The 48,040-nt window shown below is 73.9% G+C and carries 42 protein-coding genes, 1 rRNA gene and 1 pseudogene (1 of these 44 only partly in view); 30 read left to right on the top strand and 14 right to left on the bottom strand.

Annotated elements, in window-relative coordinates; all coding sequences use genetic code 11:
• Positions 1-2: 2 nt before the first annotated feature.
• Positions 3-119, top strand: a 5S ribosomal RNA gene (gene rrf / locus ABGB11_RS28170).
• A gap of 61 nt (positions 120-180) precedes the next feature.
• Here rrf and ABGB11_RS28165 read toward each other — a convergent pair.
• Positions 181-1,011: a hypothetical protein gene (locus ABGB11_RS28165; RefSeq protein ID WP_347637489.1), complete on the bottom strand. Its 831-nt coding sequence runs from the start codon at positions 1,009-1,011 to the stop codon at positions 181-183.
• A 9-nt stretch (positions 1,012-1,020) separates the two neighbouring features.
• Here ABGB11_RS28165 and ABGB11_RS28160 point away from each other — a divergent pair, with 9 nt between their 5' ends.
• Positions 1,021-1,881, top strand: a complete 861-nt coding sequence (locus ABGB11_RS28160) for a hypothetical protein (protein WP_347637487.1) — start codon at positions 1,021-1,023, stop codon at positions 1,879-1,881.
• 105 nt (positions 1,882-1,986) lie between these two features.
• Positions 1,987-3,153, top strand: coding sequence for an alkaline phosphatase PhoX (locus ABGB11_RS28155; protein WP_347637485.1), 1,167 nt, complete (start codon positions 1,987-1,989; stop codon positions 3,151-3,153).
• On the opposite strand, the gene ABGB11_RS28150 is transcribed toward ABGB11_RS28155, so the two are convergent.
• Both ABGB11_RS28150 and ABGB11_RS28145 read right to left on the bottom strand, forming a co-directional pair.
• Complete coding sequence (locus ABGB11_RS28150; protein ID WP_347637483.1) at positions 3,131-4,075, bottom strand: MBL fold metallo-hydrolase; 945 nt, start codon at positions 4,073-4,075, stop codon at positions 3,131-3,133. The genes ABGB11_RS28155 and ABGB11_RS28150 overlap by 23 nt on opposite strands.
• 7 nt (positions 4,076-4,082) lie before the next feature.
• A complete protein-coding gene (locus ABGB11_RS28145) occupies positions 4,083-5,429 on the bottom strand; it encodes a DUF1015 domain-containing protein (RefSeq protein WP_347637507.1) in 1,347 nt (448 codons plus the stop codon).
• A 72-nt stretch (positions 5,430-5,501) separates the two neighbouring features.
• Between ABGB11_RS28145 and ABGB11_RS28140 the strand changes: the two genes are divergently transcribed.
• Positions 5,502-5,945, top strand: coding sequence for a tetratricopeptide repeat protein (locus ABGB11_RS28140; protein WP_347637481.1), 444 nt, complete (start codon positions 5,502-5,504; stop codon positions 5,943-5,945).
• 56 nt (positions 5,946-6,001) lie between these two features.
• Entirely contained in the window at positions 6,002-7,003 is a 1,002-nt protein-coding gene (locus ABGB11_RS28135) for an HAD-IIA family hydrolase (RefSeq protein WP_347637479.1), read from the top strand.
• Between the two features lie 24 nt (positions 7,004-7,027).
• Here the strand turns inward: ABGB11_RS28135 and ABGB11_RS28130 are convergent, their stop codons facing one another.
• Entirely contained in the window at positions 7,028-7,369 is a 342-nt protein-coding gene (locus tag ABGB11_RS28130; RefSeq protein WP_347637477.1) for an SCP2 sterol-binding domain-containing protein, read from the bottom strand.
• A gap of 115 nt (positions 7,370-7,484) precedes the next feature.
• On the opposite strand from ABGB11_RS28130, the gene ABGB11_RS28125 reads away from it, so the two are divergent.
• From ABGB11_RS28125 to ABGB11_RS28075, 11 genes and pseudogenes are all read left to right on the top strand, one after another.
• Positions 7,485-7,751 carry a hypothetical protein gene (locus ABGB11_RS28125; protein ID WP_347637475.1) on the top strand — a complete coding sequence of 89 codons (267 nt, stop codon included), beginning with the start codon at positions 7,485-7,487 and terminating at the stop codon, positions 7,749-7,751.
• A gap of 55 nt (positions 7,752-7,806) precedes the next feature.
• On the top strand, positions 7,807-8,607 hold the full coding sequence (locus ABGB11_RS28120; protein WP_347637473.1) for a TlyA family RNA methyltransferase: 801 nt from the start codon (positions 7,807-7,809) through the stop codon (positions 8,605-8,607).
• 112 nt (positions 8,608-8,719) lie between these two features.
• Positions 8,720-9,601 (top strand): annotated as a pseudogene (locus ABGB11_RS28115) (NAD kinase); the annotation flags it as partial.
• 217 nt (positions 9,602-9,818) lie between these two features.
• A complete protein-coding gene (recN, locus tag ABGB11_RS28110) occupies positions 9,819-11,525 on the top strand; it encodes a DNA repair protein RecN (RefSeq protein ID WP_347637471.1) in 1,707 nt (568 codons plus the stop codon).
• 134 nt (positions 11,526-11,659) lie between these two features.
• The gene (gene steA, locus ABGB11_RS28105; RefSeq protein ID WP_347637469.1) at positions 11,660-12,898 is read left to right on the top strand and encodes a putative cytokinetic ring protein SteA; all 1,239 of its coding nucleotides are present in this window, start codon (positions 11,660-11,662) and stop codon (positions 12,896-12,898) included.
• Positions 12,895-13,851, top strand: a complete 957-nt coding sequence (locus tag ABGB11_RS28100) for a copper transporter (RefSeq protein WP_347637467.1) — start codon at positions 12,895-12,897, stop codon at positions 13,849-13,851. Before steA ends, ABGB11_RS28100 begins: the two co-directional genes overlap by 4 nt.
• A gap of 4 nt (positions 13,852-13,855) precedes the next feature.
• On the top strand, positions 13,856-14,851 hold the full coding sequence (locus tag ABGB11_RS28095) for a hypothetical protein (protein WP_347637465.1): 996 nt from the start codon (positions 13,856-13,858) through the stop codon (positions 14,849-14,851).
• A gap of 48 nt (positions 14,852-14,899) precedes the next feature.
• Positions 14,900-16,564: a lipid II flippase MurJ gene (locus ABGB11_RS28090; protein ID WP_347637463.1), complete on the top strand. Its 1,665-nt coding sequence runs from the start codon at positions 14,900-14,902 to the stop codon at positions 16,562-16,564.
• On the top strand, positions 16,554-17,750 hold the full coding sequence (locus ABGB11_RS28085) for a glycosyltransferase family 4 protein (RefSeq protein WP_347637461.1): 1,197 nt from the start codon (positions 16,554-16,556) through the stop codon (positions 17,748-17,750). Before ABGB11_RS28090 ends, ABGB11_RS28085 begins: the two co-directional genes overlap by 11 nt.
• 257 nt (positions 17,751-18,007) lie before the next feature.
• On the top strand, positions 18,008-19,012 hold the full coding sequence (locus tag ABGB11_RS28080; protein ID WP_347637459.1) for a TerC family protein: 1,005 nt from the start codon (positions 18,008-18,010) through the stop codon (positions 19,010-19,012).
• A gap of 76 nt (positions 19,013-19,088) precedes the next feature.
• On the top strand, positions 19,089-21,284 hold the full coding sequence (locus tag ABGB11_RS28075; protein ID WP_347637457.1) for an acyl-CoA dehydrogenase: 2,196 nt from the start codon (positions 19,089-19,091) through the stop codon (positions 21,282-21,284).
• 7 nt (positions 21,285-21,291) lie between these two features.
• Here the strand turns inward: ABGB11_RS28075 and ABGB11_RS28070 are convergent, their stop codons facing one another.
• Positions 21,292-21,648, bottom strand: a complete 357-nt coding sequence (locus tag ABGB11_RS28070; protein ID WP_347637455.1) for a hypothetical protein — start codon at positions 21,646-21,648, stop codon at positions 21,292-21,294.
• Between the two features lie 130 nt (positions 21,649-21,778).
• Here ABGB11_RS28070 and ABGB11_RS28065 point away from each other — a divergent pair, with 130 nt between their 5' ends.
• The 3 genes from ABGB11_RS28065 to ABGB11_RS28055 are packed head-to-tail and all read left to right on the top strand — an operon-like array spanning position 21,779 to position 24,484.
• Positions 21,779-22,219: a hypothetical protein gene (locus ABGB11_RS28065; protein WP_347637454.1), complete on the top strand. Its 441-nt coding sequence runs from the start codon at positions 21,779-21,781 to the stop codon at positions 22,217-22,219.
• Positions 22,216-23,085, top strand: a complete 870-nt coding sequence (locus tag ABGB11_RS28060; protein WP_347637452.1) for a MoxR family ATPase — start codon at positions 22,216-22,218, stop codon at positions 23,083-23,085. The genes ABGB11_RS28065 and ABGB11_RS28060 overlap by 4 nt, the downstream gene beginning before the upstream one ends.
• A 1-nt stretch (position 23,086) precedes the next feature.
• Positions 23,087-24,484 (top strand): VWA domain-containing protein, encoded by a 1,398-nt coding sequence (locus tag ABGB11_RS28055; RefSeq protein ID WP_347637450.1) that lies wholly within the window; start codon positions 23,087-23,089, stop codon positions 24,482-24,484.
• Between the two features lie 13 nt (positions 24,485-24,497).
• On the opposite strand, the gene ABGB11_RS28050 is transcribed toward ABGB11_RS28055, so the two are convergent.
• Positions 24,498-25,883 carry an MFS transporter gene (locus ABGB11_RS28050; protein ID WP_347637448.1) on the bottom strand — a complete coding sequence of 462 codons (1,386 nt, stop codon included), beginning with the start codon at positions 25,881-25,883 and terminating at the stop codon, positions 24,498-24,500.
• A 90-nt stretch (positions 25,884-25,973) separates the two neighbouring features.
• Here ABGB11_RS28050 and ABGB11_RS28045 point away from each other — a divergent pair, with 90 nt between their 5' ends.
• Together ABGB11_RS28045 and ABGB11_RS28040 are read left to right on the top strand one after the other, a co-directional pair.
• Positions 25,974-26,468 (top strand): helix-turn-helix domain-containing protein, encoded by a 495-nt coding sequence (locus tag ABGB11_RS28045; RefSeq protein ID WP_347637446.1) that lies wholly within the window; start codon positions 25,974-25,976, stop codon positions 26,466-26,468.
• Between the two features lie 74 nt (positions 26,469-26,542).
• Positions 26,543-28,213 (top strand): adenylate/guanylate cyclase domain-containing protein, encoded by a 1,671-nt coding sequence (locus ABGB11_RS28040; RefSeq protein WP_347637444.1) that lies wholly within the window; start codon positions 26,543-26,545, stop codon positions 28,211-28,213.
• On the opposite strand, the gene ABGB11_RS28035 is transcribed toward ABGB11_RS28040, so the two are convergent.
• From ABGB11_RS28035 to ABGB11_RS28025, 3 genes are all read right to left on the bottom strand, one after another.
• Entirely contained in the window at positions 28,210-28,827 is a 618-nt protein-coding gene (locus tag ABGB11_RS28035) for a hypothetical protein (protein ID WP_347637442.1), read from the bottom strand. The genes ABGB11_RS28040 and ABGB11_RS28035 overlap by 4 nt on opposite strands.
• Positions 28,828-29,042: 215 nt before the next feature.
• A complete protein-coding gene (locus ABGB11_RS28030; protein WP_347637505.1) occupies positions 29,043-29,675 on the bottom strand; it encodes an MBL fold metallo-hydrolase in 633 nt (210 codons plus the stop codon).
• Positions 29,672-30,757, bottom strand: coding sequence for an S-(hydroxymethyl)mycothiol dehydrogenase (locus ABGB11_RS28025; RefSeq protein WP_347637440.1), 1,086 nt, complete (start codon positions 30,755-30,757; stop codon positions 29,672-29,674). The genes ABGB11_RS28030 and ABGB11_RS28025 overlap by 4 nt, the downstream gene beginning before the upstream one ends.
• Positions 30,758-30,935: 178 nt before the next feature.
• On the opposite strand from ABGB11_RS28025, the gene ABGB11_RS28020 reads away from it, so the two are divergent.
• The gene (locus ABGB11_RS28020; RefSeq protein WP_347637437.1) at positions 30,936-32,195 is read left to right on the top strand and encodes a hypothetical protein; all 1,260 of its coding nucleotides are present in this window, start codon (positions 30,936-30,938) and stop codon (positions 32,193-32,195) included.
• Here the strand turns inward: ABGB11_RS28020 and ABGB11_RS28015 are convergent.
• Together ABGB11_RS28015 and ABGB11_RS28010 are read right to left on the bottom strand one after the other, a co-directional pair.
• Positions 32,188-32,763: an ATP-binding protein gene (locus ABGB11_RS28015; protein ID WP_347637435.1), complete on the bottom strand. Its 576-nt coding sequence runs from the start codon at positions 32,761-32,763 to the stop codon at positions 32,188-32,190. The genes ABGB11_RS28020 and ABGB11_RS28015 overlap by 8 nt on opposite strands.
• 99 nt (positions 32,764-32,862) lie before the next feature.
• Positions 32,863-33,528: an MBL fold metallo-hydrolase gene (locus ABGB11_RS28010; protein ID WP_347637433.1), complete on the bottom strand. Its 666-nt coding sequence runs from the start codon at positions 33,526-33,528 to the stop codon at positions 32,863-32,865.
• A gap of 195 nt (positions 33,529-33,723) precedes the next feature.
• Between ABGB11_RS28010 and ABGB11_RS28005 the strand changes: the two genes are divergently transcribed.
• Positions 33,724-34,212: a hypothetical protein gene (locus ABGB11_RS28005; RefSeq protein ID WP_347637431.1), complete on the top strand. Its 489-nt coding sequence runs from the start codon at positions 33,724-33,726 to the stop codon at positions 34,210-34,212.
• A gap of 4 nt (positions 34,213-34,216) precedes the next feature.
• Positions 34,217-38,062 (top strand): tetratricopeptide repeat protein, encoded by a 3,846-nt coding sequence (locus ABGB11_RS28000; protein WP_347637429.1) that lies wholly within the window; start codon positions 34,217-34,219, stop codon positions 38,060-38,062.
• Positions 38,063-38,095: 33 nt separating this feature from the next.
• On the opposite strand, the gene ABGB11_RS27995 is transcribed toward ABGB11_RS28000, so the two are convergent.
• The gene (locus ABGB11_RS27995; protein ID WP_347637427.1) at positions 38,096-38,569 is read right to left on the bottom strand and encodes a hypothetical protein; all 474 of its coding nucleotides are present in this window, start codon (positions 38,567-38,569) and stop codon (positions 38,096-38,098) included.
• 106 nt (positions 38,570-38,675) lie between these two features.
• Here ABGB11_RS27995 and ABGB11_RS27990 point away from each other — a divergent pair, with 106 nt between their 5' ends.
• Complete coding sequence (locus ABGB11_RS27990; protein ID WP_347637425.1) at positions 38,676-38,870, top strand: hypothetical protein; 195 nt, start codon at positions 38,676-38,678, stop codon at positions 38,868-38,870.
• On the opposite strand, the gene ABGB11_RS27985 is transcribed toward ABGB11_RS27990, so the two are convergent.
• Entirely contained in the window at positions 38,867-39,613 is a 747-nt protein-coding gene (locus ABGB11_RS27985; protein ID WP_347637423.1) for a maleylpyruvate isomerase family mycothiol-dependent enzyme, read from the bottom strand. The genes ABGB11_RS27990 and ABGB11_RS27985 overlap by 4 nt on opposite strands.
• A gap of 69 nt (positions 39,614-39,682) precedes the next feature.
• On the opposite strand from ABGB11_RS27985, the gene ABGB11_RS27980 reads away from it, so the two are divergent.
• The 4 genes from ABGB11_RS27980 (at position 39,683) to ABGB11_RS27965 (ending at position 44,848) form a co-directional block, all read left to right on the top strand.
• Positions 39,683-40,474 carry an MBL fold metallo-hydrolase gene (locus ABGB11_RS27980; protein ID WP_347637421.1) on the top strand — a complete coding sequence of 264 codons (792 nt, stop codon included), beginning with the start codon at positions 39,683-39,685 and terminating at the stop codon, positions 40,472-40,474.
• A gap of 449 nt (positions 40,475-40,923) precedes the next feature.
• Entirely contained in the window at positions 40,924-43,758 is a 2,835-nt protein-coding gene (uvrA, locus tag ABGB11_RS27975; RefSeq protein WP_347637419.1) for an excinuclease ABC subunit UvrA, read from the top strand.
• Between the two features lie 47 nt (positions 43,759-43,805).
• Positions 43,806-44,249, top strand: a complete 444-nt coding sequence (locus tag ABGB11_RS27970) for a Rieske (2Fe-2S) protein (RefSeq protein ID WP_347637416.1) — start codon at positions 43,806-43,808, stop codon at positions 44,247-44,249.
• Between the two features lie 104 nt (positions 44,250-44,353).
• The gene (locus ABGB11_RS27965; protein WP_347637414.1) at positions 44,354-44,848 is read left to right on the top strand and encodes a Rieske (2Fe-2S) protein; all 495 of its coding nucleotides are present in this window, start codon (positions 44,354-44,356) and stop codon (positions 44,846-44,848) included.
• Here ABGB11_RS27965 and ABGB11_RS27960 read toward each other — a convergent pair.
• A complete protein-coding gene (locus ABGB11_RS27960; protein WP_347637411.1) occupies positions 44,835-46,013 on the bottom strand; it encodes a mechanosensitive ion channel domain-containing protein in 1,179 nt (392 codons plus the stop codon). The two genes, ABGB11_RS27965 and ABGB11_RS27960, sit on opposite strands and share 14 nt — an antisense overlap.
• Before the next feature lie 187 nt (positions 46,014-46,200).
• Here ABGB11_RS27960 and uvrC point away from each other — a divergent pair, with 187 nt between their 5' ends.
• Positions 46,201-48,040, top strand: the 5' portion of a protein-coding gene (gene uvrC / locus ABGB11_RS27955) for an excinuclease ABC subunit UvrC (RefSeq protein WP_347637409.1). It continues 170 nt past the right edge of the window; the window shows 1,840 of its 2,010 coding nt (coding positions 1-1,840); the start codon lies at positions 46,201-46,203; the stop codon falls past the right edge of the window.

Below are 48,040 nucleotides of genomic sequence, written 5' to 3'. Positions count from 1 at the left end.
CGTTCGGTGGTTTTGGCGAGGGGGAAACACCCGGTCCCATTCCGAACCCGGAAGTTAAGCCTCTCAGCGCCGATGGTACTGCATGGGAGACTGTGTGGGAGAGTAGGACACCGCCGGACTCATATTGGTCGAGGGTCGCCCCGATTTCCGGGGCGGCCCTCGACGCATGTGGTGGTCTTCTCAAAGTAGGGTGAAGAGTCCACCGAACTTCCATCGAGAACAGTGACGGACGTGATGAGCGCGGAAGAGGACGGCCGCGGCGACGACAGCCGCGAGCGGCGGGGCGACAACGGGCGGCGGAACACGCCGGCGCGGCGTGGGGGATACCCCCGCGGCGGTCAGGGAGCGTCGCCCTCCGGACCCCGCAAGGGCGGTGGCCCCCGCGGCGGTGCTCCTCGCGCCGGTGGCCCGCAAGGCGGGCGCGGTCGTCCCGGTGGTGGCAAGGGCAAGGAGTGGGGCGGACGCGGCAAGCGCGATGACCGCGGGCAGCGTGATGACCGCGGGCAGCGCGGCGAGCGCCGTTTCGACGGTCCCCGCGCCGGTCAGGGAAGGCCGGGAGAGCGGCGACCCGGTGGCCAGGGCGGCGAGCGCCGGGAAGGACGTCCGGCCGGTCCGCGTGGTCCGCGTGCCGGTCAAGGCGGCGGGCCGCGTCGTGACGGGCGTCCCGGTGGTCCCCCGGCCCGCGGCGGGCAGGGTGAGCGGCGCTTCGAAGGACGTCCGCAGGACCGCCCCGCCAGGGGCCGCCGTGACGAGCGCGACGAAAGACGTCCGGGTGCGCGTCCGTACGACGGGAAGCAAGGCCGCCCCGGCGGGCGGCGGTTCGAGGGCAAGCGCGAAGGCCGTCCGGGCGAGCGTGAGAAGCCGTTCAAGGGCCGTGGCGGGCCGAAGCGCCCGCAGGACCGGCGCCGGCAGGACGGGCGCCCCCAGGGCGCGGGCGGCCGCTCCTACGGCCCTCCTCGCGAGCGGGGCGACCGGAAGGCCCGGTTCGAGGAGCGTCCGGCGCCGAAGCACGATGATCCGTTGCTGCCGGACGAGGTCACCGGCGACGAGCTGGACGTCGACGCGCGCGTCGAACTGCGCACCCTGCCGAAGGAGCTGGCCGCCAAGGTGGCCCGCCACCTCGTGATGGCCGGGCGGCTCGCCGAGGAGGAGCCGGAGCTGTCCTACCGGCACGCCAAGGCCGCGCGGCGGCTGGCGTCCCGTGTCGGGATCGTCCGGGAGGCCGCCGGGATCGCGGCCTACCACGCCGGGGAGTGGGCGGAGGCGCTCGCCGAGCTGCGGGCCGCGCGGCGGCTGGGCGCCGGAGAGGAGGCGTACCTGCCGCTGATGGCCGACTGCGAGCGGGGCCTCGGCCGTCCCGAGCGGGCCCTCGACCTCGTCAAGTCGCCCGAGGCCGAGAAGCTCGACGCGATGGGACGCGTCGAGCTGCGCATCGTGGAGTCGGGCGTGCGCCGCGACCTCGGGCAGAACGACGCGGCCGTGGTCACGCTGCAGATCCCCGAGCTGCGCGACCGCCGGCTGAGGCCGTGGTCGATGCGGCTGTTCTACGCCTACGCCGACGCGCTCGTCGAGGCGGGGCGCGAAGGGGAGGCGGCCGACTGGTTCGCGCGGGCCGCGGCGGCCGACCGGGACGGCGACACCGACGCCGCCGAACGGTACGCCGAGATCGAGGGCCTCCACATCCTCGACACCGAGGAAGACGGCGAAGAGCAGCCCGGCGGCGACGAGGCGGTGGCCGTCGAGGTCTCGGCGACCGACATCGCGTTCCAGCCCGCCGAACCCGAGGTGCAGGACGCCCCGGACGAGGACGCACCCGAGGCCGCGGCGGTCTTCCTGGAGCCCGGGCCCGCCGATGAGGAGCAGCCTCCGCCGGCGGAGTGACGCCCGGTACTTGACTGGCGGGTAGCTTTCCCGGATATTCACGGGACCGCGCCATTCGGGGGGCCGCCGGAACAGCCCGGCGGTGATCGACCCCCGAGGAGTGCCATGCCCTTGAACCGCCGCTTGTTCCTGCGCGCCACCGCCGTCGCCGGAGGCACGACCGCCTTCTCAGGCGCCCTGTGGGGGAGGGCGTTCGCGTCCGGCCCGGCACAGCCCGGACCCAGCCCGTACGGTCCGCTGCGGGCCGCCGACGGCAACGGGCTGCAACTGCCGGACGGGTTCACCAGCAGGATCGTGGCGCGTTCCCTGCGACGCGTCGAAGGGACGAGGCACACGTGGCACCCGGCGCCCGACGGCGGCGCGTGCTTCCCCGCCGGGGACGGCTGGATCTACGTGAGCAACTCGGAGGTCCCGGTCGTCGGTGGCGTGTCCGCGGTGCGGTTCGACGCGTCGGGGAAGGTCACGTCCGCCTACCGGATCCTGAACGGCACCTCGCTGAACTGCGCCGGCGGGGCGACGCCGTGGAACACGTGGCTGTCGTGCGAGGAGCACGACATCGGGCTCGTCCACGAGACGGACCCGACCGGGCGGAAAGGGGCCATGGCCCGCCCGGCGATGGGCCGGTTCAAGCATGAGGCGGCGGCGTCCGACCCCGAACGGAAGGTCATCTACCTCACCGAGGACCAGTCGGACGGCTGCTTCTACCGGTTCCGTCCGAACACGTGGGGCGATCTGTCGTCGGGCACGCTCGAAGTGCTGGTCGGTTCAGGGACGGGCCCCGTCCAGTGGGCGAAGGTGCCCAATCCCGAGTTCTGGCTCACACCGACCCGTGAGCAGGTGGACGGCGCCATGCACTTCGACGGTGGCGAAGGCTGCTACTACACGCACGGCGTCTGCTACTTCACCACCAAGGGCGACAACCGCGTGTGGGCGTACGACGCGACCGCCCAGCGCCTGGACATCGCGTACGACGACGACCTCGTCACCACCGGCGAGGCCCCGCTGCACGGCGTCGACAACCTGACCGCCACGGCGTCCGGCGACCTCTACATCGCCGAGGACGGCGACAACATGGAGATCAACGTCGTCACGACGGGCGGGGTGGTGGCGCCGTTCCTGCGCATCCTCGACCACGACGAGTCGGAGATCACCGGGCCGGCGTTCAGCCCGGACGGATCGCGCCTCTACTTCTCGTCCCAGCGCGGCAAGAGCGGGTTCATCGGCGGGACGGACGGCTACACCTTCGAGGTCACCGGCCCGTTCCGCCGCTGAGGGCGTGCAGGATGCCGGCCACGTTGCTCTCGGCGCTGTTCAGCACCTCGTACTTGGCGGCCAGCTCGGGGTCGATGTCGTCGCCCAGGATGGCGTAGCGGTCCTTGGTGCGCTCGACGACCATCGCGACGGCGTGGTCGAGGTCGAGGCCCTCGTCCTTGGCGTCGCGGACGGCGTCCACCCAGATCCGGAGCTCCTCCGCGGACCGCTCCAGCGTGTCGTCGACCTCCGCCACGGGCCCGTAGTGGGCGAACAGCAGCCGCTGCGGGCCCAGTGACCGGAACATCCCGAGCGACTTCAGCGCCGTGTCGAGGTCGAAGTCCGGCGGCGGCGTCGAGGGCTTCACGTCCGCCGTCTCGGGGATGTAGACGCCGGCCGCGTCGCCCACGTACAGGTCGCCGGTCTGCGAGTCCATCAGCCCGACGTGGTGCTTGGCGTGCCCGGGGGAGTAGTGCGACTCCAGCCGGCGCCCGCCGCCGAGGTCGATCACCCCGGTGTCCTCGACGGCCCGGATCCGCGCCGCCTCCGTCGGCTTCAGCTCCCCGAACAGCGTGTCGAGGGCGTCGCCGTACACCATCCGGGCGCTGCGCAGGAGCCGGGACGGGTCCGCCAGGTGCCGCGCGCCCTTCTCGTGGACGACGACCTCGGCGCGCGGGTAGAGCCGGGCGATGTCGCCGACGCCGCCCGCGTGGTCAAGGTGGATGTGGGTCACGACCACGCTCGCGAGATCGTCCGGCCCGACGCCCAGCTCTCGGAGCGCCCACTGCATGGTCGGGGCGGAGGTGGACGTGCCGGGCTCCACCAGGCATGGCCGGTCGGACAGAATCAGGTAACCGGCGGTGATGCCGCTATAGCCCGCCATCCGGGTGTCGATCTCGTAGACGTCCCCGCCGAGCGGCGTGACCGTGGTCGTGATGTCCATCCCCCGATCATGGCCTCTCGTCCAGGGCGGGGTCGAGAAGGCGCAGGACGAGGCCTGTGCGGGGCTTCGGCCCGAACGAGGTGGACTTGCGCGGCACGCGCTCGCCCTGCCCGGCGATGGCCAGCACGTCCTCCGTCTTGAGCGGGTTGAGGATCACCGCCGTGCCGCCCGCGCGCCGCGCCCGGACGATCGCCGCGGCTGGGTCGTCGTGCACCACCTCGATGGCGTTCTCGTTCTCCGGGACGTGCCACAGGTTCCCGATGAGCACATGGTCGAGGACGGCCGTGTCGAGCCGCAGCCAGCGCGGCGAGTGGTCGAACGGCATCGACCGGTCCAGCGCGTCCGGGTCGGGGCCGGTCAGCAGGTGGAGCGGGCCGCCGCCGAGGAGGAACGCGGGACCGTCCGCCGCCGCGAGCGCGTCGAGCGCCGCGCCCTCGTCGTCGAAACCGGTCACGCGGAACACCGCGCGGGCCCTGTCCAGCGCCTCGTCCGGACGCAGGCCCGGCAGGACGCGGTGGATCGCGCCCAGATGCGGCGGGTACCGCGTCGAGTCGACCAGCAGGGCCAGGCCCGCGTCCCAGGGCCCGGGACCGTCGCCCGCGGCGTGATGGCGGGCCTGGAGGGCGCGGTAGGTGGCGTAGCGGTGGTGCCCGTCCGCGATGAGCGCCTGCCTGCCGCGCAGGTCGGCGGCCACCCGGGCGTGCAGCGCGGGGTCGGTGACGCGCCACAGCCGGTGCGTCAGCCCGTCGTCCGCGCCGAACTCCACCAGCGGCGGCTCGGCCGCGGCGCCGTCGACGATCCGGGCCGCGTCCCCGCCGCCCTCGTAGACCAGGAAGATCGGCTCCAGGTTCGCGTTCGCCGCCGCCATCAGCGCGAGCCGGTCGCGGATCGGGCCGGGGAAGACGTTCTCGTGCGGCAGGACGACGCGCTCGGCCTCCGCGCGCAGGCCCAGCCCGCCGATCAGGCCGCGCTGGAGGACAGCCCCGCCGCGGGCCGCCTCGTAGACGTACAGCGCCGGGACGGGGTCGATGGTGAGCGCGCCCTCGTCCAGCCAGCGGCGCAGCCGGTCGCCCGCCGCCCGGTAGCCCTCCCCGGCCGCGCGCGGCAGGTTGAGCCGGACGATGTTGTGCCCGCCGCCCGCCAGCAGCCGCATCGCCGCCGCCTCGTCGATGAGGTCGTAGGGCGGCATGGTCACGTCCCCGAGGTCGCCGACGACCTCGGGGACGAAGCGGACCCCGCGGAACGGGGCCAGTTCCAGGCCCTCACCCGTCCGCGGCCCCGCCGTCCCGAAGATCCTGGCGCTGAACTCCTCCGGCCCGAGCCCGGAGGGGAGGTCGTCGTCCACGGAGGGCATCGTAGGCGGCACGTGGCGTCCCGCGGTGTGCCGGGTAGTTTCGTAGTGATCGGTGTCCGAGGGGAGGTCCATGTGAGTGATCAAGGGACCGGACGGCCCGAGGATTCCCCGGGCGACGATCCCGGCGAGCATGCGGCCTCGCCGGAGGGCGGGGTCTACGAGTGGTACACCCGAGGCCTGGAGCTGCTGAGGTCGGGCAGCGCCGCGGCGGCGCTGCAGCTGCTGGCGCGGGCCGCCGAGGCCGAGCCGCGGTCGCACAGCATCCGGGAGGCGCTCGCCCGCGCGCAGTTCGGCGCGCGGCAGTTCGGCGCGGCGGCGGAGAGCTTCCGCGGGATCGTGGAAGAGGAGCCCGCGGAGGACTACGCCCGGTTCGGGCTCGGGCTGGCGCTCAGCCGCTTGGGCGACTTCCAGGGCGCCGTCGAGCATCTGGCGCTCGCGGCGGCCATGCGCCCGGAGAACCAGGACTACGCGAAGGCGCTGCGGCACGCCAGGGCCACGCTCGCGTCGCGGCGCTGAACCGGCCGTTACCGCCTGGTAGCCGTCCTTTTAGGATCGCAGGTATGAGGAGCCCCATGAAAGGCAGCGAGCGCCCCCTGAGCGAGGCGTACGACGTCGCCCTGCTCGACCTCGACGGGGTCGTCTACATAGGCCGCAGGCCCGTCCCGGCGGCGGCCGAGTCGCTCGCCAAGGCACGCGCGGCGGGGCAGCGGCTCGCGTTCGTGACCAACAACGCCTCCCGGACGCCGTCGGCGGTCGCGGCCCTGCTCACCGACGTCGGCGTCCCGGCCGACCCGCAGGACGTGGTGACCTCCGCGCAGGCCGCCGCGCGCCTGCTCGCCGACCGGCTGCCCGCCGGGTCGGAGGTGCTCGTGGTGGGCGGCATGGGGTTGCGCCACGCCCTGTACCAGCAGGGCCTGCGCCCGGTGTCGACGGCGGCGGGCCGTCCCGCGGCGGTCGTGCAGGGCTACCACCCCGACCTCGGCTACGGGCTCCTGTCCGAGGGCGCGCAGGCGGTGAGCATGGGCGCCCTGTTCGTCGGGTCCAACGGCGACCTGACCATCCCGGGCGGCGACGGGCCGCCCCACCCCGGCAACGGGTCGCTCCTTCGCGTGATCAGCGCGGCGACCGGTGTCGAGCCGATCATCACCGGCAAGCCCGAGCGGCCCCTGCACCACGAGTCGATCCTGCGGACCGGCGCCGAGCGCCCGCTGGTGGTCGGCGACCGCCTCGACACCGACATCGAGGGCGCGCACAACGGAGGTGCTGACAGCCTCCTCGTCTTCACCGGGGTCACCGACCCGCTCCAGGCCCTGACCGCCCCGCGCGAGCAGCGGCCCACCTACCTGGCCGCCGACCTGACCGGGCTGCTCGTCCCACACCCGGAGCCCGTCCGGGAGGACGGCGGGTACCGGTGCGGCGGCTGGACGGCCCACCGCGAGGGCGGCGCGTTCGCGGTCAGCGGATCCGGCGACCCCTATGACGGCCTCCGCGCCCTCGCGTCCGCCGCCTGGGAGACGGCCGCGCCCCCGCCGGCCGCGGCCCTCAGCGAGGCACTGGAGACCCTGGCGCTCTGAGCCCGCCGCCGCGCGCCCCGCGGATCAGAGGAACTTGCGGAGGCGGAGGAGGTCGAAGATGCTCGCCTCGATCTTGAGGCGCCCGGCCGCCCACGCCTTGGCCGGGTTCAGCTCGTCGTGGGCCATCGCGACGAGGTCATCGCTGTCCACGGTCAGCCGCACCTGCGCGGCGCCCGGGTCGCCGTCGGGCTCGAACGGGTCGAGGCCGCCCGCGTGCAGGCGGGTGCGGTAGGCCAGCCCGAGGTCCGGCACCCGGCAGCTGATCGTCCGCTCGACGACGTGCTCGGCGAGCCGGTCGGCGTCGACCTCCGCCAGGCGCGCCGCGACGCGGGCCAGCGCCGCGCGGCAGTCCTCCTCGTTCGCCATGGTCAGGCCGTTCCCCGTTCGTCCGGCAACGATGTCGTTCAGGGACGGTAGCGTTCATGGTGAGCCGGAGGCGACTCGTCACGGGCGCTCCGGAAGCACTGGGAGGTAAAACGTGATGTCCGACGAGGCCGCGGAGGAGCCGGAGTTCCCGGCCGTGCCGCCGCCCGACCCCACCGGCGACCCCCGCGTCGACGCCGCCGTGGCGCGGCTCGGCGAGCTCGGCGGGCGGCCCGTCCCCGAGCACGTGGAGATCTTCGAGGACGTCCACCAGCGGCTCCAGGAGCTCCTCGCGTCCGCAGGCCAGGACGAGGGGCCCGGCCGGGCCGAGCGGTCCGGGCCGCCTCTCCCCGCGTTCCCCGACGTCCTTCGCCCGCGCCCGTGAGCCGTGCGAGGGGCCCGGCGCGCCCCCCGGGCCGCCGGGCGGCGGAGGGCCGGCGATGAGCAGGCGCAGGCTGGACGCGGAGCTGGTGCGGCGCGGCCTCGCCCGGTCGCGCGAGCACGCCGGGCAGCTGATCGGCGACGGCCGGGTCCGCGTCGGCGGGCAGACCGCGGCGAAGGCGGCGACGCAGGTCGAGACCGGGGCCGCGATCGTCGTGGACGAGGCCGGCGGCGGCCCCGAGTACGTCTCCCGCGGCGGGCACAAGCTCGCCGGCGCGCTGGAGGCGTTCGGCGACCTGCGCGTGAAGGGCCGCGTCTGCCTGGACGCGGGCGCCTCGACCGGCGGGTTCACCGATGTCCTGCTGCGCGCGGGCGCGGCGCGCGTGTACGCGGTCGACGTCGGCTACGGGCAGATCGCCTGGTCGCTGCGCACCGACGACCGGGTCACCGTCCTGGAGCGGGTCAACGTCCGCGACCTGGAGCCCGGCATGCTCGGCGGCCCCGCGCCGGACCTGGTCGTCGGCGACCTGTCGTTCATCTCGCTGAAGCTCGTCCTCGGGCCGCTCCAGAGGTGCGCGGCGCCCGAGGCCGACTACGCGGTCATGGTGAAGCCGCAGTTCGAGGTCGGCAAGGACCGGGTGGGCGCGGGCGGCGTCGTCCGCGACCCGGACCTGCGCGCCGGCGCCGTGCGCGGCGTGGCCGAGCACGCGGCCACGCTCGGCCTCGGCGTCTTCGGGGTGACGGCGAGCCCGCTGCCCGGCCCGTCCGGCAACGTGGAGTACTTCCTGTGGCTGCGCGCCGGCGCCCCGCCGCTCGACGACGAGGCGCTGCGAAAGGCCATCGAGGCGGGGCCGCAATGAGCGGCGGCGGTCCCCGGAACGTACAGAGGACGTCCGAACCGGGAACGTCCCGCCGAGGGATGTTCGTCCAGACGTCTGTACGCCGTAGCGCGTCGGGGAGTGGGGCGAGAGCATGAGCAAGAGGTCGGTGCTGGTCGTGGCGCACACCGGGCGGCCCGAGGCGGTCCGCAGCGCGCAGCTGGTCATCGAGCGGCTCAGCCAGGCCGGGATCTGCGTCCGTGTCCTGGACGAGGAGGCCGGCGACATCGGCTGCACGGGCGTGGACGTGATGCCCAGTACCGCCGCGGCGGCCGACGAGGCCGAGGTCGTCATGGTCCTCGGCGGCGACGGGACGCTGCTGCGCGCCGCCGACCTGACCCGCTCGTCCGGCACCCCGCTGCTCGGCGTCAACCTCGGCCACGTCGGGTTCCTCGCCGAGGCCGAGCGGGACGACCTCGCCGCCACCGTCGACCGCGTGTGCACCCGCCGCTACGACGTCGAGGAGCGGATGACCATCGACGTCATCGCGCGCCGCAACGGCACCGTCCTCGGTACGACCTGGGCGCTGAACGAGGCGAGCATCGAGAAGGCCGAGCGGGAGCGGATGCTGGAGGTCGTCGCCGAGATCGACGGCCGGCCGCTGTCGAACTGGGGCTGCGACGGCGTGGTGTGCGCCACGCCGACCGGCTCCACCGCGTACGCGTTCTCCGCCGGCGGCCCGGTCGTGTGGCCCGAGGTGGAGGCGATGCTGGTCGTCCCGATCAGCGCGCACTCGCTGTTCGCGCGGCCGCTGGTGGTGTCGCCGCGCTCGTCGGTCGCGGTCGAGGTGCTGCCGGGCACGCCCCGCGCCGTCCTGTGGTGCGACGGGCGCCGCACCCTCGACCTGCCGCCGGGCGCGCGGGTGGAGGTCCGCCGCGGCGCCGAGCCGGTGCGGCTCGCGCGGCTGCACCTCACCCCGTTCACCGACCGGCTGGTCACCAAGTTCGGGCTGCCCGTGACGGGGTGGCGCGGGCGGGTCAGGCAGCCCTCCCGCCCGTCCCCGCCGCTCGGGGACTCGCAGGTCGGGGACGCCCCGGCGGCCGGCGGCATCGCCGAGTACCCGGGCCCCGGATTCGCCCCCGAGGAGGTGCCCCCGGAGCGGGACGGGGAGGCGTCCGACGGGCAGAGGGGATAATCTCCACAGGCGCTGATCGGGGATCTGTTTGCGGAGGGTTGTGACGCTGGTGCGTCCGATGGTCGATGAGGTGCGGATCCAGGGCCTCGGCGTGATCGACGAGGCCGTGCTCGATCTGTCGCCGGGCTTCAACGTGGTGACCGGGGAGACCGGGGCGGGCAAGACCATGGTGGTCACCAGCCTCGGCCTGCTGTTCGGCGGCCGCGCCGACCCCCAGCGGGTCAGGCCAGGCGCGGACCGCGCCACGGTCGAGGGCCGGATCGTCGTCGATCCCGGCGGCCGGATCGTCGAGCGGGTCGAGGAGTCCGGCGGCGAGCTGGACGAGGGCGCGCTGATCGTCACCCGGTCGGTGTCGGCGGAGGGCCGCTCCCGCGCGTTCCTCGGCGGCCGGTCCGTGCCGGTGAACGTGCTGATCAACCTGGCCGACGACCTGGTCGCCGTGCACGGCCAGTCCGACCAGCAGCGGCTGCTCCAGTCGTCCCGGCAGCGCGGCGCCCTCGACCGGTACGCGGGCGGCGCGCTGACCAAGCCGATGCGGGCCTACACCAAGGCGTACCAGCGTCACCGCCAGGTCAGCGCGCTGCTGGAGGAGCTGACCACGCGGGCCCGCGAGCGCGCCCAGGAGGCCGGCCTGCTGCGCTTCGGCCTGGAGGAGATCGAGAAGGTCGACCCGAAGGAGGGCGAGGACGTCGACCTCGCCGCCGAGGAGGAGCGGCTCGGCCACGCCGACGCGCTGCGCGGCGCCGCCGACACCGCGCACGAGGCGCTGCTCGGCGACCCGGCCGCCGCGTTCGAGGCCGCGAACGTGACGAGCCTGCTCGGCACCGCCCGCAACGCGCTGGAGGCCGTCCGCGACCACGACCCGGAGCTGGCGGCGCTCGCCGACCGGCTCACCGAGGCCGGCTACCTCGTCTCCGACGTCGGCACCGACCTCGCCTCCTACGCCGAGTCGGTGGACGCCGACCCGGTGCGGCTCGCCGCCGTCCAGGAGCGGCGCGCCGAGCTGACCGCGCTGACCCGCAAGTACGGCGGGACGGACGGGACCGTCGCCGAGGTCCTCGAATGGGCCCGCACGTCCGCGTCCCGGCTCGCGGAGCTGGAGGGCGACGACGACCGCATCGACGAGCTGCGCGCCGAGCACGCCGAGCTGACCGAGCGGCTCACCGCCGAGGCGGCGGAGCTGACCGCCGTCCGCACCCGCGCCGCCGAGCGGTTCTCCGACGCCGTCACCGCGGAGCTGACCGCGCTGGCGATGCCGCACGCCCGCGTCGTGGTCACCGTGACCCCGACCGAGGACTACGGCCCGCACGGCGTCGACGAGGTCGAGGTGCGGCTCGCGCCGCATCCGGGGTCGCCGCCGCTGCCGCTGCACAAAGGCGCCTCGGGCGGCGAGCTGTCCCGGGTGATGCTGGCGATCGAGGTCGTGTTCGCCGGCGCCGACCCGGTGCCGACGTTCGTGTTCGACGAGGTGGACGCCGGCGTCGGCGGGAAGGCCGCGGTGGAGATCGGACGGCGGCTGGCCCGGCTCGCCCGCAACGCGCAGGTGATCGTCGTCACGCACCTGCCGCAGGTCGCCGCGTTCGCCGACCAGCACCTGCTGGTGGAGAAGTCCGACGACGGGACCGTCACCCGGAGCGGCGTCACCGCGCTGGACCGGGAGGGCCGGGTGCGGGAGCTGTCCCGGATGCTCGCGGGGCTGGAGGACTCCGAGCTCGGCCGCGCCCACGCCGAGGAACTCCTCGCCATGGCGGCCGAGGAGGAGTAGCCGCTCCGCCCGCGCGCCGCGGGGGAACCGGACCCGGCCGTCCCGGCAAAGACTACAGAGAGTACGTGAACGGACACGCCAGGACAGTCGATCTTTCCGGCGGCCACCGCCGTGCTCTGGCAGGATGGTTGGTGATGAACGAGTCGTCACCCGCCACTGAGCGCCGCGTCCGGCTGACCGGGAAACTGCCGCGGCGCGTGCTCACGCTGGGCCGAGGCCGCGACGACGGCCGGCCGGGGGTCAGCGCCACCGTCCGGCTCGACCGCCGCACCAAGGACCTGACCAAGCGGCTCCAGCCCGGCGAGGTCGCGGTGATCGACCATGTCGACCTGGACCGGGTCAGCGCCGAGGCGCTGGTGTCGCGCGAGGTCGGCGCGGTCGTCAACGTCGCGCCCAGCATCTCCGGCCGGTACCCGAACCTCGGCCCGCAGATCTTGATCGAGGCCGGCATCCCGCTGGTTGACGACGTCGGCCCGGAGATCTTCGGCAAGCTGCACGAGGGCGACCAGGTCCGCGTCGAGGGGTGCGCCGTGCACCGCGGCGAGGACGTCGTCGCCAAGGGCACCGAGCAGACCGCCGAGTCCGTCGAGGAGGCGCTGACCGAGGCCAAGGCCGGGCTGTCGGCCCAGCTGGAGGCGTTCGTCGCCAACACGATGGAGTACGTCAAGCGCGAGCGCGACCTGCTCATCGACGGCGTCGGCGTCCCCGAGGTGGCCACCAAGATCAGCGGGCGGCACGCGCTGATCGTCGTCCGCGGCTACCACTACCGCGAGGACATCGCGACCCTGCGGCCCTACCTGCGCGAGTACCGACCCGTGCTGATCGGGGTGGACGGCGGCGCCGACGCGCTGATGGAGGCCGGCTACCGCCCCGACATGATCGTCGGCGACATGGACTCGGTGTCCGACGACGCCCTCACCAGCGGCGCCGAGCTCGTCGTGCACGCCTACCGGGACGGGCGGGCGCCCGGCCTCAAGCGCGTCCACGAGCTGGGGCAGGATGCCGTGGTCTTCCCGGCCGCCGCCACCAGCGAGGACATCGCGATGCTGCTCGCCGACGACAAGGGCGCCTCGCTGATCGTCGCGGTCGGCACGCACGCCAACATGGAGGAGTTCTTCGACAAGGGGCGCGCCGGCATGGCCAGCACGTTCCTCACCCGCCTGCGCGTCGGCAGCAAGCTCGTGGACGCCAAGGGCGTCAGCCGGCTCTACCGCAGCCGCATCTCCACCTGGTCCCTGCTGTTCCTCGTCCTCGGCGCGTTCATCGCCATCGTCACCGCCGTCGCCATGTCCCCGGCGGGGGACGTCATCAGTCCCCTGCTCGCCGACCGCTGGCACGCCTTCGTCTTCTGGCTGACCGGACTCTTCACGTGATCGATTTCCGCTACCACCTCGTCTCCATCGTCGCGATCTTCCTCGCGCTGGCGCTCGGCATCGTGCTCGGCTCGACCACGCTGTCGAACTCGGTGAGCGACACCCTGCGCCAGCAGGCGAACTCCGCGGCCAAGACCGCCCAGCAGGCCCGGCTGGCGCAGCGCGACCTGCAGCACCAGGTGAACGGGCAGGAGCAGTTCACCGACGTGCTCTCGCCGCAGCTCGTCGAGAACCGGCTCAAGGGCCAGTCCGTGATCCTGGTCGAGACGCCGGGCGCCGGCGACGACAGCATCGAGCAGGTCAGCGAGCTCGCCAAGAACGCGGGCGCCGCCGTCACCGGGCGCGTCACGATCCAGAAGAAGTTCCTGGACGACGACCAGCAGACCACCGTCGACGAGCTCGCCACCCAGCTCAAGACCGACGACGTCACGTTCCCCGACGACGCGAACGCCTACGCCAAGGCGGGCGCGGTCCTCGCCAACGCTCTCGTCACCAAGGACCCCGCCAAGTCCGGCCGCGAGGACGCCGCCGGCGGCGCCGTCCTCAACGGCTTCAAGGAGGCCGGCTACGTCACCACCAGCGGCAAGCCCGGCCAGCACGCGACGCTCGCGGTGATGGTCGCCCCCTCCGCGCCGTACGCCTACGACGGCGGCGGCGACGACAACAAGGCACTGATCTCGCTGGCCTCCGCACTCGACGGCGCCGGGCGCGGTACCGTCGTCGGTGGCCCGCCGACCTCCGCGCAGGAGGGCGGGCTGATCGCGGCGCTGCGCGACTCCGACGCCGCCGACTCGGTCTCCGCCGTCGACGTGGTGGACACCGCGTCCGGCCAGGTCGTCACGATCCTGGCGCTGCAGAAGGAGATCGGCGGCAAGTCCGGGCAGTACGGCACGGGCGCCGGCGTGAGCGGCTACCTGCCCTCGCCCGCGCCCACGGCGGGGAAGAACGGGTGACCTGATGAGACGAGGCATCGCCACCGGAGCGCGGTTCGCGGCCGGGCTCGGCCTGGGCGCCGCGGCCGCGCGCGCCGCCTACGCCGCGCTGACCCGCCGCCCCCCGGGCCTCAACGGCCTGCCCGGTGAGGACGTCTGGGGCCGCACCAACCACCGCGGCGAACCGGTGACGCTGCTGGAGGGGCCCGCCGTCGTCGCGGGCGCCGCCGCGGCCGGACTGATCGCCCCCGGGGTCCCCGGCCGGATGCGCGCGGCGGCCCTGCTCGCGGGCGCCGGCTCCGGCGTCCTCGGCGGCTACGACGACCTCGCCGGCTCCGGCGCGTCCCGCGGCTTCAAGGGCCACCTGGCCGCCCTCGCCCGCGGCGAGGTGACCAGCGGCGCGGTGAAGATCCTCGGCATCGGCGCGACCGGGCTGGCCGCCGCGGCCGTGGCCGGGTCGCCCGCCCCGTCCCGGACGGGACGCGCGTTCGACACCCTGCTCAACGGCGCGATCATCGCCGGGTCGGCGAACCTGATGAACCTCTTCGACCTGCGCCCCGGCCGCGCCGTCAAGGTCGGGCTGATCGCCGGCACGCCGCTGGCGCTGACCCGGTCCGGCTCCGCCGTCGTCGCCGCGCCGCTCGGCGCCGCCGCCGCGCTGCTCCCCGAGGACCTCGGCGAGCGCGCGATGCTCGGCGACACCGGCGCCAACGCGCTCGGCGCGCTGCTCGGCCTCGCCGCGACCCGCCTCGGCCGGGGGCCGCGGCTCGCCGTCCTCACCGGGATCGCCGGGCTGAACGCGGCCAGCGAGTTCGTCAGCTTCACCAAGGTCATCGCCGCCAACCCGGTGCTGAACCGCATCGACATGCTCGGCCGCCGCCCGGCCGCCCCGCCCGTCCCCGCCCCGGCGGAGGCCGCCAAGCCGGTGACGGACGACACGTTCCACGCGTCCGTGCCGCCGCAAGCCGGGGCGGCGGGTACAGGCCCGGCCGGCAACGGCGTGGCCGCCGACCCGGCCTAGCGCGCGGACGGCCCCCCGCCTCCTCCACGCAGCGTGCCTTCCTCCACCGTGCCCTCGTCCGAAGCGCCCCCGCCGGCCAGGCCGCCGTCCGCCGTGCGCCGGCTGACCGGCGGGCTCGCCGGCGCCGCCGTGGTGATCGCGGTCATCACGGTGCTGTCCAGGCTCGCCGGGTTCGGGCGCACCTACGCGTTCTCGCAGACGGTCACCACGTCCTGCCTCAGCCAGGCGTACTTCACCTCCACGCAGTTCCCCAGCATCGTGTACGAGATCGTCGCGGGCGGCGCGCTCGCCAGCATGGTCGTGCCGGTGCTGGCGGGCCCCGCCGAGCGCGGCGACCGGGAGCAGGTCCGCCGGATCGGGGCGGCGCTGCTCACCTGGATCGTCGTGCTGATGGTGCCGCTGTCGGCGCTGATGGCGCTCGCGTCCCGCCCGGTCATGGGGCTGCTCGCGGGCGGCGACCAACAGGGATGCTCCCGCGGGCAGATCATCGACGTCGGCTCGACCATGCTCGCGATCCAGTCCGTCCAGATGGTGATGTACGGGCTGGCGGTGGTGCTGTACGGGCTGCTGCAGTCGCACCGCCGGTTCGTCGCACCGGCGCTGGCGCCGCTGATGTCGAGCCTGGTGGTGATCGGCGCCTACGTCGCGTACGCCCCGCTCGGCCGCGGGTTCGAGAACGACCTCGCCGGGCTCCCGACGGGCGCGATGCTGACGCTGTCGGTCGGGACGGCGCTCGGCGGCGTCGCGATGGCCGCCACCGCCGGGGTCGCGGCCTGGCGGCTGCGGCTCCGGCTGCGCCCGACCCTGCGCTTCCCGGACGGGGTGGCGCCGCGGGTGCGGCGGCTCGCGGTCGCCGGCCTGGCGACGGTCGCGGCGCAGCAGCTGTCGGCGCTGCTCGTCGTCCGGCTCAGCTACGAGGGGACGGGCGGCGCGCTCGCGAACTACCAGTACGCGTGGGCGATCTACCTGCTGCCGTGGGCGATCCTGGCGGTGCCGATCGCGACCAGCGCGTTCCCGGTGCTGTCGGCGCGGATGAGCGCCGGGGAGCCGGAACGGTTCGACCAGGTCACCGCGTCCACCACCCGCGCGGTGGTCCTGGTGTCGTGCGCGGGGGCCGCCGCGCTCGCGGCCGTCGCGCTGCCGGTCGGGGCCGTGTTCAACCCGGGCCACCCCGACCAGCAGGACGTGCTGTCCAAGGCGGTGCTCGCGTTCGCGCCCGGCCTGCTCGGATACGGGCTCGTCGCGCACCTCCAGCGCGTGCTGTTCGCGTGCCACCGGGGCCGGATGGGGGCCGCGGCGATCGTCGCGGGCTGGCTCGTCGTGATGGCCGCCGACGTCGCGCTCGTGCTGTCGGTCGACCGCACGCAGGTGGTCGCGGCGCTCGGCGTCGGCAACGCGGCCGGCATGACGGTCGCGGGGGTGCTGCTCCTCGTGACCCTCGCCCGCGCGCGGGGCGCGGCGTCCGTGCGCGGGCTCCCGCGCGCGCTGGCCGCCGGGCTGCTCGGCGGCGCCGCGGGCGGCGCCGCCGGATACGCGACGGCCGCGCTGCTCGGCCTCGGCGGGACCGGTCCGGCGGCGGAGCTGCGCAACGCCGGGACGGGGGCGCTCGCCGCGCTCGTCGCCGCCGCGGTGTTCCTGATCATCGCATTCGTGATCGACGGCCGGGATCTGCGGGCCGTCCTCAGCCGGAAGGTCACCCGCAATGTCCGATGAGCATCTGGACGACCTGCGCGTGGCGCTGGTCCTCGGCACCAGCGCCGGCGGCGTCGGCCGGCACGTCCGGTCGGTCGCCGAGCGCCTGGCCGGGCGCGGTGCCCGCGTCCTGGTCTGCGGTCCGGCGCCGACCGAGGAGCTGTTCGGGTTCACCGAAGGCGGTGCCCGCTTCGCCGAGGTCGACCTCGCCGACCGGCCCCGCCCGGTGAGCGACGCCAGGGCCGCCGCCCGGCTGCGCGGCCTGCTGCGCGACGCGGACGTCGTCCACGCCCACGGCCTGCGCGCGGGGGCCCTCGCGGTCGCGGCGTGCGGGCGCGTCGCCCCGGGGCCGCTGCGCTTCACGCGGGGCGGCCCGCCGCTGGTCGTCACCCTGCACAACGCCGTCATCGCGGGCGGGCGGACCGCCGCCGTCTACGGGCTGCTGGAGCGCGTCGTGGCGCGCGGCGCCTCCCGCGTCCTCGGCGTCTCGCCCGATCTGGAGGACCGGATGCGGGACCTCGGCGCCCGCTCGGTCGGGCATGCGATCGTCCCCGCCCCCGCACCGCGCGCCCAGCCGGGCCCCGCCGTGCGCGCCGACCTGCGTGCGGAGCTCGGGGTGGGGGAGCGGCCGCTGATCGTCACGGTCGGGCGGCTGGCCCGGCAGAAGGGCCTGCCGACCCTGCTGGACGCGGCGCGCGGCTGGACGGGGCGCACCCCGCCGCCGCTCGTCGCGATCGCCGGCGACGGGCCGCTGGAGGACGAACTGCGCGCCCGCGTCGAGGCCGAGGACCTGCCCGTCCGGCTGCTCGGCCGCCGCTCCGACGTCGCCGCGCTGCTGGCCGCCTGCGACGTGGCGGTCGTGCCGAGCGTGTGGGAGGGGCAGCCGCTGATCGTCCAGGAGATCCTGCGGGCGGGGCGGCCGCTGGTGGCGACCCGCGTCGGCGGGATCCCCGGGATGCTCGGCGCGGCGGAGCGCGGCGGGGAGGAGCCGCTGCTGCAGGGTCCGGAGACCGAGGCCGCCCTGCTGGTGCCGCCGAACGACGCGGAGGCGCTCGGCCGCGCGGTGGACCGCGTCCTGGACGACCCGTCGCTCGCGGCGCGGCTCGCCTCGGCCGCCGCCGAGCGGTCGGCGCTGCTGCCGGACGAGGACGACGCCGCCGATCAGCTCGCGGCCCTCTACCTGGAACTGGCCGGGGTCCGCCGCTGAGCCCGCGAGGGTGGGAGGCGACCGGACCTTAGACGCCGCGTCCGGCGCTCGGGTTCGGAACGGGACCAAGATTTCTCGCCGGTTCGGGAACCACCCCGTCCCGGGCCGCGTTCAAGGAGGTAATCGGAGGGGAGTATCCCTGCGCGCGGTTCCCGTCAGTACGGCCGGTCCATACCTGCCCGGGTTCCGCGGCCCTCGCGCACCCTGGGCGGGAGAGACCTCCGGCGCTCGTTTCGTGTCCGCCGGAGGGGTTCACGTTGTCGGTTCCACCCTTGGTCTGGGCCCTCACCATCGCGGGTATTCTCGCGATCATCGCGGCCGACCTGTTCCTGATCCACCGCAACGACACGCGGGAGTTCACCACCCGCAGGGCCGCGTTCTGGTCCACCGTCTACATCGGCCTCGCCGCACTGTTCGGCCTCGGCGTGTGGGCGTTCTCCGGCGGTGAGCACGCCGCGGAGTACTTCGGCGGGTTCGTCACCGAGAAGAGCCTCAGCGTCGACAACCTGTTCGTGTTCATGGTGATCCTCACCCGGTTCGCGGTGCCGAAGCACGCGCAGCACACCGTGCTGATGGCGGGCATCGTGATCGCGCTGGTGCTGCGCGGCATCTTCATCGCGGTCGGCGCCGCGGCCATCGCCACCTTCACGTGGGTCTTCTTCATCTTCGGCGCGTTCCTCATCTGGACGGCGATCGGCCTGGTCCGCGGCGGCGACGAGGACGAGTTCAAGGAGAACGCGCTGCTGCGCTGGGCGAAGCGCGTCATCCCGACGTCCGACGAGTACGACGGCAGCCGGTTCGTCACCCGCGGGTCCGGGCGGCGGCTGGTCACCCCGATGGCCATCGTCATGATCGCGATCGGCTCCACCGACGTGCTGTTCGCGCTGGACTCGATCCCCGCGATCTTCGGGCTGACGACCGAGCCGTACCTGGTCTTCACCGCCAACGCGTTCGCCCTGATGGGCCTCGTCCAGCTGTACTTCCTGCTCGGCGGGCTCACCGACCGGCTGGTCTACCTCGGGCACGGGCTGGCGTTCATCCTCGGCTTCATCGGTGTCAAGCTGATCTTCCACGCGCTGCACGAGTACGGTGTCGCGTGGGCGCCGGAGGTGCCGATCTGGCTGTCCCTGGCGGTGATCGCCGGGACGCTGGCCGCCACCACCGTCGCGAGCCTGGCGGCCGGGCCGAAGCGGTCCGGCGGCAAGCCGGCCGTGACCGGGCCGGTGCCCGAGCCCGCGGCGGAGACGACACAAGAGGGATGAGAGCGGGATCACCTCCCCCAGAGATCCGAATCCTGTTCTAGAATCTCGGTCAAAAGGTGGGAGAGAGGGGTCACGCATGGCCATCGGGCTGACCGAGGAGCACGAGGCGCTCGCCGAATCGGTGCGCGGCTTCGCCGACCGCAACATTCCCGCGACGGCCGTCCGGGCCGCGCTGGACGCCGACGAGGAGACCCGGCCCGCGTTCTGGCCGGCCCTCGCCGAGCAGGGCCTGCTCGGCCTGCACCTGGACGAGGAGCACGGCGGGCAGGGCTTCGGCCTGCTGGAGCTGGCGGTGGTCCTGGAGGAGCTCGGCCGCGCCGCGGCGCCGGGCCCGTTCCTGCCGACCGTGCTCGCGAGCGCGGTGATCGACGCCTCCAGCAACGCCAAGCTGCGCGCGGAGCTCCTGCCGGGGCTGGCCGACGGGTCGAGGACGGCGGCGGTGGCGCTGGACGGCGAGCTGACCGGCCGCCGCGACGGCGACTCCCTGGTGGTCTCCGGGACGTCGGCGACGGTGCTCGGCGCCTCGCTCGCCGACGTGCTCGTCCTGCCGGTCGCCGACGGCGACGGCGAGCAGTGGGTCGCGGTCGACGCCGCCGACCTCACCGTCACCCCGGTCGCGAGCCTGGACCGGGTCCGCCGCGTCGCCTCCGTCGAGGCCTCCGGCGCCGCGGTCGGCGCCGACCGCGTCCTGGACGGCCTCACCGGCGGCCGGGTCAGGGACATCGCCGCCGCCCTCTTCGGCGCGGAGGCCGCGGGCCTGTCCGGCTGGCTGGTGTCGACCGCGGCCGAGTACGCCAAGGTCCGCGAGCAGTTCGGCCGCCCGATCGGGCAGTTCCAGGGCGTCAAGCACAAGGCCGCCCGCAGCCTCATCGCGCTGGAGCAGGCCCGCGCCGCCGCGTGGGACGCCGCCCGCGCGCTCGACGAGGGCACCGGGGACGCCGGGTTCGCCGCCGCCGTCTCGGCCGTGATCGCGGTCGACGCGGGCGTGCAGACCGCCCGCGACGCCATCCAAATCCTCGGCGGCATCGGCTTCACCTGGGAGCACGACGCGCACGTCTACCTGCGCCGCGCCCTCACCCTGCGGGCGCTGCTCGGCCCGTCCAAGGACTGGGCCGCCAAGGTCGCCGGGCTCGCGCTGGACGGCGGGCGCCGCGAGGTCGTGCTGGAGCTGGACGAGGACGCCGCGCCGCTGCGCGAGCGTATCCGCGCCGAGGTCGCCGAGCTGGCCGCGATCGAGGACAAGGCCGAGCTGCACGCCCGGCTGGGGGACGAGGGCTGGACCGTCCCGCACTTCCCCAAGCCGTGGGGCCGGGAGGCCGGGCCGGTCGAGCAGATCCTCATCCAGCAGGAGCTGCGGGCCGCGAAGGTCAAGACCCCGAACCTCGGGATCGGCGCCTGGCTGGTGCCCTCCCTCGTCCGGTACGGGTCGGACGAGCAGAAGGAGCGGTTCCTGCGCCCGACGCTGCGCGGGAAGATCGTCTGGTGCCAGCTGTTCTCCGAGCCGGGCGCGGGCTCCGACCTGGCGTCCCTGTCGATGAAGGCGGAGCGGGTCGAGGGCGGCTGGAAGCTCACCGGCCAGAAGATCTGGACGTCGCTCGCCCACCACGCCGAGTGGGGCTTCTGCATCGCCCGCACCGACCCCGGCGCGCCGAAGCACGACGGCATCACCTACTTCCTGATCGACATGAAGTCGGCGGGGGTGGACGTCCGCCCGCTGCGCGAGCTGACCGGCGACGCGCTGTTCAACGAGGTGTTCCTCGACGGCGTCTTCGTTCCGGACGAGCACGTGGTCGGCGAGGTGAACCGGGGCTGGCAGGTCGCACGCAACACGCTGTCCAACGAGCGGGTGTCGCTGTCCACCGGCGGCGGCCTCGGCATGGGCGTCCCCGAACTGCTGGCGTTCTTCGCGAAGCGGGAGCCGGACGCGGTCGCGGCCGCCGAGGTCGGCCGGCTCGTCGCGCAGGGCCAGTCGATCGACCTGCTCGGCCTGCGAACGACACTCAAGCAGCTGAACGGCGTGGAGCCGGGCGCGGAGGCCAGCGTCCGCAAGCTCCTCGGCGTCCAGTTCAACCAGGACGTCGCCGACTACTGCTGGGCGGCCCAGGGCGCCGCCGCGGCCACGGAGGTGCCGATGGCCGAGAGCGGCATCGTGGGACGCGCCATGCTGTTCAGCCGTGCGATGACGATCTACGGCGGGACCACGGAGGTGCAGCTCAACATCATCGGCGAGCGCATCCTGGGCCTTCCCCGCGACCCCGAGCCCGGCAGGTGACGGAGCGCTAGCGGCGCGGCCGGAAGGTGTAGGTAAGGTTCACGAGCACGATGCCGGCGAGGGCGAACAGCAGTCCCGGCAGGCCGGCGTTGACCACCCCGATCGCGCTCAGCGGGATCGCGGCGAGCAGCGACAGCACGGCCATGGCGAGACTGTGATCGCGGTCGCCGCCCTCGCGCCGCGGCTCCGGCGCCGGCCAGGCCCGGGCCCGCGGCCGCGGCGCGGCGGCGGCACGCGCGTCCAGCGCCTCCTCGATGCGGTCCACGACCGTCTCGATGAAGGCGTCGTCGTAGTCGGGCCCGAGCTCGCGCCGGGCCGCCATGGCCGCCGTGAGGTCCTCGCGCGGCAGTTTCGGGGTCGTCATGCGTTCCGTTATAGGCGGGCGCGCGGGAAAGCCGCGTCACCCTGCGGGGCGAGCTCCCGGCTCACCCTCAGGGGTGAGCGGACAACGCCGATAAACTTCCGCTTTCGCCCCAGAACACCCGGAGGTCTCCGTGACAGTGCGGGCCCGTTCCACCGCCCTCGCCGTCTGCGCCGCCGTGGCGGGGCTGCTCCTCGCGGGATGCGGCGGCGAGAAGAAGGACTCCGCCGGGGCGTCCGCACCGCCCACCCTGGCGCCGCTGCCCGCGGTGCGGCCCGCGGACATGAAGCCGCTCGTCGGACGCTGGGTCGGCGCCGCCAAGGACTACTTCCAGTTCACGGCCGACGGAAGGGGCGTGTGGGTGCGGGCGGGCCAGAAACTGTGGAGCGGCTCGGTCATCCCCGAAGGCGGCGGGAAGTACCGCTTCTCCTGGAAGGGCGGTGACCCACAGACCGCGTCCTATTGGGGGGTCGCCCTGAGCGAGAACAAGACGTCCTTCGTGTTCGCCGGCACGAACCAGACCTACAAGAAGGCCGCGGTGAAGACGCGCGCCACGAAGAGGGGCAACGGATGACCGACGGGATGTTCGCCTCGCCCGCCGATGTGGAGCGCAGGCTGGCCGGCGTCCGCTACCTCGCGGACGAGGCGATCGCGACGACCGTGTACCTCGCGCAGGCGCTGGGCAAGCCGCTGCTCGTCGAGGGCCCCGCCGGGGTCGGCAAGACCGAGCTGGCCAAGGCCGTCGCGACCGCGACCGGCGCGGAGCTGATCCGCCTCCAGTGCTACGAGGGCCTGGACGAGGCCCGCGCGCTCTACGAGTTCAACTACAAGAAGCAGCTCCTCGCCATCCAGGCCGCCCCGGCGGACCGGGCCTGGCAGGAGACCCACGACGACATCTTCTCCGAGGAGTTCCTGCTGGAACGGCCGCTGCTGGCGGCGATCCGGCGGAGCGACCCGACCGTCCTGCTGATCGACGAGGCGGACAAGGCCGACGTCGAGGTGGAGGGCATGCTGCTGGAGGTCCTGTCGGACTTCCAGGTCACGATCCCCGAGCTGGGCACGGTCGCCGCCGTCCGCCGCCCCTTCGTGCTGATCACCTCGAACGCGGCCCGGGAGCTGTCGGAGGCCCTCAAGCGCCGCTGCCTCTACCTGCACCTGGACTACCCGGCGCCGGACCGGGAGCGCGACATCGTCCTCGCCCAGGTCCCGGGGATCGAGGCGGAGCTGGCCGAGCAGCTCGTCCGGACCGTGGGGACGCTGCGCGACCTGGAGATCAAGAAGGCGCCGTCGATCGCCGAGACCGTCGACTGGGCCCGCACCCTGCTCGCCCTCGGGCTGGACGACCTGGACGAGGCCGCCGTCGGCCGGACCCTCGGCGTCGTCCTCAAGCACGTCTCCGACCAGGAGCGCGCGGCCAGGGAACTGGGGCTGAGGGGCTGACATGGCGTCCCTGGTCGACCGGCACACCGGGTTCGTGGCGGAGCTGCGGCGGGCCGGGCTGCCGGTGTCGGTCGCCGAGGGGCTGGACGCGGTGCGGGCCATGCAGGCGGTCGACCTGCTCGACCGCGAGTCGCTGCGCGCCGCCTACGCGGCGACCGTCGTCAAGCGGCCCCAGCACCGCCCGACGTTCGACACGCTCTTCGATCTGTGGTTCCCCGCGGCGGTCGGCGACGGCGCGGGCGCCGGGACCGCCCCGGAGCGGGACGCCCGGACGCTGGACGACGACGGCCGCCCCGTCCCGCCGGCGCTGGACCCCCAGGTGCAGGCCCGCCGCGGCGAGCTGGCGGACCTCCTGCTCGCCGGGGACGACGCGGGGCTGCGCCAGTTCGCCCGCCTGGCCGTCGCCGAGTTCGGGCGGACGCCCGGGCAGGAGTCGTGGTTCTCCTCCGGCGTCCTCAACGCGCTGTCGCCGGAGACGCTGATGGCCCGGCTGCTCAGTGCCGTCCTCGGCGGGCAGGAGCGCGGCGGCATGGCCGAACGGGTCGCGCGCCGCACGTTCCGCGACCGCATCGCCCGGTTCCAGGACCTCGTCGCGGGCGAGGTGCGGCGCCGCATCGCCGAGGACACCGGCGTGGAGCGCACCGCCCGGATCGCCGTCCGGCCGCCGCTGGAGCGGCTCGACTTCGCCGGCGCCACCCGCGCCGAGATGGAGGCGCTGCGCCGCGAGGTGTACCCGCTGGCGCGCAAGCTCGCCTCCCGGCTCGTGCAGAAGCAGCGGCACGGCAGGCGCGGGCGGCTCGACTTCCGCCGGACGGTCCGCGCGTCCCTGGCCAGCGGGGGAGTGCCGCTCACCACCCACCACCGGCCGCGGCGCCCGCACAAACCCGAACTGGTCGTGCTGTGCGACGCCAGCGACTCGGTGTCGGCGTTCGCGCACTTCACGCTGCTGCTGACGTTCGCGCTGCGGGAGCAGTTCACCAAGGTCCGCGCGTTCGCGTTCATCGACGCCACCGACGAGATCACCAAGTACTTCGCCCCGGGCGTGGACGTCGCGGACGCCATGACCCGCCTCGCCGCCGAGGCCGACCTGGTGTGGATCACCGGGCGGTCCAACTACGGGCACGCGATCAAGGTGTTCGACGACCGGTACCGCGACGCCATCACGCCGAAGACGTCCCTGCTGATCCTCGGCGACGCCCGCTCCAACTACGGCGAGCTGTCGCTGCCGATCCTGCGGTCGATGGTGGACCGCGCCCGCCACGCGTACTGGCTCAACCCCGAGCCGCGCAGGCAGTGGGACACCGGCGACTCGGCCGCGTCCCGCTACGGCGAGCTCGTCCCCATGTACGAGTGCCGCAACCTCACGCAGCTCGCCGCGTTCATCGAGGAGCTCGCGTAGGCCGGAGGGCCGCTCAGGCCCGGTCGCGGATCACCAGGGCCAGCCCCGCGTAGGCGAGGGCGGCGGCGGCCGAGACGACCAGCGCGACGTTCGTGCCGTGCGCCAGCGAGGACGGGTCGTGCCCCGAGCCGGTCGCGATGGCCCCGACGATCGCCACGCCCAGCGAAGCGCCGATGTAGCGGGCGGTGTTGTTGGCGCCCGCGCCCATGCTCGCGCGGTCGGCGGGGACGCTCTCCACGGCCAGCCGGGCGAGCATCGCGTTGGTCACGCCGCTGGCGACGCCGGCGGCGGCCAGGCCGGGGGCCAGCCGCCACCAGTGCGCGCCGGGCGCGAGGACCGCCATCGCGAGCTCGCTGACGGCGGCGAGCGCGAACCCGCCGGCCAGCAGGTGCCGGACGGGCAGGCGAGCGGGGATGCGGTGCGCCTGCAGCGCGACGGCGAACGACAGCGCCGACCAGATCGCGAGCACCAGCGCCGCCCCGACCGGGGACAGGCCCATCACCAGGATCATCATCGTCGCGAGGTAGGTCATGATCCCGATCACGGCGAGCCCGGTGACGAGCGCCCCCGAGACCGACAGCAGGAACGCGGGCCGCCGGAACAGGCCGAGGTCGATCATCGGTTCCCGCCGCCGCGCCTCGACCAGGGCGAAGGCGGCGAACAGGACGGCCGCCGCCGCGAACAGCGCGAGCACGCCCGGGGCGGTCCAGCCGGTGCGCCCCCAGGTGATGGCCGTCAGCAGCGCCGCCACGCCCAGGCTCATGGTGACCAGACCCGGCACGTCGAGCCCGCGCGGGCGCTCGGCCCGGGACTCGCCGAGCGTGCGGGCCGCCGCCGCGCCGAGCAGCACCGCCGCGGCGACCGTCGCCCAGTACCACGACCGCCAGCCGGCGGCGGCGGTCAGCACGGCGGCGGCGATCGGGCCGAGCGCGATGCCGAGGCCGAGCATCGCGCCCCACATGCCGGTGGCGCGGGCCCGGCGGGGGCCGGGCTCGAACGTGGCGCCGAGGATGCCGAGGCCGGTCACCAGCAGCGCGGCGCTCGCCGCGCCCTGCGCGATCCGGCCCGCGACGAACACCGGGGCGTTGGGCGCGAGGGCGCAGGCGACGCTGGAGACGGCGAGCGCCGCCGCGCCGGCCACGAACGTCCGCTTGCGGCCGTGGTCGTCGGCCAGGCTGCCGGCGGCGAGCAGCGCCGCCGAGAGGCCCAGGCTGATGGAGCTCATCAGCCAGATCTGCGCGGTCGCCCCGGCGTGCAGCCCGCGGGCCGTCTCGGCCAGCGTCGCCGCCGGGGCGCAGTAGTTCATCAGCGCCAGCAGGGTGGCGGCGGCCGTCAGCGTCAGCGCGGCGGCGGAGCCGGGCGCGCGGCGCGTACTCCGGGGGGTCGCCAGGGTCGTCATCCGGTCTCCAGGTTCATTGAACGAACTGATGGGGTGACGGTAGCACGCCAAGTTCAGTCAACGAACCTGAGGACAGGTAACCTGGTGCCCATGGCACTCGGGAAGGACTACGCGGCGCAGGACTGCTCGCTGGCCCGCGCGCTGGAGGTCGTGGGGGAGCGCTGGACGCTGCTCATCGTCCGGGACGCCTTCTACGGCGTCCGCCGGTTCAGCGACTTCCTCATCCACCTGGACATTCCCCGGGCGGTGCTGTCCGCGCGCCTCCAGTCGCTCGTCGACACCGGCGTCCTCGTCAAGGACGGCCACGACTACGTGCTGACGAAAATGGGCAAGGACCTGTGGCCCGCCGTCCACACCCTCGCCCGCTGGGCGGAGGACCACCTGTCCGCCGAACCGTGCCGCCTGTTCGTGCACTCGGCCTGCGGAACCCAGGTGAGCCCGGACGGGACGTGCGCCGCGTGCGGGCGCCATGTGCGGCCGGAGGACCTGGAGATCCACGCGGGCCCCGGCGTCCGCCGCCGCACCGACCCGGTCAGCATGGTCCTGCGCTCCCCGCACCGGCTCCTCGACCCGATCCGGACGTAAGTGAGCAATCCCTCCCCGATGTCGCTCGGCGGCCGTGGGGATACGGCCGATCCGACCGGATAACCTGCACGCTCATGGAGACCGAACAGGCGGAGCCCGCGCCGGGACCGGGGCGGCCTCCGATCGGTCTCGCCGCCGGCGGCGGCCGGCGGGGCGGCCCGGCCCCGGCCCCCTCCCAGGCGCCCCGCCGCGGGCCCTGGCTCGGCCCCGTGTGGCGGTTCGTCGACGGGGCGCCCGGCGACTCGCGCGCCCGCATCGCCCGCCGCGCCCGCATCCTGGTGACCGTCGCCACCGGCCTCGCCAACCTCGGCGGCGCCCTGGTCGTGCTGGCGTTCGCGGTCGTCGTCCCCGACCCGGTCGGCGAGGTGTCCGAGCGGCTCCGGCTCGTCAACCTGATCGTCTTCACCGCCTACGTCGCCGCCGCGGTGCCCGTCGGGCTCCTGCTCGGCGAGCGGTTCTTCCGCCGTGTCCGGCGCATGGTCGAGGGGCACGACGAGCCCGACCGGCACGAGCGCCTCCTGCTGCTGTACGGGCCGCTGCGGCTGATGGCGCTGCACCTGACGCTCTGGGCGATCGGGACGGTCGGCTGGGTCGTCATCAACGCCCCGTTCTCCGCGCTGCTGGCCGTCAAGCTCGGCCTGACGAGCCTGCTCGGCGGCCTCACCACCTGCACGGTCGTTTACCTGCTGACCGAGCGGCTGCTGCGGCGGGCGGTGACCGCGACGCTGCGCAGCGAGATGCCGCGCCGCACCGGGCTGCCCGGCGTCGTCGCCCGCTCCGTGCTGGCCTGGGGGCTCGGCACCGCCGTCCCGATCCTCGGGCTGATCACCCTGGCGATCGGCTCGTTCCTCATCGCCAAGATCACCGTGCGGGACTTCGCGGTCGCCGTGCTCGCCCTCGGCGGCATCGCGCTGGTCGTCGGCTTCGGCGTCACCTACGGCGCCGCCCGCGCCATCGCCGACCCGGTCGAGTCGGTCCGGCTCGGCCTCGCCCGCGTCGAGCGCGGCGACCTGGACGTCGAGGTCCCCGTCTACGACGCCAGCGAGGTCGGGCTGCTGCAGGCCGGGTTCAACCACATGGCCGCCGGGCTGCGCGAGCACGAGCGGCTCCAGGACCTGTTCGGCCGCCAGGTCGGCGTGGACGTCGCCCGCGTCGCCCTGGAGCGCGGCATCGACCTCGGCGGCGAGCTGCGCGAGGTCGCGGTGATCTTCGTGGATCTCATCGGCTCCACCCGGCTCGCCGCCGCCCGGCCGCCCGGCGAGGTCGTCCGGCTGCTGAACGCCTTCTTCGCCGTGGTCGTCGAGGTGGTCGACGCGCACGGCGGGTGGATCAACAAGTTCGAGGGCGACGCCGCGCTCGCGGTGTTCGGGGCGCCGCTCGCGCTGGAGGGCGCCCCCGGGCGCGCGCTCGCCGCCTCCCGGGAGCTCGACCGGCGGCTGCGCGCGGACGCCCCGGAGCTGGAGGCGGCCGTCGGCGTCTCGGCGGGCGAGGCCGTCGCCGGGCACATCGGCGCCGAGGAGCGCTTCGAGTACACCGTGATCGGCGACCCGGTGAACGAGGCCGCCCGCCTGACCGACATGGCCAAGACCACCGAGGCGCGGGTCCTGGCGGCCGGCTCCCTCCTCGCGCAGGCCTCTCCGGAGGAGGCGGCCCGCTGGTCGCTCGGGGACGAGGTCACGCTGCGGGGCCGGACGCAGGCCACCCGGCTCGCCTCACCCCGTCCGGGCGACCGCGTCCCGTCCTAGGACGGGACGAGGGTGGCGCCCTTCAGCGTGGTGTAGAAGGGCGAGCCGGACATGCGGGAACCCGTCTCCTCGCCGAGGTAGACGTCGGCGTGATTCTCGCCGCCGTATCCCGGACGGAAGAGATCGGTGACCGTCCAGCGAGCCTTGCGGAACCTCTCGCACACCTCGGTGGGGATCGGCCGCCCGTTCCCGTCCCGTCCGCACCCGGCGATCGCGAACCGCTGCCCGCGATCGAGGACCGACGTGTCGGCCGCCGCCGACACCCACGGCTTGAGGGGACGCCCTCGCGAGTCACGCGTGGTGTCGTCCAGCCAGAAACCCACGCTGTGCGACCAGTTCAGGTACCGGCCCCGCTGCGGGCCCGCGGTGATGCGCCCGCTGCCCTCGGTCTGGACGACCTTCAGGAAGTCCGCCGGATAGCTGCCGAGCGGTGTCTTCCCGTGCGAGCAGTGGAACTCGGTGCAGCCCCGCACCGCCTTCCGTTTGCCGCGGTAGAGGCTTTCCAGCGCCGTGTAGTACGTGGTGATGCGCCACCCGCCCTGCCGCCCGAGCAGGGCCGGAGCCGACGGCGGGGAGGGCGGCGACGCCGGAACGGTCACGCCCGGTGCGGGCATGCCGGATTCCGGCACGGTGAGAACCGGCGCGGTCGGCGGGGGCACGGCCGACGGTTCGGGGTCCGCTCCGCGAACGCTCTGGCCGCAGCCCGTGACGGCCGCGCACAACAAGAGCGCCAGGGGTGCCCTACGCCGCATCGCACCCCCTGGGGCCGCGGTGGAATCCGGGACGGCTCGCCCGCCACCGCGGACCCTATCGCCACCTCGCCGCGGCGTCAGTGGCCGCGCGCCATCCACTCCTCCAGGTGCGGGGCCTCGGCGCCGATGGTGGTCGAGTCGCCGTGCCCGGTGCGCACGACCGTGTCGGCCGGGAGGGTCAGCAGGCGCTCCCGGATCGAGGTGATGATCGTCGGGAAGTCGGAGTACGAGCGCCCGGTCGCGCCCGGACCGCCGTTGAACAGGGTGTCGCCGGAGAAGACCGTCCCCAGCGCGGGCGCGTGCAGGCACACGGCTCCGGGGCTGTGGCCCGGAGTGTGCAGGACGGTGAGGTCCGTGCCCGCGACGCTGATGACCTGGCCGTCGGACAGGTCGCCGTCGGGGGAGGAGTCCGGGTGCTTCTGCTCCCACAGCATCAGGTCGTCCGGATGCAGCAGGACGGGCGCGCCGGTGCGGGCCTTCAGCGCGGGCGCGGCGTCGATGTGGTCGTCGTGCCCGTGCGTGGACACGATCGCCACCAGCCGCCGGCCGCCGAGCGCCTCCGCGATCGCCCCGGCGTCGTGCGCGGCGTCGATGACGAGGGCTTCGCTGTCGTCGCCGACGATCCAGACATTGTTGTCGACGTCCCAGGTCCCGCCGTCCAGGGAGAACGTCCCGGACGTGACGACGTGGTCGACGCGGGCCGCCATCAGAGGACCACCACCGACCGCAGCACGTCGCCGTGGTGCATCTTCTCGAACGCGGCCTCGACACCGTCCAGCTCGATCGTCTCCGACACGAACGCGTCGAGGTCGAGGCGCCCCTGCAGGTAGAGGTCGATGAGCATCGGGAAGTCGCGCGAGGGCAGGCAGTCGCCGTACCAGGACGACTTGAGCGAGCCGCCGCGCCCGAAGACCTCCAGCAGCGGCAGCTCCAGCTTCATGTCCGGCGTCGGCACCCCGACCAGCACCACGGTCCCGGCCAGGTCGCGGGCGTAGAACGCCTGCTCGTAGGTCTCCGGGCGGCCGACCGCCTCGATGACGACGTCGGCGCCGAACCCGCCGGTCAGCTCCCGCACCGTCTCGACGACGTCCTTGTCCTTGCCGTTGACGGTGTGCGTCGCGCCGAGCGAGGAGGCGGTGGCGAGCTTGCGCTCGTCCAGGTCCACCGCGATGATCGTCGCGGCCCCGGCCAGCCGGGCGCCGAGCACCGCCGCCGCGCCGACGCCGCCGCAGCCGATGACCGCGACCGAGTCGCCGCGCCCGACCCCGCCGGTGTTGATCGCCGCGCCGAGCCCCGCCATCACGCCGCACCCGAGCAGGCCCGCGACCTCGGGCCGGGCCGCCGGGTCGACCTTCGTGCACTGCCCGGCCGCGACGAGCGTCTTGTCGGCGAACGCGCCGATCCCGAGGGCGGGCGAGAGCTCGGTGCCGTCCTCAAGCGTCATCTTCTGCTTCGCGTTGTGCGTGTTGAAGCAGTACCAGGGACGCCCCCGCAGGCACGCTCGGCACTGGCCGCACACCGCCCGCCAGTTCAGGATCACGAAGTCGCCGGGCTCCACCTCGGTCACCCCGTCGCCGACCGACTCGACGACCCCGGCGGCCTCGTGGCCCAGCAGGAACGGGAACTCGTCGTTGATCCCGCCCTCGCGGTAGTGCAGATCGGTGTGGCAGACCCCGCACGCCTGGACCGTGACGACCGCCTCCCCGGGCCCGGGGTCCGGAACGATGATCGTCTCCATCCGCACCGGCCGCCCCTTGCCCGGTGCGACGACTCCGCGTACCTGCTGCGCCATGCTCCCGCCTCTCCCAGTCCCGATCCTTCCCGACCCTATCCATCCCGCCTCCGGCATCCATCCCGACTCCGGCCCGCCCGTCTCCTTCTTCTCGCCGGAAGGCCCCCTCAGGTATGGGGTAGAGGATCACCTGCGTGCGCGATGCGGGTTCGGGTGGGCGGAACGAACCCTGGACCCCATGAAGCGCATCATCTCCAGCGTGACGGCCGGCCTGGCGGTGGCCGCCGTCGCCGCCACCGTGACCGCCACCGTGACCGCCCCCGCGTCCGCCGGGGTCCCCGAGCGTCCCACGATCGGCCACGAGCACACCGCTCGCGGGCACCTCGTCTCCGCCGTCCATCTGCGCACCATGTCGGCCGAGCAGGTGCGCGCCTGGCTGGCGACCGAGGGTTTCGACGCGACGTCCGTCAGGTACGGCGTGGACACCTACCGTCTTGTGTACCGGACGACCGACACCCGCGGCCGGGCGACGACGGCCAGCGGCCTGCTCGTGCTGCCCCGCAACGACGACCGCCGCCTGCGCACGGTCTCCTACGCGCACGGGACCATGAACTACAAGCCGGACGCCCCGTCGACGGCCGGCGACGTCTGGGGGCCCGGCCCGGCCGTGACCTTCGGAGCCGCGGGCTTCGCCGCCGTCGCCCCCGACTACCTCGGGCTCGGGAAGGGGCCGGGCCTGCACCCGTGGAAGGACGTGCCGTCCGAGACGTCCGCGTCCCTCGACATGTTGCGCGCCGCCCGGCAGTTCGTGCCGCGGAAGGGGCGGGTCCTGGACGGCCGGGTGCTGGCCACCGGATTCTCGCAGGGCGCCTCGTCCGCGCTCGGGCTGGCCCGCGCCCTGCAGGAGGGCGCCGACCCGCACTTCCGCCTTCGTGCCGTCGCCCCGATCAGCGGCGCCTACGACTTCCGCGGCGTCGAGCTTCCGGCCTTGCTGAACGGCGAGGTGGCCCCGAAGCTCGCCGTCGCCTACACCTCGTACCTGTTCACGGCCTGGAACCGCATCCACGGCGGCATCTACCAGAAGCCGTCCGACGTCTTCCAGGAGCCGTACGCGAGCCGGGTCGAGAGGTTCTTCGACGGCACGACTCCCGGGGAGGACATGCTGGAGGGTCTTCCCGACGAGCTCGGCCGGTTGCTCACCCCTCGGGGATTCCAGCTGCTGCGCCACCCGTCCGGGACGTTCGCCGAGGCGCTGCGCGTGGACGCGGAGGTCTGCACGGCATGGACCCCGCGGATCCCCGTGCGCCTCTACAAGATCAGCAATGACGAGCAGGCCGTCGACGGCAACACCCCCGCCTGCGTCGCCGGCTTCCGCGCGCGCGGCGTGGACGTCCCGGTCGTGGACGTGGGCGACACCGTCTACGGGGGCTCCCGCCATCTCGGCGCGAACCTGGCCGGCACCGCGATGATCGTCCGCTGGTTCGGCACGCTCAGCTGAACCGGATGGCCTGGAGCTTGTCGGCGGCGTCGCGGTCGAGGACCGTGACGCCGGCGGCCGGCGGGAGGGGGTCGCCGCTGCGGGCGCGGTCGATCAGCGGCCGCCAGCGGCGGCAGTGCCGGGCGAACGTGGTGGCCGTGACGACGCGGCCCCGGGCGAACTGGCCGGCACGGGCGGTCTCGGGGGCGACGTCGATGAGGATCAGGTGCAGCGTGCGCCCCCGGCGGCGCGCCAGCCAGGCGAAGCAGTACAGGATGTGCGGCCAGGTGCCGCGGGTGTGCGCGACGACGGCGTGGCCGGAGACGATCGCCCGGCCGATGCGCCACACGTGCGTGGCGTGGACGAGCGGGGTCCGCATCCGCACCGGCAGCGGGCGCAGGAACCGCGCCCACCAGTTCCTGGCCTGCCGTGAGTCGATCACGAGGACGTCGTCGGCGCACACCGGTGCCGTCTCGTCGCCGTGCAGCCCGTACAGGCGGTTGAGCAGCGTGCTCTTGCCGGCCCCTGGAAGACCGGCGACCAGTACCAGGGAACCCGCGGGGTAGCGCAGGGCGGGTCCCGGATCCACCTCGTGGGGTTCGCGGATGTCGACTCCTGGGCTCGGGCGGAAGTGTGTTGGGGCCAACGAACACCCCACACCGCTTGTTCCGTCCCGAGCCGGGGAGTGTCACCAGCCGCGGGCGCGCCACTCCGGGATCGACGGGCGCTCCCGGCCGAGCGTCGAGTCCTTGCCGTGGCCCGGGTAGAACCAGGTCGCGTCGGGGAGGCGGTCGAAGACGCGCTCCTCCACGTCCGACAGCAGCTGCTTGAACCGGGTGGGGTCGCCCCACGTGTTGCCGACGCCGCCGGGGAACAGGCTGTCGCCGGTGAACAGGTGCGGGCGGTCGGCCAGCTCGCCGCCGGCGTCGTACAGCAGGGCGATGGAGCCGGGCGTGTGGCCGCGCAGGTGGATGACGTCGAGGGACGCGCGCCCGACGGTGACGGTGTCGCCGTGCTCGACGGGCTCGGCGACCGGCTCGGGCAGGGCGCCGGCGTCGCGCGGGTTGGCGGCGACGGGCGCGCCGGTGGCGCGGACCACCTCGCTCAGCGCCATCCAGTGGTCCTCGTGCCGGTGCGTGGTGACGATCCGCGCCAGCGGCCCGTCGCCGATCAGCTCCAGCAGCCGGGGCGCCTCGTTCGCCGCGTCGATGAGGAGCCGCTCCCCGGTCGCGGTGCAGCGCAGGATGTAGGCGTTGTTGTCGTACGGACCGACCGCCACCTTCGTGACCGTCAGCCCGGGCAGCTCCCGGACGTCGGGACGCCCGCCGGTCTCGACGTTCCCGGTGTAGGTCATGGGTCCTCCCGTGGGTGATTGGAGACCATCTTCCATCATCGGCGGGGGTGATCCCGCCGCCCGAGGACCCCGGACACGGAAATGAGTCACCAGACGCAGCCGGAACGTGTGCTCGCGGACGGAAATTCTCTCCTTGCCACCGCACCATGGTGATTGGAAGATCAGGATCGACTCCGTGAGGACGGTGACGCCTTGGTGACCGCTTTCCGTCCCGGATCGGACGGGCAGACGCCGGAGGACCTCCTCGGGCACGCCTGCACGCTGGTCCGGCTGTGCGGCCGGGACTCCGCCATCGCCGCGGTGTTCCTCGCACTCGTGCTGGCCGGGACCGCCACCCGGCTCGCGGCCGGCGTGCCCGGCCTCCCCGCGCTGGCGCTGCTGCCGGTGCTGGCCGGCGCGTTCGCCGTCTCCGCCGGCTACGCCGTCCGGGCCCGCCGGACGCTGGTGGCGGTGCTCGGCGAGGTGCGCTGCCGCACCGGCTCGCCCCTCGACCCCGCCGTGCCGTGGACGCCGTTCGCCTCCGCGGTCGCGCTGGACGACCGGGTCCGCGACGCGGAGCTGCGCCGGCTGCTCTCGGCGGCGCACCTCTGCGGCGAGCTGTCCTGGCAGGCCGTCGCCTGGTCGGCGGCCACCGGAGTGCTGTTCCTGTTCTGGACGCTGGCGGCGGCGATGGCGGGAGGATGACGGGGTGATCGGCGACATCGCCGGCGGGGGGCCGGGCCAGGGCGCCGCCCTGGACGTCCGGCCGGGCAGCTTCTGGGAGCGGCTGGCGCCCACCGACCGGCAGGCCCTGCGCGCCATGGGCCGGCGCACCGACATCCCGCCCGGCGGCATGCTGTGCCACCAGGGATCGGTCGCGCCGGCCGTGTACGTGGTGTTCAAGGCGTCGCCGCGCGCGGCGAGCAACGCGGTCGCCAAGGAGTTCGTCGACTCCAGCGACGGCGACGAGTCGATCATCGATCTGTTCGGGGCGGGCGACCTGGTCGGCGTCCTCGGCCCCTGGGGGCACCCGCAGCGCGGCACGGTCGCCGCGCTCGACCACGTCACGGCGCTGCGGGTGGACCGCCGCAAGTTCCGCAGCCTGCTGGCGGCGAGCCCGCAGGTCGCCGAGGCGATGATGCACGCGATCTCCGAGAGCGTCACCTTCGGCGGCCGGCGGCACGCGGTGCGGGCGGCCGACCACCCGCAGCGGCTCGCCTACCACCTGCTGGAGCTGGCGCACCGGTTCGGCGAGCACCGCCCCGGCCAGGGGACGCGGATCCCGCTGAAGCTCAGCCAGGCGGAGCTGGCGAACTGGGCCGGGATCTCCCGCGAGACGCTGGTCCGCTGGTTCCGGCTGTGGCGGGCGCGGGGGATCCTCGACCGGCGGGCCCGCCCGCTGACCATCCTCGACGTCGAGCGGCTCCGCCGGGCCGCGAGCCCCTGGGGCGACGAGTGGCCCGTGACCGAGGCCGACCGCGCCGCCGGCACCGAGGGCGGGCCGGAGGGGGCCGCCGGCATCGCGGCGCACGAGCCGGTGCGCCTGGAGTCCCCGGGCGGGCGGCCCGCCGTGCGGCTGCCCGCCGACAACCCGTACTTCGCCGGGCGGACGGTCAGCCTCGGCAAGCTCGACCTGCTCGTCGGCCAGTCGGTGTGGCCGCGCGCGGTGGTCGTCCAGGGCATGGCGGGGGTCGGCAAGACGACGCTCGCGCTGCACTGGGCGCACCGGGTCGTGGACCGCTTCCCCGACGGCGTCCTGTTCGCCGACCTGCGCGGCACGAGCGGCGGCCCGGTCACGCCCGCGGAGGCGATGGGCCAGGTGCTGCGCGCGGCGGGGGTGCCCGGCGACCAGCTCCCGCGCACCGAGTCGGAGCTGGCCGCGCAGTGCCGGTCGCTGCTGGGCGACCGCAGGATGCTGCTCATCCTCGACAACGCCGTCCGGCCCGAGCAGATCAGGCCGCTGCTCGCCGCGGTGTCGTCCGGGCTGGTGCTCGTCACCAGCCGGTGGCGGCTGCCCGCCCTGCTCGAAGGCGCCGACATCCGGACCCTGGAACTGGGGGAGATGGCGACGCAGGAGGCGGTCGACCTGATCTCCAACGTCCTCGGGCCGGGCGACCCCAGGGTCCGGGACGAGCACAAGGCGGTCGTGCGGCTCGCCCGCGAGTGCGGCCACCTGCCGCTCGCGCTCGGCGTCATGGCCGGGCGGCTCGCCGAGAATCCGGGCGAGTCGATCGCCGGGACCGTCCGGGAGCTGGCCGCCCGGGACCTGCGGGACGCCGCTCCGTACGGGCCGGGCCTCGCGGGGGCGGGCCTCGGCGAGGGCGCGGCGCACGGCGCGTCCGGGCCGGGCCTGAGCGCCGTCGTCGACCCGACCTTCGACGTCGCCTACCGGAGCCTGCGCCGCCACCAGCGGGAGGCGTTCCGCAGGCTCGGCCTCGTCGCCGGCCCCGACTTCACGCCCGCCGCGCTCGCCGCGCTGCAGGACCTGACGGTGGACGAGGCGCGCGAATGCCTGGAGGGGCTGCGGCAGGCGTACCTCGTCCAGGACGTCGGACCCGACCGGTACCGCATGCACGACCTGCTGCGCGAGTTCGCCCGCGAGCGCGGCCTCGGAGAGGACTCCGACGGCGAGCTGCACGCGGCGCAGCGGCGGCTGCTGGCCGGGTACCTCGCCGAGGCGCGGCGGGCGGGCGCGGCCCTGCCCGGACGGCCGCGCCCCGCCGTGCACCGCGCCGAGACCCGCGGCCGGCCGCCGGACGCGGCCGAGCGCGCGGCGAGCCTCGCCTGGTTCGAGGCCGAGCGCCGCAACCTGGTCGCGGCCGTGCACCAGGCCGCGCGGCTCGGCCTGCACCGGACCTGCTGGGAACTCGCCGACGCGCTGTTCGACTTCCAGGACTTCCGTCGCTACAGCGAGGACAACATCGCCGTCCACCAGGCCGGCCTGCACGCCGCCCGGACGGAGGAGGACTGGGCGGCGGCGGCCGTCATGCTGCACAACCTCGCGGTGGCGCACTTCGAGATGGGCAGCTCCGTCCAGGCCATCGGGTACGGGGAGGACGCGCGGCGCGGCTTCCGCGCGGTCGACCCGCCCGACCGGTACGGGGAGGCCGTCACGCTGGCCACCCTCGCCGACGTCCACGTGGTGCTGGGCCGCTACCTGACCTCGATCGACCACGCGCGGCGGTCCCTGGAGATCCACGAGGAGCTGCGGGACGACGCCGGCGTGGCCAAGAGCCGCAGCACCCTGGCCCGCGCCCATCTGGGCCTCGGCGACTACGAGACGGCACTGGAACACGCCGCGCTCGCGCTCGACGTCCGCCGCCGGCTGAACGACCAGGCGGGCGTGGCCGAGACCCTGCTGACCGTGGCGGGGGTCCACCGCCGTCAGGGGAACGTCCACGAAGCCGTGTCGCACGCACTGGAAGCCCTGTACATCCGGCAGGAACTCGCCGACATGCACGGCGCGGCACAGGCCCTGACGGAACTGGCCCGCATGAACGCCTCGCTCGGCCTGCGCGGAATGGCGCAGCAGGACGCCGAACAGGCTCTCCGCACGTACCGGGCACTCGGCGCACGCCATGGGGAGGCGCGCGCGCTGACCACGCTGGGCATGCTGATGTGCGAGGCCACGAAGTTCGCCGAGGCGTTCACCTACTGCGGGCGGGCGCTCCGGCTGCACCGCGACATCAGCGACCGGCATGGCGAGGCCGAGACGCTCGCGCAGATCGGGATCGTCCACTGGCGCCTCGGACGGTACCGGGACGCGCGCGAGCACCTGCTGCGGGCGCTGGAGATCCGCCGCGAGATCGGCGACCAGCACGGCGAGGCCAACGACCTGGAGCACCTGTCGATCGTGATGCGCCGCCTCGGCCGCCAGCAGGAGGCGCTCGTCCTCGGCCTGGAGGCCCTCGACCTGTGGCACCAGCTCGGTGCGCAGGGCCGGATGGCCGGGACCCTCGGCAGCCTGGCCCGCACGTACTCGCGGCTCGGCCTGCCCGCCGAGGCCGAGCGGGCGGCGCGGCAGGCGCTCGGCATCCGCGAGTCCGGCGGCGACTGGTACGGCCTCGGCGTCGGCATGGACACCCTCGCCGCCGTCCTGCGCCGCGCCGGGCGGCACGAGGAGGCGCTGGAACGCGAGCTGGAGGCGCTGCGGCTGCTCGGCGAGGTCGGCGACCGGCACAGCGAGGCCACCGGCCTGGTCCACCTCGCCGCCATCCACCTCGACCTCGGGCACGCCGACGAGGCGCTGGAGACGGGCCGGCGCGGCCTCGACCTCGCGGCCGAGCTCGGCGCCGCCCGCGAGCAGGCGTACGCGCTGCACGCCATGGCCCGCGCGTCCCAGCTGATCGGCAAGCACGCCCGCGCGGTCGAGCACGTGAAAGCCGAGATCGTCATCCGCCGCGACATGGACGACCAGCGGGGCCTGCGGCAGGCGCTGGAACTGCTGCGCGACTCCCACCTGGCGCTCGGCGACCAGGCCGCGGCGGCGGACTGTGTCCGGCGCGTCCGCGCCCTCGACAACCTGTTGGAATCGGAAAGATCGCTCGACATGTGACGAACGACCTAGTCCATCGGCGCAGCGCCGCGTTCACTGGACCGTGCGGCCCCGATCATGGGTGACCCCTGCCCGGATCCGGTCCCGTGAGGAGGCGAGATGGAGATCACCAGCTTCTGGGACGCGCTCGCCCCGCCCGTCCGGGAGGAGCTGCGGCGGACGGGCGCGCCCGTGGTGATCAGGCCGGGCGCGTTCCTCATGCGCGAGCACACCCGCGCATCCCAGGTCTTCGTGCTGCGCTCCGGGGCGGTCAAGGTCTGGGTGGACCGGCACGGCGAGATCGCCATCCTCGACGTCCTCGGGCCCGGCGACCTGGTCGGGGAGGTGGAGGCGGCGGACGGCGGCGTCCGGCACGCCAACGTCGAGGCGCTGACCCGCGTCGAGGCGCTCGTGCTGCCCGCCGCCCGGTTCCGCCGCGTCCTGGACGCCCACCCCGGCGCGGCGTGGGCCGTCGCCGCCGTCCTCGCCGAGCGGCTCCGCGACTCCAACGACCTGCGCGTCGCCCACTTCCCCGACGACCCGGAGCGCCGCCTCGCCGGCCGGCTCCTGCGGCTGGTCGCGCGGTTCGGGTCCCCGGCCAAGCAGGAGCCCGGACGGCGCGGCCGAGGAGGCCGTGCACGTCCGGGTCCCGGTCTCCCAGCAGGACCTCGGCCGCTGGGCCGGCATGGGCCGCCGCAAGGTCGCGCAGCTGCTCGCCGCCGAGCCGGTCCGCGGCGGGCTGACCGTCGCCAGGAGCACGATCGTCGTCCGCTCGGTGGACGCCCTGCACCGCCTCGCCGGCCACGACTCCGACCAGAGGTCCGGCTAGAGGCCCGCCGGCGCGTGCGGCCAGGGCGGCGGCACCGGCGGCGGGCCCTCCGGCCGGACGCTCACGCCCGCACCGTCCGACCGGCCGCTCAGCCAGCCCAGCAGGGCCCGCCCCGACCCCGACGCCTCCGGCCCGCCGGGCGCCCAGCCGAGGTCGGCGGACTCCCCGGAGTCGGTCGCGGTGATCCGGTACCCGGCGAGCCCGCCGAGCAGGTCCTCCGGCAGCGCCGCCATGTCCGTCAGCGTGGCCGCCGCGGACCACCGGACGTAGGGCTCGGGCCAGTCGGCCGGCCCGTACCCGGCGGCGAGGTCGACGTGGTGCGCCTCCACCTCGTTCCAGCGGCGGTACACCGAGTACCAGGCGGGGTGCCACCAGCCCATCATCGACTGCACGGGAGCGTTCCAGGCGTCCTCCGGGAGCGTGCGCGCCTGCTCGGAGAAGCGGGCCGCCGTGGCCATCACGTCCTCGACCAGTTCGGCTCGGCCGCGCCCCGCGCCCGCGCCGAGATCGGCGTTGCGCTTGTCGATGCTCGGGTACTGCTGGATCTCCACGCCCGTCCGCGCCCATTCGAGCAGGTTCCACAGGGACTCGGCGTTCCGCGCGATGTGCGTCGCCACGTGCCCGCGGCTCCACCCGGGCAAGGCCGAGGGGGCGCGCATGTCCTCGTCGGAGAGCCTCTCCAGCGTCCCGACGACGGCCAGCACGCCCCGGTCCAGTTCGTCGAGCGCATCGCGCCAGTCCATGACCCCTCCTCAGCGAGACGGCCCTCCATCCTTTCGCACGGGCCGGTCCCATGCCAGAAAATGGTGATCATGGAGCTACCGATCTGCGTGACCTGCGGCGTCCAGTACGGGGAACCCCGCGAGGGCTGCCCGATCTGCGAGGACGAGCGGCAGTACGTCGGCTGGGACGGCCAGAGATGGACGACGCTGGGGGAACTGCGCGCCGGCCACCGCGGGCGGGTCGCCGAGGAAGGGCCGGACGTCGTCGGGATCGGCGCCGAGCCGTCCACCGCCATCGGCCAGCGCGCCCTGCTGGCGCGCACCCTGTCCGGCAACGTCCTGTGGGACATGATCACCTACATCGACGACGACCTGGTCCGCCAGGTCGGCGAGCTCGGCGGCGTCTCTGCCATCGCGATCAGTCACCCGCACTTCTACGGCAGCATGATCGAGTGGGCGCACGCGTTCGACGCCCCCGTCTACATCCACGAGGCCGACCGCCGGTGGGTCGCCCGCCCGGACGACTCGGTCGTCTACTGGACGGGCGACACCCACGAGCTGGCCGACGGCCTCACGCTGATCAACGCGGGCGTCCACTTCGACGGCGGCCAGGTCCTGCACTGGCGGGACGCCCGCGCGCTGTTCTCCGGCGACATCCTGACGGTCGTCAACGATCGTGACTGGGTGAGCTTCATGTACAGCTATCCGAACTTCATCCCGGAGCGGCCCCGCACCGTCCGGCGCGCCCTGCGCCTGCTGGAGCCGTACGACTTCGACCGCGTCTACGGCGCCTGGTGGAGGAAGATCGTCCATACCGACGGCAAGAACGCCGTCCGCCGCTCCGCGGACCGCTACCTGGACTTCGCCCTCGACGACGAGTGACTCAGGGACGGGTGGCTAGGAGATAGCCGCCTTCTTCGACTACTTCACCCATCTCGTCGAGAGCTCCGCGGGGATCGGCACGGTGGTGACCCTCCTCGCCGAAGAGGGGACTCCCATCGAGCCCGACGACCAGATCATGGCCCTCTCGCAGGCCTTCGGAGCGCTCCTCGTCCTGGACGCCCTCCGCGCCCGCTGACGTGCCGATCGACGGTGTCGGTCGATGATGCCCGCCGATGGTGCACGGGGGGTTCCGGTGGCGTGGGGTGTTCGAACACGTGTACGGTCGGACTGCCGTCCGGACCTCTCGGGGCGGACGGGTAGCTTCATGAAATGCAGCGGTGGGCGCCGCTGTTAAGGACTCGGGGATTCTGTCGTAGCCCATGGCTAGCCTTGAGAATGACCTGTCTCTCCCCACCGCCGCGCCCCAGAAGAGGAACCGGAAGAACACCGTGCATGACCGACTCATCGTGCGTGGAGCACGCGAGCACAACCTGAAGGACGTCTCGCTCGACCTCCCGCGGGACTCCATGATCGTGTTCACCGGTCTGTCGGGTTCCGGGAAGTCCAGCCTGGCCTTCGACACGATCTTCGCGGAGGGCCAGCGCCGGTACGTGGAGTCGCTGTCGGCCTACGCCCGGCAGTTCCTCGGCCAGATGGACAAGCCCGACGTCGACTTCATCGAGGGGCTGTCCCCGGCGGTGTCGATCGACCAGAAGTCGACCAGCAAGAACCCGCGGTCGACGGTCGGGACGATCACCGAGGTGTACGACTACCTGCGGCTGCTCTACGCCCGGATCGGGCACCCGCACTGCCCCGAGTGCGGCCGGCCGATCAGCCGGCAGGCACCGCAGCAGATCGTCGACCGGGTGCTGGAGCTGGAGCCCGGCACGCGCTTCCAGGTCCTCGCACCCGTGATCCGCGGGCGCAAGGGCGAGTACCTGGAACTGTTCCGCGAGCTTCAGTCCAAGGGCTACTCGCGGGCGCTGGTCGACGGGCAGATGGTCCGCCTGGACGAGCCGCCCAAGCTCAAGAAGCAGGAGAAGCACGACATCTCCGTCGTGGTCGACCGGCTCTCGGTGAAGGACTCGGCCCGCCAGCGGCTGGCCGACTCGGTCGAGACGGCGCTGGGGCTCGCGGGCGGCACGATCATTCTCGACTTCGTCGACCTGCCCGCGGACGACGAGCACCGCACCCGGATGTACTCCGAGCACCTCTACTGCCCCTACGACGACCTGTCGTTCGAGGAGCTGGAGCCCCGGTCGTTCTCGTTCAACTCACCCTACGGCGCCTGCCCCGACTGCACCGGCCTCGGGACGCGCATGGAGGTCGACCCCGAGCTCGTCATCCCGGACGGCGAGCTGACCCTCGGCGAGGGCGCGATCCAGCCGTGGTCCAACGGGCACGTGAGCGACTACTTCCTGCGCCTGCTGTCCGCCCTCGGCGACGCGATGGGCTTCGACCTGAACACGCCGTGGGACAAGCTGCCCGCCAAGGCGCGCAAGGCCATCCTGAACGGGCACGAGACGCAGGTCCACGTCCGCTACAAGAACCGCTACGGGCGGACGAGGTCGTACTACACCGCGTACGAGGGCGTGATCCCCTACATCCAGCGACGGCACGCCGAGTCCGAGAGCGACTCCAGCCGGGAGCGGTACGAGGGCTACATGCGGGAGATCCCCTGCCCGACGTGCGAGGGCGCCCGGCTCAAGCCGGTCGTGCTCGCCGTCACCATGGGCGGGCGGTCGATCGCCGAGGTCGCCGCGATGCCGATCGGCGAGGCCGCGAAGTTCCTGCTCGCGATGGAGCTGGGCGAGCGCGAGCGGCACATCGCCGAGCGCGTGCTCAAGGAGATCAACGCCAGGCTCGGCTTCCTGCTGGACGTCGGCCTCGACTACCTCACCCTCGACCGGGCGTCGGCGACGCTCGCCGGCGGCGAGGCGCAGCGGATCCGGCTGGCGACGCAGATCGGATCCGGCCTGGTCGGCGTCCTCTACGTGCTGGACGAGCCGTCCATCGGCCTGCACCAGCGCGACAACCACCGGCTGCTCGAGACGCTGCTGCGGCTCCGCGACATGGGCAACACCCTGATCGTCGTCGAGCACGACGAGGACACCATCGCCGCCGCCGACTGGATCGTCGACATCGGCCCCCGCGCGGGCGAGCACGGCGGCGAGATCGTCGTGTCCGGCACGGTCGAGGACCTGAAGAAGTCCGACCGCTCGCTGACCGGCGCCTACCTGGACGGGCGCCGCGAGATCGCGGTCCCGCAGATCCGCCGGCCCCGGACCAAGGGCCGGGAGGTCACCGTCAGGGGCGCCCAGCAGAACAACCTCCGGGACGTGGACGTCGCGTTCCCGCTCGGCGTGCTCACCGCCGTGACCGGCGTCTCCGGGTCCGGCAAGTCGACGCTGGTCAACGACATCCTCTACAGCGCGCTGGCGAAGAAGCTGAACGGGGCGAAGACCGTCCCCGGCAAGCACAAGCGCGTCAACGGCGTCGACCAGCTCGACAAGGTCGTGCACGTCGACCAGTCGCCGATCGGACGCACCCCGCGGTCCAACCCGGCGACCTACACCGGCGTCTTCGACCACATCCGCAAGCTGTTCGCGCAGACCACCGAGGCGAAGGTGCGCGGCTACCAGCCGGGCCGGTTCTCGTTCAACGTCAAGGGCGGCCGCTGCGAGAACTGCACCGGCGACGGCACGATCAAGATCGAGATGAACTTCCTGCCGGACGTCTACGTCCCGTGCGAGGTGTGCCACGGCGCCCGGTACAACCGGGAGACCCTGGAGGTCCACTACAAGGGCAAGACGATCTCCGAGGTGCTCGACATGCCGATCGAGCAGGCCACCGAGTTCTTCGAGCCGATCAAGGCGATCCACCGGCACCTGAAGACCCTCAACGACGTTGGCCTCGGCTACGTCCGGCTCGGCCAGCCCGCCCCCACCCTGTCCGGCGGCGAGGCGCAGCGCGTCAAGCTGGCCTCCGAGCTGCAGAAGCGCTCCACGGGACGCACCATCTACGTCCTGGACGAGCCGACCACCGGCCTGCACTTCGAGGACATCCGCAAGCTTCTCGGCGTCCTGAACGGGCTGGTCGACAAGGGCAACACGGTGATCGTCATCGAGCACAACCTGGACGTCATCAAGACCGCCGACTGGATCATCGACATGGGGCCCGAGGGCGGCTCGCGCGGCGGCACCGTCGTCGCCACCGGCACGCCCGAGGAGGTCGCCGCGGTCGAGGCGAGCCACACCGGCCAGTTCCTCAAGAAGATGCTCTGACCCCTCCCCGCGCGGGGCGCCCGGCGGCCGTCCAGCAAGATGGGACCATGGGAGACAACGTGACGCCCGGGGCCGAGGGGGCCGCCGGGGACCGGGGGATCGGACGGCGGGCCGTGCTGCACGGCGCCGCCGGGGCGGCCGGTGCCGCCGTGCTCGCCGGCTGCGGCGGCGAGGGCGGGGCGACGCCCGCCGCCGACCTGAAGGGCAAGGAGATCGCGAAGACCGCCGACATCCCCGTCGGCGGCGGGAAGGTCTACGGGGCCGACAAGGTCGTCGTGACGCAGCCGGCCCAGGGCGCCTTCAAGGCGTTCACGGCGGTGTGCACGCACCAGGGGTGCACCCTGGGCGGCGTGGCCAACGGGCTGATCAACTGCCCATGCCACGGCAGCGAGTTCGCGATCGCGGACGGGAGCGTGCGGAAGGGCCCGGCGAAAGAGCCGCTCAAGGAGTACCCGGTGCAGGTCAAGGGCGGTGGCGTCGTCGTCACCTGACCGTCCGCGCGCACAAGAATGGTTCGGCTTTGAACCACCTCGGTCGCGTATCCGTGCTTCCTGGTGACGGACAGATACCAAGACATGTCACCGGAGGGGCGAGAATGCCACAGAGGTCCGAGACGCAGGCGGACGAATCGGAGCAGCTGCCGGGGGAGGCGCCGGCCGCCGGCGGAACCCGCAGAGGGCTGCTCATCGGTGCTGGGCTCGCGGGCGTGGCCGGGCTGGCGGCGGCGTGCGGCGGGTCCGGCGGCGACGATGACGCGGGCGGCTCCGGCGGCGACTCGGGCGGCGGCTCGGGCGGGTCCGGCGGCGGCGCGCTGGCGGCGGCGAGCGAGATCCCGGTCGGCGGCGGCAAGGTCTTCGAGGACGCCAAGGTCGTGGTGTGCCAGCCCCGGCAGGGCGAGTTCAAGGCGTTCTCCGCGGCCTGCACGCACCGGGGGTGCAGCGTCGGGTCGGTGTCCGGCGGCACGATCAACTGCCCGTGCCACGGCAGCAAGTTCAAGATCGAGGACGGGTCGGTGGCGGCCCCGCCCGCGGACAAGCCGCTGGAGGAGAAGAAGGTCACCGTCCAGGGCGACCAGATCATGCTCGCCTGAGCGTCCGCGCGTGCGCCGGGCCGTCCTCGCGCGGGACGGCCCGCGCGCCGTCGGCGTGCCGTCCCTCCGCGACGGCGCCGTCCGCCGGCGGCCCGGCGCCGGGCTCGGCCGGCCCCGCGGGTTCCGCGCCGTCCGCGGCGGGGTCGGGGCCGACGCGGAACCGGGGGAGCGCCTCCGGGTGATGGTCGCGGACGTAGGAGACGAGGTGCTCGCGTACGTCGCAGCGCAGGTCCCAGGTGCTGGCCGAGTCGGCGGCGCTCATCAACGCACGGAGCTTGACGACGCCGTTCGGCAGGACGTCCACCACCTGCAGCATCCACTCCCGCCGGTCCCACAGCGGGTTCTCCTGCAGCGCCGTGTACAGCTCGGCGCGCAGCTCCTCGACCGGGACCGTCCAGTCCACGTGCAGCTCGACCGAGCCGAGGAGCCGGCTGGAGTGCCGCGTCCAGTTCTCGAACGGCTGCTCGGTGAAGTGCGACACCGGGAAGATCATCCGCCGGTCGTCCCAGAGCTGGAGCACCACGTACGACAGCGTCAGCTCCTCGACCCGCCCCCAGATGTCCTGCGTGACGACGACGTCGTCCAGCCGCAGCGCGTCGCTGAACGCCAGCTGCAGCCCGGCGAGCAGGTTGCCGAGGGTCGGCCGCGCCGCGATGCCGACGACCAGGCCGGCGACGCCGGCCGACGCCAGGACCCCGGCGCCGACCGCCCGCACGGCCGGGAAGGTGAACAGCGCCGCGCCGACCGCGAGGATCACGATGACCATCGCGGTGATGCGGCGCAGCAGCAGCATCTGCGTGCGGGCCCGCCTGGCCCGCCGGTTGCGCTCTCCCTCGATGCGCATCAGCCGCGCCAGCGGCGGGTCGCTCAGCGCGTAGGCGATGCGCAGCACGAGCCAGGTGGTCGCGCCGATGGCCGCGATCCGCAGCGCGTGCCGGACGGCGTCCTCGGCCCTGCCGTCCATGAGCTGGTACGGCATCGCGGCGCTGGAGCCCACCACGGCCGCGAAGGCGAACGCCGGCGCCGCGCAGCGCCGGGCGACCCGTCCGGCGCCGGGCCAGCGCGCCGACAGCCGGCCCGCGAGGAGCCGCCGGCCTCCCTCCACGATGATCACGGACGTGGCGACGACGGCCGCCAGGACGATCCAGGCCCAGAGAGCGGACATGGGCGGTACGACCCCCTTCCCGTGCTGCCGGGGAACGATGCTCAACCTGCGTCTGACCTTCCCTTTCCGTGTACTTTGCGGTCATCCGGCATTAAGTGGGAGATCTACCTCACTCCCCGACAAACGGCGAAGGACCGGGCATGCACCGGCGCACGCCCTGTCGGTGCGGCCCATTAGGCTTCTGAACGTGGCAGATCCGGCGACCTACCGACCCGCACCGGGCTCCATCCCTGAATCCCCCGGGGTGTACCGATTCCGGGACGAGCACGGCCGGGTCATCTACGTGGGCAAGGCGAAGAACCTGCGCTCGCGCCTGAACTCCTACTTCGCCGACTTCACCGCGCTGCACCCCCGCACCCAGACGATGGTGCAGACGGCCGCGCGGGTCGACTGGACGGTCGTCGGCACCGAGGTCGAGGCCCTCCAGCTGGAGTACTCCTGGATCAAGGAGTTCGACCCCCGGTTCAACGTCCGCTACCGGGACGACAAGTCGTACCCGTACCTCGCCGTCACCCTGAACGAGGAGTTCCCGAGGGTGATGGTGATGCGGGGCGCCAAGCGCAAGGGCGTGCGCTACTTCGGCCCGTACTCCCACGCGTGGGCGATCCGTGAGACGGTCGACCAGTTGCTGCGCGTGTTCCCCGTCCGGACGTGCAGCGCCGGCGTGTTCAAGCGCCAGCACCAGCTCGACCGGCCCTGCCTGCTCGGCTACATCGGCAAGTGCTCCGCGCCGTGCGTGGGCCGCGTCTCCCCGGAGGAGCACCGGCTGCTCGCCGACGACTTCTGCGACTTCATGGCGGGCAACACCTCCCGCTTCATCAAGCGCCTCGAACGCGACATGCGCGAGGCCGCCTCGGCCCAGGAGTACGAGCGCGCCGCCCGCCTGCGCGACGACATCCGCGCCCTGGAGCGCGCCCTGGAGAAGCAGGCGGTCGTCCTGCCCGACCGCACCGACTGCGACATGATCGCCTTCGCCGAGGACGAGCTGGAGGCCGCCGTCCAGGTGTTCTACGTGCGCGGCGGCCGCATCCGCGGGCAGCGCGGATGGGTGGTCGACAAGGTCGAGGACGTCACCACCTCCGACCTCGTCGAGCACTTCCTCATCCAGGTCTACGGCGAGAGCGAGTCGGTGCCCCGCGAGGTCTTCGTCCCGGCCCTGCCGCCGGAGGAGGACGCCATGACCGAGCTGCTGTCCGAGCAGCGCGGCGGGCCCGTCCGGCTGCGCGTCCCGCAGCGGGGCGACAAGAAGGCCCTGCTGGAGACGGTCGCGCGCAACGCCCACGAGGCGCTCAAGCAGCACAAGACGCGCCGCGCGTCCGACCTCACCACCCGAAGCCGCGCCCTCCAGGAGATCCAGGAGGCCCTGGAGCTGGACGACGCGCCCCTGCGCATCGAGTGCTACGACGTCTCCAACCTCCAGGGCACCAACGTGGTCGCGTCCATGGTCGTGTTCGAGGACGGCCTGGCCCGCAAGAGCGAGTACCGCCGCTTCACGATCAAGGCCGTGGAGGGGCAGGACGACGTCCGGTCCATCCACGAGGTCATCACCCGCCGGTTCCGCCGCTACCTCGCCGAGAGCGAGAAGACGGGCGAGCTCGACGCCCTCGGCGAAGCCTCGGAGGCGGCCGAGGAGACCTCCGGGCAGAGCGGGGCGGACGAGGGCGCGCACCAGCCGATCGACCCGGAGACGGGCCGGCCGCGCAAGTTCGCCTACCCGCCCAACCTGGTGATCGTCGACGGCGGCCCGCCGCAGGTCGCCGCCGCGCAGCGCGCCCTCGACGAGCTCGGCGTCGACGACATCGCGGTCTGCGGGATCGCCAAGCGGCTGGAGGAGATCTGGCTGCCCGGCGAAGCCGACCCCGTCATCCTGCCGCGCAACAGCGAGGGCATGTTCCTCGTCCAGCGAGTACGCGACGAGGCGCACCGGTTCGCCATCACGTTCCACCGGCAGCGGCGGTCGAAGTCCATGACGGTCAGCGAACTCGATAACGTTCCTGGTCTGGGCCCGGCGCGGCGCGCGGCGCTGC

Origin of the sequence: Actinomadura sp. B10D3 (assembly GCF_039871695.1) — a bacterium.
In the GTDB taxonomy this organism is placed as follows: Bacteria; Actinomycetota; Actinomycetes; order Streptosporangiales; family Streptosporangiaceae; genus Spirillospora; species Spirillospora madurae.
This window is presented reverse-complemented; position numbering and strand designations above follow the sequence as displayed.

Bases quoted from the DNA above. Each gene is read 5' to 3' on its own strand.
- ABGB11_RS28040 (WP_347637444.1), top strand. From the start codon at position 26,543: ATGGAGACCGAACAGGCGGAGCCCGCGCCGGGACCGGGGCGGCCTCCG.
- recN (WP_347637471.1), top strand. From the start codon at position 9,819: ATGGTCGATGAGGTGCGGATCCAGGGCCTCGGCGTGATCGACGAGGCC.
- ABGB11_RS27960 (WP_347637411.1), bottom strand. From the start codon at position 46,013: ATGTCCGCTCTCTGGGCCTGGATCGTCCTGGCGGCCGTCGTCGCCACG.
- ABGB11_RS28095 (WP_347637465.1), top strand. From the start codon at position 13,856: ATGAGACGAGGCATCGCCACCGGAGCGCGGTTCGCGGCCGGGCTCGGC.
- ABGB11_RS28075 (WP_347637457.1), top strand. From the start codon at position 19,089: ATGGCCATCGGGCTGACCGAGGAGCACGAGGCGCTCGCCGAATCGGTG.
- ABGB11_RS28045 (WP_347637446.1), top strand. From the start codon at position 25,974: ATGGCACTCGGGAAGGACTACGCGGCGCAGGACTGCTCGCTGGCCCGC.
- ABGB11_RS27965 (WP_347637414.1), top strand. From the start codon at position 44,354: ATGCCACAGAGGTCCGAGACGCAGGCGGACGAATCGGAGCAGCTGCCG.
- ABGB11_RS28145 (WP_347637507.1), bottom strand. From the start codon at position 5,429: ATGCCCTCCGTGGACGACGACCTCCCCTCCGGGCTCGGGCCGGAGGAG.
- ABGB11_RS27980 (WP_347637421.1), top strand. From the start codon at position 39,683: ATGGAGCTACCGATCTGCGTGACCTGCGGCGTCCAGTACGGGGAACCC.
- ABGB11_RS28120 (WP_347637473.1), top strand. From the start codon at position 7,807: ATGAGCAGGCGCAGGCTGGACGCGGAGCTGGTGCGGCGCGGCCTCGCC.
- ABGB11_RS28125 (WP_347637475.1), top strand. From the start codon at position 7,485: ATGTCCGACGAGGCCGCGGAGGAGCCGGAGTTCCCGGCCGTGCCGCCG.
- ABGB11_RS28130 (WP_347637477.1), bottom strand. From the start codon at position 7,369: ATGGCGAACGAGGAGGACTGCCGCGCGGCGCTGGCCCGCGTCGCGGCG.
- ABGB11_RS28055 (WP_347637450.1), top strand. From the start codon at position 23,087: ATGGCGTCCCTGGTCGACCGGCACACCGGGTTCGTGGCGGAGCTGCGG.
- ABGB11_RS28035 (WP_347637442.1), bottom strand. From the start codon at position 28,827: ATGCCCGCACCGGGCGTGACCGTTCCGGCGTCGCCGCCCTCCCCGCCG.
- ABGB11_RS28050 (WP_347637448.1), bottom strand. From the start codon at position 25,883: ATGACGACCCTGGCGACCCCCCGGAGTACGCGCCGCGCGCCCGGCTCC.
- ABGB11_RS28155 (WP_347637485.1), top strand. From the start codon at position 1,987: ATGCCCTTGAACCGCCGCTTGTTCCTGCGCGCCACCGCCGTCGCCGGA.
- ABGB11_RS28010 (WP_347637433.1), bottom strand. From the start codon at position 33,528: ATGACCTACACCGGGAACGTCGAGACCGGCGGGCGTCCCGACGTCCGG.
- ABGB11_RS28085 (WP_347637461.1), top strand. From the start codon at position 16,554: ATGTCCGATGAGCATCTGGACGACCTGCGCGTGGCGCTGGTCCTCGGC.
- ABGB11_RS27985 (WP_347637423.1), bottom strand. From the start codon at position 39,613: ATGGACTGGCGCGATGCGCTCGACGAACTGGACCGGGGCGTGCTGGCC.
- ABGB11_RS28060 (WP_347637452.1), top strand. From the start codon at position 22,216: ATGACCGACGGGATGTTCGCCTCGCCCGCCGATGTGGAGCGCAGGCTG.
- ABGB11_RS28135 (WP_347637479.1), top strand. From the start codon at position 6,002: ATGAAAGGCAGCGAGCGCCCCCTGAGCGAGGCGTACGACGTCGCCCTG.
- ABGB11_RS28150 (WP_347637483.1), bottom strand. From the start codon at position 4,075: ATGGACATCACGACCACGGTCACGCCGCTCGGCGGGGACGTCTACGAG.
- ABGB11_RS28020 (WP_347637437.1), top strand. From the start codon at position 30,936: ATGAAGCGCATCATCTCCAGCGTGACGGCCGGCCTGGCGGTGGCCGCC.
- ABGB11_RS28025 (WP_347637440.1), bottom strand. From the start codon at position 30,757: ATGGCGCAGCAGGTACGCGGAGTCGTCGCACCGGGCAAGGGGCGGCCG.
- ABGB11_RS28070 (WP_347637455.1), bottom strand. From the start codon at position 21,648: ATGACGACCCCGAAACTGCCGCGCGAGGACCTCACGGCGGCCATGGCG.
- ABGB11_RS27970 (WP_347637416.1), top strand. From the start codon at position 43,806: ATGGGAGACAACGTGACGCCCGGGGCCGAGGGGGCCGCCGGGGACCGG.
- steA (WP_347637469.1), top strand. From the start codon at position 11,660: ATGAACGAGTCGTCACCCGCCACTGAGCGCCGCGTCCGGCTGACCGGG.